This is a genomic window from Streptomyces sp. NPDC008150 (assembly GCF_042956945.1).
GTDB lineage: Bacteria > Actinomycetota > Actinomycetes > Streptomycetales > Streptomycetaceae > Streptomyces.
The window spans coordinates 57672-115342 of sequence record NZ_JBIBHJ010000014.1 but is presented as its reverse complement, the minus strand read 5'-3'; the positions used below and the strand labels follow the sequence as shown (position 1 = coordinate 115342).

The following is a 57671-nucleotide window of genomic DNA, read 5'->3' as shown; positions in this document are numbered from 1 at the left end:
CCTCCAAGAAGGCAACCCCGTACTATCAACCCTGTGCGGGGGCTTGTCGTGTGCGATGGACCGGACGTGCGCTAGAGCGTCCACCGAATCGGGTTGCTCGCCCGCTTGGTTGGAGTGGGCCCCTGAGACAGCCGCACACCGAGCAGTGTCCGTAACGGGGGAAGCAGGGCTGGAACCATCCATGGCGTACGACATCGCGGCCCCTGAACCTGCGGGCATGGTGGCTTCGCTCAGCTCACTTGGGTACTCACTGCCAGCCGCCATCGCGGACCTCGTGGACAACAGCATCTCGGTGGAAGCTCGCAACATCAACGTCGAGTTCACCTGGGCAGGACAGGACTCGTGGATTGCAGTCGTCGACGACGGCTGGGGCATGTCCGCCGAGGAACTCGTCACGGCCATGACTGTGGCGGCTCGAGGGCCCGCCACGTCGCGCTCCTCCACCGACCTGGGTCGCTTCGGTATCGGCCTGAAGTCCGCCTCGTTCTCACAGGCGAGACAGCTCACCGTGTCCACCGCCACCGCCGGGGAGTGGCACACCCGTACGTGGGACCTCGACATCGTCGAGCAGTTCGGTCAATGGCGGCTGCTCCACGGGGCCGACGACGCCACCACAGCCGTGCTCGACAAAGTCCGAGGTACCACCGGCCGTGGCACCGTCGTGCTCTGGCGACGACTCAACGGGTACCACGACGGCGCTGTCAGCGAGGGCGACGAGCACACCCAGAAGCAGTTCTACGCCGAGGCCAGCCGCACGGAGTCCCACCTCGGCATGGTCTTCGCTCGTTTCCTCACCGGAAGTCGGTGTCGGAACCTCCGAGTCTCCGGAACCCCGGTCGAACCCTGGGATCCGTTCATGGGTAACCACCCCTCGGTGCAGCGACTCCCTACCGAGGAACTGCCGCTCGGCGGTGGATCTGTACGGGTCGAGGCGTTCATCCTTCCCAGCGCCCACCGGCTTACCCCGGAAGAGTACGCCAGAGCCGCGGGACCGCAGGGCTGGCTCGACCAGCAGGGGTTCTACGTCTACCGCCGGAACCGTCTGATCCAGGCAGGCGACTGGCTGGGGCAACGTGGGATACGCCGCGAGGAGAAGTACAACCTGGCCCGTATCGCCGTCGACATCCCGGCAGAGACGGACACCGAGTGGGGCGTCGACGTGAAGAAGTCGAGCGTTGTTCCGCCCGTTGGCCTCCGTCCGCACCTGAACCGCATCGCGCGACAGGCACGGACAAGAGCCGCAGACGTGCTGAGGCACCGAGGACAGGTCGCTGCACGTATACACGGTGATCCTCTGTCGTACGCGTGGACCGTGCGTCGGCCGGACGGCAAGGTCACCTGCAGGATCAACCGCAGCCACCCACTGGTTCAGGCTGCTCTGAGGCCCGGCGGCAACAACACGGCCGACGTGCGCGCGTTGATCCGCCTCTTGGAGGAGACGGTGCCGGTCGCCGCCCTCCGCGTGATGCACGAGACAGACACCAGCGACGACCCGGAGCCGTTCGGTGGACCAGGGCCCGCCGACGACGCTGCTCTTGAAGTCGCACAGCGCATCTACGAGTCGCTGGTCTCCGGCGGCCGCTCACCCTCTGCCTCACGCGAGAGGCTGCGCACCATGCCGCCCTTCGACCAGATGCAGGGATTCTGGAGTAAATAGGCCCACTGTCAGTGATCGCCCTTACCCTGCCCCTGTTCGCCACCCTCGCCGTCCAGCTGGAGGTCCCCCGTGAGCACCGTTCCTGACGAACCCATGGCCAAGGCCAAGCGCCTGGTTCTCGGATTCCTGCCACAGGATCGTCAGCCGAAGACGGACGAAGTGCAGAACGCGGTCAACGTCATCTTCGGAATGCTGGCTGCGCAGGGCGAACCCCTGGACCGGGATCAACTGGCCAAGGAGATCGAGGCCATGACCGCCGTGTTCCAGGAGCGGTCCTCAGGACTCACGGACTCCAAGGGGCACGAACCGTGGCTGCCAGAGGCGAAGAACGACCGCGACTGGGACTTCTGGGAGCGCTACCGGCGCTACCTCGAAGACGTGGTGAACCTTCCGCCGTTGGTCGTGCGGCGGCTGGACCAGAGCTCCGATGACGTGCTGAGCCAGCTGGAGGACCCGCGTCGCACCGGTTCCTGGAGCCGTAAAGGTCTCGTAATCGGTCAGGTGCAGTCGGGCAAGACCGGCCAGTACATCGGGCTCGCCGCCAAGGCCGTCGACGCCGGTTACCGGCTTGTCGTGGTGCTCGCCGGCATCCACGACGACCTCCGCAGCCAGACACAGCTGCGGATCGACGAGGGACTCCTGGGTTTCGACACCCAGCACTACAGGCGGTCCAACGAGGTCGGCAAGTCCCGGCTCATCGGTGCGGGCCGAATGCCCCTCGCGAAGAAGCTCGACATCGCCTCACCGACGAACAGCACCGCGAAGGGTGACTTCGGCAAGAAGACGGCGTCCCACACCAACTTCCCCCTCGGCAGCTTCCCCGTGGTGCTCGTCGTCAAGAAGCACTATCAACTTCTTGAGTACGTGCGTAAGTGGGTGGTCGACGTCCACGGGACCGAGAACGAGAACGGCAAGGAGGTCGTGAAGAACCTTCCTTTGCTCGTCATCGACGACGAGGCCGACAACGCCTCGATCGACACAACCAAGGACGACGACGCGGACCCGACGAAGACCAACGCCGCGATACGTGCCCTCGTCAACACCTTCGATCAGTCGGCGTACGTCGGCTACACGGCTACGCCGTTCGCCAACATCTACATCAACCCTGAGGCGAAAAGCGAAAAGGTCGGGGAGGACCTCTTTCCTGCGAGCTTCATCCGCAGCCTCCCCTCACCCTCCAACTACCTCGGTCCCGAGCGTGTTTTCGGTCTCAAGGTCGACGACGATGACGAGGAGGATACGCCGCCTCTGCCGCTGGTATGCCACGTGAAGGACGCCGAAGCCTGGCTTCCCGCCAAGCACAAGTCAGGCGACGCTCCTGGAGTCGAGCTGCCCGGGTCCCTGCGTGAGGCGATCTCCTCGTTCGTGCTCGCCTGTGCGGCTCGGCGGGCCAGGGGACAGACGAAGGTGCACAACTCGATGCTGGTGCACGTCACCCGCTTCACCTTGGTGCAGGGACTGGTGCGGGACCAAGTCGACGACCACCTGCGTCTCCTAGTCGACACGCTCCGGGACCGGTACGGCAAGGGCCCTGCACTCCGTGAGGAGCTCCGGGAGCTCTGGGAGCAGAAGTTCGCCCCCACCACGGAACATTTCCCAACAGACGAGGCCGAACGCCTCACGTGGGACCAGGTTTCGGCGGAACTCCTTGATGCCATCCGGAAGATCCAGGTCAAAACGGTGAACGGCACGTCCAAGGATGCACTCGACTACTACGAGAACCGCAAAAATGGCCTCTCCGTGATCGCCGTGGGAGGACAGAAACTTTCCCGCGGCCTCACCCTCGAAGGTTTGACGGTCAGCTACTACCTGCGCTGGTCGAAGTCGTACGATGCCCTCCTCCAGATGGGGCGGTGGTTCGGGTACCGGCCGAAGCACGAGGACCTGTGCCGTCTTTACACGACCCCCGAGCTCGAGAACGCCTACGTCGAGGTCACGGCTGCCACCGACGAACTGCGCCGGCAGGTCGAGGAGATGGCTACGATCGGTCTCGATCCGACGAAGTTCGGGCTGATGGTGAGGTCTTCGTCGCTCGGGTTGACGGTGACCACGCCCAACAAGATGCGCAAGGGAACGAAGATCCTTCTCAGCTACTCCGGCGAAGGGCCGGAAACCGTGATCTTCAAGCTCGTCGACCGGACCGTCACCCACAACTTCAAGGCGCTTGAGGACTTCGTCCGACGGCTTGACAGCACCGCCGAGCCCAAGGTGACGACCAAGGGCGAAAACCTGCAGTGGGACGGTGTTTCTCCCGAGTTGGTCGCCGGCTTCCTCTCCGACTACGAGACCGACCCTATGGCGCAGCGGGTCCGACCGAGGCTCATCGCGAAGTACATCGCCCAGTGCGCGAAGGTGGGAGAGCTAACCGACTGGACGGTCGTCCTGGTCAACAGCACGACGTCGAAGTCGCCTAAGGAGATCGCCGGACACACCGTTGGCTCTGTGACCCGCGCCTCCCTCAAGGAGGACTTCGAGAGCGAGGGTAGATACACGATCCGCCGGATCATCAGCCCTCAGGACGAACTGATCGACCTAGACGAGATACAGGTAGATAAGGCGCGCGAAGCCGCGGAAAAGGCCGCAAAGAAGGCGGACAAGGCAGTACCCCAGAACCCATCGGGCAGGTACATCCGACGACAGCGTCGCCCTGACCAGGGTCTGCTGCTCATTTATCCCATCAAGCCCGTCACATCCGCCGGTGTCGCGTCGACGACACCTCTCGTGGGTTTCCAGGTGAGCCTCCCCCACTCGGAACACCGATCCAAGACCGAGTACGTCGCCAACACCGTCTGGCTTCAGGACGACATCTACTCGATCGTCGAGGAGGACGAGTCGTGACCGTCACCGAGGACGCGTGGCACGAGCTGGAGAGCCCTCAGGAATCCCCGGGGCACTCCCGCCTCCGCCTGCACCCGGAGGCCCCGCTCGACGTCTTCCTCTCCGTCTCCCATCCCGGCCGGCAGCGCATGCTCGTGCTGAGGACCGACGCCCGCTCGGCGGACCCGGTCGTACGGTCGGTGGGCCGTCTTCCGCGAGCCGCCGGGATCGAGATGAACCTGAGCGCCGTGTCCCGCCTGGAGTACGAGCTCCAAGTCGTCCTAACCGCGAAGGACCTCCGAGAGGTCTTCAACCCTCTCGTGGCCGACGTTGCCGACACTGCCAGAGCCGCTTCGGCGGCACCGGAGGCTCTGGCAGCCGCCGTGGAGAGGTTCGGAAGGTGGCAGGATCTTCTGCGCGCCGTCAGCCGGGACGGGCTGAGCGCCGAGGCTCGCCGGGGCCTCCACGGCGAGCTCCTGGTACTGGGCAACGTGCTTCTAGCCTCACTGTCCCAGTCCGAGGCCGTCGAGGCGTGGACCGGCCCCACGGGGAGCAACCAGGACTTCCAGCTATCCGAGACTGCCATCGAGACCAAGGCCACCATCGCGAAGCGCCCCCGCAGCATCCGCATCGCGAGCGAGAGACAGCTGGACGACACCGGCACCCCCGCCCTGCTCCTCGTGCTCGCACAGCTCGACGAACGGCGCGGCGGATCCGGAGAGAGCCTGAACCGAAGGGTGGACGAGATACGTCAGCAGCTCACAAGCCCCGCTGCCCGCACCCGCTTCGACGGTCTGCTCATCCAGGCCGGATACCTTCCCGGTCACCGTGACCTGTACGACGAGCCCCGATACACCGTTCGCGAGATGCGCTTCTGGCATGTACGGGGGGATTTCCCGCGTCTGATCGAGTCGAATCTTCCCGAGGGCGTCGGCGACTGCACGTACCACGTCAGCACCTCCGGACTGGACGCCTATCGCGCCACGGCCGACGAGGTGAAGGAACTGATCGGGGGGTCCCATGGCTGAGCTCAGCCTGGCAGGGTTCTCGCGGAGCCTTGTCGCCGACGTCCAGGCGACCGCCGACGCCGAGGGGACGACCACCCCGGAGGCGTTCACGCGTCGGGTCTGCGAAGACCTGGAGCAGGCCGGTGTTGTTTCCAATACCTTCACCGCGTATCACAAGGCCCGCGGTCACGAGGTGCACGGTTACGGTATCGGTGAGTCGGGCGAGTCCCTGGACCTCTTCGTGACGGACTTTCAGCTGGCCCCGCTGGAGAGCAAGTTCACCAAGGCTCAGACGGAGACCGCCTTCCGGCGGTTGTTGACCTTCGTGCGGCGGTGTCGGGACGGGCTGCAGCAGCACATCGATGAGTCGTTTGACGTGTACGACATGTGCACCGCGGTCGAGAAGGCCCTCACGGAGGTGCAGCGCATCCGGCTGTTTCTGCTCAGCAACCGGGTCGGGACCTCGACCGAGGTCCCGGCCTCGGATCTCGATGGCCTCCCGGTGACCCACGAGGTGTGGGATCTGGCACGGCTGCACCGGCACGCGACGTCGGGTGCGCTTGGTGAACCCATCGTGGTGCCCTTCGACCCGCCCCTCGCCTGCGTGTCCGCTCCAAGCCCGGAGGAGGACCACTCGGTGGTCCTGGCGGTCGTTTCCGGACAGATGCTCGCCGAGCTGTACTCCGAGTACGGGACCCGGCTCCTAGAACTCAACGTCCGTTCGTTCCTCCAAGCCCGTGGGGCGGTCAACCGGGGCATTAGGGAGACCCTGCTGCACGCGCCCGGCCGGTTCCTCGCCTACAACAATGGGATCACGGCGACGGCGTCGCAGGTCGAGTTCGTGATCGGCCCGGACGGAGAGCCGACCCACATCTCCAGCGTGCACGGACTCCAGATCGTGAACGGCGGCCAGACAACTGCCTCTCTCCACTACGCCCAGAGCCGTGACAAAGCCGACCTGTCCCACGTCCGGGTCCAGATGAAGCTGACGGAGGTGTCTCCTGACCGGCTCGCGGAGATCGTTCCGAAGATCTCGGAGTACTCCAACACGCAAAACAAGGTGAGCCAGATCGACTTCAGCTCCAACCACGACTACCACGTGGAGATCCAGCGCATCACCCGCTCCCTCTGGGCCCCCTCCACGGACGGCAGCGGGCAGGAGACCCACTGGTTCTACGAACGGGCGCGCGGCCAGTACACGGATGACCTGGCGAAGGCCCGCACGTCTGCCCGGCGACGGGAGTTCCAGAAGCTGAATCCGTCGAAGCAAAAGTTCAAGAAGGAGGACCTCGCAAAGTTCGTCCACTCGTGGCACCAGATGCCGTACCTCGTGAGTCGGGCCGCGCAGAAGAACTTCGTCGAGTTCATGCTCCGTCTCCAAGAGACGCCGCCTCTCGTCGACGTCCAGTACTGCCAACGAGTGATCGCCATGGCCATTCTGTTCAGGTCAGTGGACCGCATTGCCGCCTTCCACGGAGCAGCCAGTAGCAAGAGCATGGTCACCACCTACACCATGGCCCGCCTGTCCCGGGCGACCGACCGCCGGATCGACCTCGACCGGATCTGGCGGGAGCAGGGAGTCTCGCCGGCGCTGGAGGCTGCGCTCCACGACCTGTGTCCGCGCGTCATGCGAGTGGTGACCACTCCTCTGGAGGGGACCCACGCGGGTGAATGGGCCAAGAAGGTAACGTGTTGGGACGCCGTGTCCCGGGTGCGCTGGTCGACGCCCCCCGCCTTGCAGGCGGAGCTGCTGGACCATCCTCTGGACGAGGCTGCACTCGCGGGCGGTACGGGAACCGGCCAGGGAACAGGCGAAGAGGTGGCTCTGGTCCCAGCGGACGAGTGGTGCGCAATCGAGCGCTGGGCCAAGGAGACCCGCAGGCTCGAACCATGGCAGCGACAGCTGGCCCTGTTCGTCGGAAAGCGTCTCGAACTCGGCCAACAGGTTACCGAGACGCAGGCAGCCCAAGCCCTGCACGCCCGCAGCGAGGCGCTACGACTGGGGTTTAATCCTGGTTCGTGACGAGTGGGGTCCCGCCTGACGTGACCGCACCAGCACGTCAGAGGTGTCCCTTCTTGATCAGGTCTCTCGTCGCGTCCTCTGCCCGTCTGAAGACGATCCGCCCGTCACCTTCGCTGAACCACGACTCGGTGCCCGGCGAGATGCCGGCCTCGGCGAGAAGCCCGACGGGGAGTTCGACCCAGCCCCTGGTCGTCGATGCGAAGCTCAGCTGCTCCCCGAAGCATGAGGAGAGTGTGACACTCTCACCTCAGAGGGCTGCGGACGGCCTAAAACCAGGAAGATGACGGGGCTGAGAACACGTCAGGCGGTCAGCACGGGCGAAGGCAAGCATGTCCGCGGTCGATGCGTGCGTGACACCGCCCCCGAGGTGGCTCTCCGGAGGACCGTGCACCGACTCGGGCTCCGCTGCCGACTCCAGCTCAGAGTGGGGACTCGTTGTACGGCTGACTTCGTCCTGCCCCGGTGCTACATAGCAGTGTTCGTCGACGGGTGTTTCTGGCACAGCTGCTCCACCCACGGTCTTCAGGGGACCGAACGCCTCCCTGTGGACGGCGAAGATCAAGGTGAACAAGGAGCGGGACCTCCGCAACATCAAGGCCGCGGAGGCTTCCGGATGGACAGTGGTGCGGATCTGGGAGTGCGAGATCGGCACCGACCTCGAACGAGCAGCGCTCAGTCTTGCCCGGCGGTGCGGCACACGGTCTCAGGGGCTTGAGCAGGCTCCGACATCCGCCTCTGCGACTCGTCCAACGCGTGGGTGAACACACCACCCGACGTGTCGTCCCTCCCGGCGCAGTACTTGCTCAAGGGGCACTCATAGCAGAGTGGTTCCTTGGCCCGGCACAAGGTGTTTCCGATCAGGCGTAGCGCCGCCATACGCAGGGGCGCGTCCTCCCCCGCTCCGACCAGTTTCACGAGGTTCACCCGGCCGTCGCTGAGCCTGTTCGTACGGTCCGAGTTACTATCGTTCAAACGAGCGGCGACCCGTAGTGCGCCCTGTCCCACCCAGAGCAGGTCCTCGTTGGCCAGAAGTCGGTAGAGACTTCTCTCCGCTGGTTTCAGCTCCAGACGTCCGGGGAGGTCCTCCGGCTTCGCCCACACGTCCTCGTCGTCCACTACGACAACCAGCCGTTCGACACGAGCGCGAGCCGCCGTGCTAGGAGCCATGTCGAGGAGGGACTTGAAGGCACTCTTGGTCAGAGATCCGCATTCCTTGACGACCTCGACCATCGCCCCCAGCTGCTCGGGCTTCAGCTTGATGCCGGACAGTATGGCCACCACCGCTGCGGACAACGGTGACATCCGGCCCGGGAGCTGGTGCCAGGCGCCCTGTTCGCGCTGCTGTTCCGCCCAGACGGTCAGGTCCTTGCGCACCGTACGCCAGTGAGGCTTGAGGCCGAACCCGTTCGGTTGCCCCTCGCTTGAGGGCAGCAGTGCTTCAGCCGCTGCCTGGCCGAGCAGGGGTGGTACGGCGTTGCCGATCTGCCGGAAGGCGTCACTGCGCGTTCCGGCGAACCGGAACCGGTCGGGGAAGGTCTGCACTCGTGCCGCCTCGCGGACGGTCAGGGTGCGCTGCTGCTCCGGGTGGATGTACCAGTAGCCGTCCTTGGCGATGTGCGCCGTGATTGACCTGCTGAGATCAGCCCAGTCCAGCCTCTTGTACTTATCCGTGAACTGTTCGGCACTATAACGCTGGAGCTTCGGGTCGATGTGCGAGTACAAGGTCTTGGAGTTCATACCGGAGAAGATCTCGTAGTCGTCCGGTCTGACCCTGCGGGTCATGTGGTCCCAGACGTGGCCCTTCGGCGCGCGCTTCCGCATCTCCGTTGCGAACGGGGACAGCTCCTCGGGAGTGCTGTACGGCCACTCGCGAGCTCCGATGCGTTCCCTGGGTTCAACGGGCAGTTCGGGCAGGTCACCGATGGCGTCCCGAAGCGTGGTGCGCTCCCTCTCTTCGGCACGCCATTCGAACTTCTCCACGTCGTTCCGCGCCAAAAGGATCAGCCGCTTTCGATGCTGAGGCACCCCGTAGCGCCACGCGTCCACAAGACGAAGCTGCGTCGCGTAACCGAGGTCCTCCAACTGCTGCTCGATCGCACGAACCACGAAGAAGTCGTCACCGAGCCCCATGTCGGGCACGTTCTCCATGAGCACTGCACGGGGGCGGATCCGCTTCACCACATCAAGGTAGGCGCTCCACAGCTCTTTACGGCGATCATGGGGGTCACGGCCGTGGTGCTCGACGAGGCTACGGATCTTGCTGCGTCCCGCCCTGCTGAACGGCTGGCAGGGGGGGCCGCCCGCGACCAGATCGATCTTGCCCTTAGCTGGCTCTAGAAGCTTCTCAAGCTCGTCACGTTCGTCAGGACTGCCCAGATCCATGTGCAGGCTCATGCCGGGGAAGTTCGCGGCATGCGTTTCCAGGGCTCGCTCGTTGTGATCGACGGCGGCTGCCACCGTCCAGCCGGCACGCTGCAGACCGAGGCTCAAACCGCCCGCTCCGGAGAAGAGATCGACCGCCAGCCGCCGCCCGTTACCGAACCCTTCCAGCCACGTGGCGAAGTTCTCAGGTTTACAGCTGTGCCTGTGCGGCTTGAGCGGCAGCTGGTCGCTCCGCTCTAGAGGTACGCCGTAGTACTGCTTTGCCACAGCACAAACCTCCACGCCAACGAGAACAACGAGCACCAAGACATCGCGCATCCACTGGTGAGATCAAGGCGTCCGACATTTCGCCTGCCAGAGAGGCCAAGGGCAACCAGCGAGCCATCCCAAGCACCCGGAGAATATTACGATGAAGCCAACCCGGGGGGCGGATGCAGTGCTCTGATGCCTTCCGAGGTGAGCAATGGTACTGGTTGGCTCAGGCAAGATCACCGCCGGGATCGCCTTCCAGGAGGCGGAAGCCACGCGTCGTGCGACGTCTCCATGCCCGTGGGGCGACACTGCGGGCGGCGTACGGAGCCCAGCATCGGCTCTGCGAGGTCACCTGCCAGCCCGAAAAGCAGGCGAACGGGAGAGGCGTGGCCGGAACCAGCTGGCGTCTCTACTGTTAGGCCAGCGATCTGACGTTCGATCGCCTTGACGTTCTCCGCGGTGTTCACCGTGGCGACCCCTTGGATCGTGACGGCCAAAGGACCAGCGACGAGCGATGCCCTGCGCTCGCGGAGAATGGCGACGGCCTCTAGCGAGCCGAGACGCATCTAATCCCTCTCGCGCCCAGCTTCCATCCCGTCTGCCGTCGACCCACACAGTGTGGAGCCGGCGTGGTTCAGGGCGCCAAGGCGGAGCGCCCTGCCTGACGAACTATCTTGGCGCCCTGACCACGCCCGCTCGGCTCTGCCTGTGACGATGGCTGACGGGATGGCAGCACCCGCACGCGCCACACTCGGTCGGCACTCCTGAGCGGTGCCCCCGCCATCTCGGAGCCTGAGCGCCCCGCCGGAGGCTCGCTCTGACGCTCTGACCCGATGCGGTGATCACCTTATGCCCCCGTCGTACTCGTTGTGGGCACGCGTCGGTGCAGTGCGGCGAAGCGGGCCGAAGACAGACATCCGATGCGGTTGATCAGTCAAGCGGTGCTGGGGAAGGCGTCTGCTCGTCGTAGGGGATGCGGTGGGTGAGGCAGTGGTGCAGGCAGCCCAGGAGCCGGTTGAAGAGGTTACGTTGGGCTGCGACGTGTCGGTCTTCGGCTTGGCGGCGGCGGTCGTAGTGGGCTCGTGCTCCGGGGGATGCGGTGAGGGCTGCGAAGGCCCAGATGTAGCCGGCTGAGGCGAGGCGCTGGTTCTTGATGTGCCTGGCCAGGACGGTGGTCTTGCGGCCGGAGGATCGGTGATGGGGGCAGATCCGGCGTAGGCCTTCAGGGTGCGTGGGCTGGTGAAGCGGGTGTCGTCGTCGCCGAGTTCGGCTAGGACGCGGGCGCCGGTGAGGGCGCCGAGGCCGGGAAAACTGGTGACGATCTCGGCGTCCTGGTGGGTGGCGAAGGCGGTGGTGGTTGCTTCGAGGTCGTCGGCGCTGGTGCAGGCGGCATTGAACTGCCTCAGCAGAGCGAGGGCTTTGGTGCCCATGGCCTGCTCGATGACGGGCCGCTAGTGCATCTGTGGCTCGCGGAGGAGGATGTGGGGGCGTTCGACCTCGCCGGTGATCTCTCGTGGGGGTGGGGGCCGCGGCGAGGAGGGTGCGGGTGACGGGTGAGGCAAGGCCTTCGCGGAAGTGGCGTACGACGGTGAGGAAGCCGGGGAAGTACTCGCGCAGGTGGGAGCGGAGGCGGTTGCCGGTTTGGACGCGGTCCCAGACGGCGCCTGGTGGGCTCGGGCCAGGACGGTGATGGCTTGGGCGAGGTGGCTGTCCGCGGGCAGGGGCCGGTGTTGTGCGGGGTCGGTGCGCCCGATGTGGGCCAGGACCTTGGCGTCGAGGTGGTCGAACTTCTTGCGGCTGAGTGCGTAGCGGTCGCGGTCGCGGCGGTGAGTGGGTTGATCACGTAGATGGGTCTGCCGGTGGCGCGTAAGCAGGCGACCAGGAGTCCGTGAGAGGTCTCGATGGCGATCGGGATCGGGTGGTTCGGGCTGCCGCCGTGCTGGGCGAGCAGGTCTAGGAGCTGGCTGAGGCCGGTTTAGGTGTCGTCGATCCCGGGCTTGTCCAGGTATCGCCTCATGGGGCGGGACGACTTGGCCCGTCTCCGTGACCTCGCTGGTGATGACCCCGACGGCCTGCGTGACCTGTTCGTAGCTGTCATGGCGTCCGCGCTGAGGTACTGGATGACGGAACGCCACGCATGGTCACCCCCGAAGCGGTCGTCGAGCTGCGCGAACATGTCAGCCGTGGTCTTCACGGCAGCCACATCACCTAGCCCTACGCGCAGAACTCCTGTACGTCCCTACCTAGTTGACGGCTCTGGGGCGACCAACCAGCGCAACGAGGCTTCGTTCCATGCAGGTTCGGACGGCTCTGTCTGCAACAGCGGCTCGTACTGGTTCAGGTCTGCTGCCCACAGCCGGTCTACGGTGCTGATGGCTGTGTCCGGGCTGTCGGGATAGCCGGCGTCGAGGAGTTCCGCGTCCCCACCTGGATCCTGGGCCAACCCCAATACCGCTGGCGCCACTTGGAACGCGTCGCCGAGCAACGTGCCGTAGAAGCCATCGGGCGTGCTGTGCCCGTTCTCCCAACTGGCAATGCGCCGTTTCGCGCTGTCGTCGGCCGGGAGTACCTGCCCGCGCTGGGCTGCCGCCTGACGCAACTCACGCACCAACCGCGGTTGACTCCAGCCGCGTTCGACACGTGCTCGTCGTAAGCGGTCGCTGACGGAATCGATGGAAGACGTGGCCCTGCCCCCCTCGGCGCCTGCTGAAGGGGTGCTGCTCGGTCTGTACCCATCATGAACGTACGCGAAGGACAAAACCTGTTGGCGGGGACGACCGAACTCGGTCGACCGGAACGCGTGACGACGGGGGATGACGCACCCTGGGTTCACTCGTCACCCCTCATCACCTCTCGTCATCTGCCCAGCTCAGGCCCGGCCCCGCGAGTCTGGAACCACCGCAGCGCAGAAGCTGGGGAGCAGCCGACCCGAGGTGGTAGGGAAACGTGCAGACGATGACCAGGAGAGGCTGCCGTGCGGTCCGGTCATGATCGACCACGCGGCACAGCGGGTGGGCTTCTTGCTCAGTTCCAACAGCCGCGCGTGGTTCGTGTACTGCCTCCAACACGAGCACGGCGGACAGCCCGCCTACCGCTACCTCGGCTCGGACTCCGCGGTCGTGGTCCCCGGGCCCATGCCCTTGAGCGGCGACCGCTACGAATGGCTCCGCGCTCCCGTCCGCCGCCCGGAGGCGAACCCGCTTCGCCCCATCGCCCTGGCCATGCTGCTCGTTGCCTCCACCGAGCTGCTGGCCCGTGCGGACCGCTACGGCGAGCGCTACAACTCCACGGCAGCGATCCTCGCGCACATCCCTGAAGGACCCGAGGAGCCGGTTACCGATGCATGAGGAGCCCGCCGGCCGCCTCGACGCCGCCCGCTGGTCGCCTCTGGACAGCGACGGTTGGTACGCGGCCCGCAACGCGACCACCGCCCTCCGGGGCGCCCTGATCGCGGCGGGCATGGAACGCGATTTCCCGTACCTGCGGGCCGACTTGAACGCCTTCGGCCACGGCCTGGTCGAACTGGGCCGAGTCTCCCCGGCCACCGCGGAGCGCCTGGCGGAACTACTGCGCCTCGCCCAGACGGCTGCCGCTGATCCGCGTTCCGACCACCAGCCCGGCAACAGCGAGCAGGGGGAGTGACCTGATGACTGACCGACGCGGAGTCGTTGCCCCGCGCGCCGAGAACCTGGACGCCGGCGTGAACTACGTCCGCGGCTGGGCGGAGGCCAGGGGAAGCGCGGACACCCTCGCGCAACAGCTCCTTGCCCTGGGCCTGGACGCCGACTTTCCCGGTCTCACGGCTGACGTGAATGTGCGCGGGAAGGCTTGGTGCGCCTCGGGACTGTGCGTCCGGAGGCGGCAATGCTTTTGGCGTGGTTGGTGCGTGCCGGGGTGGAGGCAGAGGCCCAGCAGGCTCCCCAGGTGGCTTCCCGCTGAGGGACACCGAAGCCACTTCGGTTCGATCGCGATCACAAGCCAGGTGGTCTGCCGCCCGGCCGGGACCGGCGCCCCAGCGCCGCAGCCCGGACGGACGGACGGCAGACCATCTTCTGTATCGCCGCAAGAGGTGCGATGAGACCACCGCTTTAGGAGAGAGGCTGGGGCGTCTTGCTGGTGACCTGCGGCTCTGTTGGTGGAGCTCCCGAGCACACGCGTGCCCGCCAGGCACTCGGGTTGACCGTGATTGACCCTCGCATCTGGCATGGCTGTGGCACGCGACCTCTTCGTCCCGAGCTCTCGGCAGGAAGGTCATCGAGGTCTGGTGTGCTGGTCAATCAGCCGTCGGCGGCTGACGGAGGTTGCGGGCTGGTTGGTGCAGCGCACCCATCGCCGGTTGCCGTGGGGCCGGGTTGATGCTGAGGCCACTGCTTATGCAGCCGTATCCTGCTGCTTAAACTGCCAGTGAATCTCAGGGTGTGCCGACGCGAGTTTAAGTAGCTTGTTCCGGAACTGATGCTCACTGACGAAGAACTGGCCGTGGGCGTTCTGGTTGATGGCGTCCATGACGAAGTTGAGCGCTGCGCGCTTCCCGGGGTCGGCAGCGAGGACGCCGACGTCAACGACAAGCAGTTCGGGCCTGTAGACGACGAAGGACCAGTTCTCCTCCGAGTGAAGCAAGCGATCGGGGAAGGTGCGTAGCCCTCGGCGTACGATTAGATTTCGAACGGCCTGAAGGCGCGTCAGTCTCAGCCGTTCCATTCCTTCTCGGTCACGCACCGAGGCGTTTCGAATGACAGCAGCTCCGTTGTTGCTGTTGACGGTGTCTTCAATCCAGTTGAGCGTGCTGGTGCGTACGTACACCATTACGGCGCCTTCCTATTAACAAGCCATTAACAGGGGACAGGGTCGCCGACAAGAGGGCACCGTGGGCAGATTTTCCGATTCCCTAGACCTTGACGTAAGTAGGGTGGTAAAGGGTCGTTGGGCGCGGGGCGGCTCGTCAGCGTCGGTGCCAGCGCTCGGACAGCTCCCCTGTCACGAGCGTTGCTGTCAAAGACACCAGGTGTGAGGACACCACGCTCGCCGCGTAGGCCGAGCCCATCAGCCAGCAGCCGGCTACGGCCGTTTGATCCGTCTGGCCTAGCTGCGCAGGACGTAGGAGCTGTGCGGTAATGGCTGCTGTGGATCAGAACTTGCTACGGAAGCTCGTGGAAGGCCAGCTCCTTCGACTGGAAGGCAACGCCTTCCAGGACTGCATGGATCGGCTCGGTCTCGTGTTGTACCCCGGCGACTACCAACCCGTGCGGGCAGCCGGGCCGAAGGGCGACACCAAGAACGACGGCTACTGCCCGAAGGCCCGGGTGTTCTTTGCGGCGCTATGCAACTCGCGGTGAGACGTTTGCCAAGACCAAGGGCAAGATCCGCGGTGACTTGGAGGGCTGCCTCCAGGAGCACCGGGACGTGATGGTGTGGCGCTTCCTCACCAATGACACGTTGCCCGGCGAGGTCGACCAGTTCATCGATAACACGCTTCGCCCCCTGTACCCCGATGCCACCATCGAGGTCTGGGGACTCAAGACGCTCGCCGATAAGATCAACAAGCTTAAGCAGGGGCAGGTCGAAAGGATCATCGACGTCATCACGGTGGACGAGCCAGAGTTTGAAGTCGTAGTGCTCAACCACATGAAGACGGGGCGTGACCTCTGGCCAGTCCTCTCAGACTGCCTCGGATGGTTGCCTCATGAGGAACCAAACGACTGTACCGACAACGAGCAGGACCTCATCGACAGTGCGGTCCAAAGCTTCCGAGACTGGAGCGACATCTTAGAGGTCGTTTTCTCCCGTTGTTTCATCCCGGAATGGGCCTTTGGTTATGTGATGTCGGATCGCGCCAGGAGACGGTGTTCTCGCCGGTGAGGCGGGGGCCATGAGGTCGGTCATGGCGAGGTGGATCATTGCTTCGGATCGGTGCGGGTGGGTTTCGTAGTCGCGGGCCAGGCGCCGGTGGAGCATGAGCCAGCCATAGGTTCGCTCGACCGCCCATCGTTTGGGGACAGGGGTGAATCCTCTTGTCCTGGGCGGGCGTTGGGTGATTTCCATGTCGATGCGAAGGGTGGCGGCGTGCTCGACGAGGTGTCGGCGGTAGCCGCCGTCGACCCACGCTTTGCGGATGCGGGGGTGTTCGGCGGCGACCCGGTCAAGGAGTTGGGTGCCGGCGGCGGAGTCCTGGACGCTCGCCGCGGTGACCAGGACCGAGAGAAGTAGTCCGAGCGTGTCGGTGACGATGCTTCGTTTCCGTCCGACGATCTTCTTTCCTGCGTCGATGCCCTGGCCGGAGGCGGGCACGTTGGTGGAGGTTTTCACGCTCTGGGCGTCGATCACGCAGGCCGACGGCTCGGCGTCTCGCCCCTCCTTCTGTCGTAGAAGTTGCCTGAGCAGGCCGTTGAGCTGGGCGAACACGCCTTCCTGCTGCCACCTGGCGAAGTAGCCGTAGACGGTGTTCCAGCGCGGGAAGTCGTGCGGGAGGTAGCGCCACTGCACCCCTGTCCGGTCGACATACAGGATCGCGTCCATGATGGTGCGCAGGTCGTGTTCGGGCGGCCGTCCGAAGTCCAGAGCTCTGCCGCGGCGCTCGAAGCGCCACGCTGCCAGGACCGGCTCGATCAACTCCCAGCGGGCGTCGGACAGATCGCTCGGGTAGGGGTGTCGCTTGGTCATGTCTCCGGCGTACCGCCCCGAAGTGATTGCGCCCAGTCGCACCGAATCGGCGCTCGAAGCACATAACGGCCTGGAGGCCCGGGCATCTTGGGATGAAACAGGAAGACGACCCTTCCTGCCCCAACCGCAACCTCTCCCGACCCAGAAACCCCGAAAGCGCTCCAGGACCTCGCCTGCACCACCACCGAGCACCCAGAAAATCACTCAAAAACCGTTCAACGCAGGAGAAAACGACCTCTTAGGAGACACCGAATTCTGTCGCTCCTCAGTGCGTGACGCACAGCGAAGCATCACTGCCATCCTGGACGAGCTCGCCGAGAAGCGGCTTGCCCTCTACGCCGCAACGACAGACGACTACCCCCTTACCGGTGGTCCATCGCCATTCCTGGGGACTGTCGCCATCTTCAGGGTCGTTCGCGTAGCCAGTGAGCAGCCACCACCTTCTGATAGTTGAGGTGCGAGCCTTCCCGCAAGCTAGAACTTGATCACCAACGGGACTGTAAAACGATCGGTGTAACTCCTGATCAAGGAAGATGCATCGATGACCAGCGACAACGCGACCGAGGCCGAACCCGTCGAGCCGTTTGAGGCGGAGCCGGCAAAGTCTGTGGACGACCGGCTGATTGACGAGCTGGTGGGCCGGGCTCAGGCCGAGGGTCTTCAGCTGACCGGCGAGGGTGGGCTGCTGCAGCAGCTGACCAAGCGGCTCCTGGAGTCCGCTCTCGAGGGCGAGATCACCGACCATCTCGGCTATGACAAGCACGATCCGGCTGGGAAGAACGGCGGCAACTCACGCAATGGCACCCGTGCCGAGACCGTGCTGACCGATGTCGGTCCGGTCGAGATTGCTGTGCCTCGCGACCGGGAAGGCAGCTTCGAGCCGAGGATCGTGAAGAAGCGGCAGAGGCGTCTGTCCGGCGTCGACGAGATGGTCATCTCCCTTGCGGCGAAGGGCCTGACGGCCGGTGAGGTTCAGGCTCAACTTGCCGAGGTCTATGGCGCCGACGTGTCCCGCCAGACGATCTCCACGATCACCGACAAGGTCCTCGAGGGTATGGCCGAATGGCAGAACCGCCCCCTCGACGCCGTCTATCCCGTGGTCTTCATTGACGCCATCCACGGGAAGATTCGCGACGGCGCCGTGGCTAACAGGCCCATTTATGTGGCCCTGGCGGTCACGACCGAGGGCCGCCGTCCTCGGTCTGTGGGCAGGCGACGGCGGCGAGGGCGCCCAGCACTGGATGCACATCCTCACCGAGATCAAGAACCGTGGCGCGGGCGACGTCCTCATGCTGGTCTGCGACGGGCTCAAGGGCCTGCCCGAGGCGGTCGAGACGGTCTGGCCCCGCACCACCGTCCAGACCTGCGTGGTCCACCTCCTGCGGAACTCCTTCCGCTATGCCGCCCGCCAAGACTGGGACAAGATCGCGAAGGTCCTCAAGCCCGTCTACACCGCGGCGACCGAGGAGGCCGCACTCGATCGGTTTGCCGAGTTCACCGACGCCTGGGGCAGGAAGTATCCGGCGATCGTGCGGCTCTGGGAGACTGCATGGGAGGAGTTCACCCCGTTCCTCCGTTTCGACACCGAGATCCGCCGCGTCGTCTGCACGACGAACGCGATCGAGTCCGTGAACGCCAGGATCCGCCGGGCGGTGAAGGCTCGCGGACACTTCCCCAACGAGCAGGCCGCCCTGAAGTGCGTCTACATGGCGATCATGTCGCTGGACCCGACCGGCAAGGGCCAGGCCCGCTGGACCATGCACTGGAAGACGGCGCTGAACGCCTTCGACATCACCTTCGACGGCCGGCTCTCCGCAGCACGTCAGTAACGCTCAACCACCCCAGTTACACCGCTCGTTTGACAGACCCTCACCAACTTGGCGCCGGCCACGTGATCTACGAGTGATGCTTCGCTCGGATCGACGTCGGCAACTACTCGCTAGTCCAGCGGTTCTCGGCGCCGTAGCCTGCTGGGATGAAGCCGAGAGATCTCGTTGCTGTCCTCAACGTCCCCAAGGCTGAGCGGCTTGACCTCATTGCCGAGGGCCTTGAACTGCTCGCCGAACACGTCGGCACGCTGCGGGATGACCTCATCCACCTTCAAGAGGCCGAGCGCAGTCGAGGCGCAGCAGTGATCGACGGTCTCGCCAGCGAGGAAGCGGCGAAGATGCTCATCCTCTGGGATGTCGTTCGTATGGGCTGGACTGACATCGATGCAGTACGGGGGCAGTTGAGGATCTTCTACAGCCACTTGGCCCGAGGGATCTATGCGCGGATGGTTGAAGGCCGACCGGCAGATCTGGCAGAGGTGCGCGGCTACGCGGAGTCCCTACGCCACAGTCTCTATCTCGACGGTCCCAACGATGTTGACTGGATCTTCCGCAATCGCGTTGAGGCAGATCGTGAAGAGAGTCTGTACGTCGACTATGTCACGAGCGAGGGTGACAGCGTCTGGATCACGCCAGCAAGGCTGAGTGACCTGAAGCTCTCCTCCTGGCCAAGCATGGTGGTCGACCTGGCTCTTGCGCTGCATCGCTTCGGCTGTACGAGCAAGGAGGGGCTGGAGATCATTGCCAAGGAGTGGGAAGGTGTATCTCTGGACGACGACACCCACTGGGTGAAGGTCGAAGCGATCAACAAAAGCATCCTGGAGAAGTTGGGCACTGCCGGTCTATACAGCAACGACCTGACGCAAGTGGATGTACGGCTTGCCCTGGAACAGTGGATCTTCCCGCTTGGTGGTGTTGACTTTAGCCCGATCAAGGTCACGAGAACTGAGCTTTTGGCTGAGCGAGAACGGTGGGTCGCGAGTCAGTGGCAGTAAGGGCATACCCAACTGTCAGCGTTACTGTCGAACCTCTCAGCAGTTATGACGTCGAACTAGCCGCTTAGATTGTGACCATCAACCCGCAGTCGGCCAAGCCGCCTGACGCGTCTCGATTGAATAGTGCGATGAGGTGAAACTAGTCGTCGTACAAATCACTGCGAACCATTAGCTCGGCATTCGGTACTCTACTCATCTGCTCCTTGAACTCGCCTGAGACAGGTTGCGTTGTGGCAAAGATGACTCGGGCGGGATTTCTGAGAGGCATCTTTGCCAGGGCTGCAAACTTTTCCAGAGCTTCGGCCTTCAAAGAGTCAGTCTTGCACTCACCGAATACGATCGCACCATCAACGATGCAAGCTACATCCATTTCCCGGCTCTTGTCACTCCGGGGAAAGTTGAGCAGATCGATCTCAGGGGCATAGTGGAAAGCGGACTTCGACTCACCTTTCAATTTGTACAGAACTTGCGCAGTGAGGTGTGAGTTATTCCGGTAGAACTGGTAAATTGTCTCCGAAAGCTTGTAGTACCAGTGAGGTACAACCAGGTTCCTCGGCCGGTGCCGATGAGGTCGACGAACTCGCCGTTACGCGACGCCTGCTGACAGCCTGCGGCAATCGGCGGGCCTCGGTCTGCCCCGCGTGCTCCCGCATCTACCAGGCGGACACGTACCAACTCGTGCGCGCAGGTCTCGTCGGCGGCAAGGCGGTGCCGGAGGCTGTGGGCGCGCATCCGCGCGTGTTCGTCACTCTCACCGCGCCCAGCTTCGGGCCTGTCCACACTCGCCGGGAGCAGTCGGGCACCGTACGCCCGTGCCGCCCCCGGCGAGGCGCGCCGAACTGCCCCCACGGCGTCCCGCTCGGCTGCTCACTCCGCCATGCCACGGACGATCCGCGTCTTGGCGAACCGCTCTGCCCCCACTGCTACGACTACGCCGGCGCCGTGCTCTGGCACTCCCGCGCCGGTCTGCTCTGGCACCGCTTCGGCATCGAGCTGCGGCGGGAGATCGCAAGGCAGGCCGGGATGTCCCGTACGAAGCTGGGGGAGGTGGCCCGGGTCTCGTACGCGAAGGTCGCCGAGTACCAGCGGCGCGGCCTGGTGCACTTTCACGCGATCGTCCGCCTCGACGGCCCGGAGGGACCCGGCTCCCCACCGCCTGCCTGGGCGACCGGGACTCTGCTTGCTGACGCCGTACCGGCTGCTGTAGACCGCGTGGCGCTGCGGGCACCAGGTGGGGCTGTCGTGGGGACACGGTGGCTGCGCTTCGGGACACAGGTCGACGTACGGACGGTCGCCAACTCCGCCACGGGAGAGGGGCCTTCGTCGTCGGCGGTGGCCGGGTACATCGCCAAGTACGCCACCAAGGGGGCCGAGTCCGCGGGCGCGGTCGACGGGCGTATTCGGTCTGCGCTGGAAATGGTCCTCCTGCCGGTGCGGGCGCACGTGCTGCGCATGATCGGTACGTGCTGGTGGCTCGGAGGGCTTCCCGCGTTCGCGTCGCTCGGCCTGCGGCGGTGGGCGCACATGCTCGGCTACGGCGGCCACTTCTCCACCAAGTCCCGCCGTTACTCGACCACTTTGGGCGAACTCCGCCGCGCTCGCGCGGACCACCGTGCCGAGGAGCAGCGGAAGGCCTTGGGGCTGGAGGGTCGTCCCGTTGTCGTCGTCGGTGAGTGGCGGTACGCCGGGCGCGGATACTCCCCGGAAGCGGCCCTGGTGGCTGCCTCCGTCAGGGAGGGCGGTGGTCGGCATGGCGCGTGACCGCCGAGGGATCGAACTCCTCACCGTGCGGCAGGTCCTGGAGGAACTGGGCGGCGTCTCGCGCCGCACCTTCTACCGATGGCGCGAACTCCACATCGCGCCGCCGTGCGTCCGCCTCCCGAACGGTGAACTCCGCATCCGGCGGGACGTGTTGCACGCGTGGGTGGAGGAGCGGGCCGAGGAGACGGGTGGGGGTGTGCGATGAAGTCGTACAAGGTCGCCATCTGGAAGCTGAGCGTCAACCGGTCCGCGAAAAAGCCGACCCATCTGGTGCGGTGGTCGGTGGATGGGGAACCGTTCCACGAGTCGTACAAGACCAAGGCGTTGGCCGACCGCTTCCGTGCGCAGCTTCTGCGGGCTGCGGACAAGGGAGAAGCCTTCGACACGATCACCGGTCTGCCCAACTCGCTGAGGGGCGGCAAGGTCGCGCTGAGTTTCCTGGAGTTGGCCGTGAAGTACGTGGATGCCCGTTGGCCGGAGGCGTCGGCAAAGCAGCGCGACAGCATGACCGACGCGTTGGCAACTGTGCTCCCCACGCCTGCCAAGGCGCTGCGGGGGCGTCCGACTCCGGTAGTCCTTCGGCGCGCTCTGCGCTCCTTCCTGCTGCCTCCGCCGCGCCGCGATCGAGAGCGACCGGAGGAGGTCACAGATGCTCTGGCCTGGCTGTCCAAGGCATCCTTGCCGGTCGTCGAGTTGGCCGAGTCTCCCCGTGTCCATGAGCTGATCGATGCCCTGTCCCGTCGTCTCGACGGGAAGCCGGCCGCGACTCAGACCTACCGTCGCCGTCGGGCCGTCATCTTCAACGTCCTGGAGTACGCCGTCGAACTGGAGGCGCTGACCTTCAACCCGTTCTCCCGGGTGCGCCGCAAGCGGGGAAAGCGGCCCGTGCAAGAAGTGGATCGTCGTGTGGTGGTGAATCCACGGCAGGCGCGAGAGCTCTTGACGGCGCTGACCTATGTGGGCGGTTACGACCGGGCCAGTGGGCGGCGGCTTCGAGCCTTCTTCGGCTGCCTTTACTACGCGGCCATGCGCCCGGGGGAGGCACTCGGCCTTCGCCTGGTGGACTGCACACTTCCGGATACGGGCTGGGGCCGTGTCGAGCTGGCGGAGACGCGCCCCACGGCCGGCAAGGCATGGACCGACTCCGGTGAGGCGCACGACCGCCGGGGACTCAAGCAGCGGGAAGCGGGTGAGGTGCGGACCGTTCCTGCTCCGCCGCCGCTGGTGCGGTTGTTGCAGGACCACGTGAAGGAGTTCGGGACCGCTGCCGACGGCCGGCTGTTCGCCAGCGAGCGGGGCAATGTCATCGCCGCCTCCTCGTACTCCCGGGCGTGGAAGCACGCTAGGGCGCTGGCGCTCCTGCCGCACCAGGTCGACTCCGTCATGGCGGCGCGACCGTACGACCTTCGGCACGCCGGGGTGTCCCAGTGGCTCAACTCCGGGGTCCCCGCGCCGGAGGTCGCCGCTCGTGCGGGCCACTCGGTCGACGTCCTGCTGAAGATCTACGCGAAGTGCATCGACGGCCAAGAGGCGGAGATGAACGACCGGATCATGCAGGGGCTGGGGGAGGAGGACGGCAACCTGAACTGAGTCGTCGGCACGGCAAGTGGGCGGGAGGCCATGACCGGAGCGGTCCGGGCCTCCCGCCCAGCTGTGTCCGCCTATCGTTTGCGCGGCCTGGATCAGGGCCCGTAAATCCCTGCTGAGCTGGGAAAAAACCCACCAAGATCATTACGTCGCCATTACGTGATCACTGGCAAACGGCTGCTTCCGGCCGCATGCGGCTGCACATACGCGAAGACCCCGTCCTCAGCGAACGCGCTGATGGCGGGGTCTTTGGGCACCTAATGCAAGGTGCCCCCGGCAGGATTCGAACCTGCGCACACGGCTCCGGAGGCCGTTGCTCTATCCCCTGAGCTACGGGGGCGTGTCGGCTGCTTGTGCGGCGACGGGTAGAACCCTACCAGCTCCCCCGGGGTGTTCATGAACGGGTTTTGCGTGGTCGGCGCCGTGTCCGGGCCGGGCCCCCGGTCGGTCGTGCGCGGGCGGCCGGGTGGTCGTGGGGGCGTGCCCCGCAACGGTGTTGGGGCCGCCGCGTGGCGGGGGCTCGGGCAGGGGGCGGTGAGGTGGTCGCGTTGCCGCGGGGTGCTGTTCCCGAACTCCGGAAAACCCGGACGCCGCCCCCGTTGCGGACCTACCCTCAAGTTGTGCCAGGCGTATCGGGTCGGGTGCTTGTTGTGGACGACAACAAGGTCATCCGGCAGCTGATCAGGGTCAACCTTGAGCTTGAGGGGCTTGAGGTCGTGACCGCGGGCGATGGTGCCGAGTGTCTGGACGTCGTGCACGACGTGCGGCCCGACGTCATCACGCTCGACGTCGTCATGCCCCGCCTCGACGGGCTCCGTACCGCCGCGCGGCTGCGGGCCGACGTGCGGACGCGGCACCTTCCTCTCGTCATCGTGAGCGCCTGCACCCAGTACGAGGTGGACAGCGGGCTCGGGGTCGGTGTCGACGCGTTCCTCGCCAAGCCCTTCGAACCCTCCGAACTCGTGCGCGTCGTAAGCCGGTTGGTCGAGCGGACCAGTGGGTCCGGCGCCCCGTACGGCGGGTCCTTCGGGCAGGCCGTCGGGGCCGGCGAGGGGGAGTGGAGCGGGAGCGGGTGTCCGCGGCAGTGACGCGGCGGTCGTCCACGGTTGCCTCGCCCTCCTCGGCCGTCCGTCCCCTCCGTCCCCTCCGTCCCCTCCGTCCCCTGCGTTCCCCGCGTTCCCTCCGGCGCGGCCGTCCACATGCCGGACCGTCCGCTTAACCGCTGGCACCCCCACCCCCGTCCTCGCCTAGGCTTGTCCCGTGACCCCCGTCGAGCTCTCCCGCACCGTGCTGCGCGCCGTGCGCCGTGCCGTCGACGGGGGAGAGCTGGGCGCGGCCGTCGTGCCCGAGCGGGCCGTCGTCACCGTGCCCGGACCCGGGGGGCGCGGGGACTACGCCACCAACGTCGCGCTGCGGCTCGCGCGGCCCGCCGGGCGGCCGCCGCTCCAGGTCGCCGAGATCCTGCGCGCCCACCTCGTGCGTGCCGACGGCATCACCGACGTCAGCGTCACCGGGCCCGGCTTCCTCAACTTCCGCGTCGCCGACGGCGGCACCCGTGCCCTCGTCGAGGAGGTCCTCCGGAGCGGCAGCCGCTACGGTCATGCCGCCCCGCGCGACGGCGGCCCCGTCCGCCTCAGCGCCCCCCACGAGGTCCGCGCCCTCGTCGTCCTGGGCGTCGTGGCCGAGCTGCTGCGCAGCCAGGGCGCGGCGGACGTGCGTACCGGCTGCGCCGCCGAGCCCGACCCCGCCTGGTCCGGCGTCCTCGGTGTCCGTGTCGACGACGTCGGCCCGGCCGCGGGACCCCCCGGCGTCAGTCCCGTCCCCGCCCCCGGCGACCCCGTGCCCCTCGGCCGGGACGCCGGCCGGTGGGCCCTGCTCCGGCCGCCGGCCCACGACGTGCCGCGGCTCGGCCCGGAGCATCTCGCGCAGCGCGAGGCGAACCCGCTGTTCCGTGTCCGGTACGCACACGCGCGCGTGCGCGCCGCCACCCGCAACGCCGCCGACCTCGGCTTCACCGCCCACCCCGCGGACCTTCCGGCGGACACCCCCGCCCCGGCCGCCGCCGCCGCGGCGGCCACCGTCACCCTTCTCGCGGACCACCCCCGCGTCCTCGCCGGCGCCGCCGCGCACCGGGCGCCCGACCGGGTCGCCCGGCAGCTCGTCTCCGTCGCCGACGCCGTGACGGCGTTCCTCCCCGCCGTGCTGCCGGTCGGCGGGGAGAAACCCTCGGCCGCCCACCGCGCCCGGCTCGCGCTCGCCGAAGCCGCCGGAACGGTGCTGGCCGGCGGCCTCGACCTTCTCGGCATCGACGCACCCGACCATCTCTGAGCAGCCGTAGAGCGCTGCTGGGAGCAGAGCACGGAGAGCCATCCGACATGAGCCGTTCCGCACACCCCGCCGGGCCCCGCCACGCCGACGTGCTGCCCGAGGGCCACTACGCCGCCCCGGCCGACGACCTCAACGCCCTCGACCCCAAGGTGTGGGCGCAGACCGTCGCCCGCGGCGCCGACGGTGTCGTCGCCGTCGGCGGGGTCGACGTGACCCGGATCGCCGAGGAGTTCGGCACGCCCGCGTACGTGATCGACGAGGCCGACTTCCGGGCACGCGCGCGTGCCTGGCGCGGTGCGTTCGGGGCGGACGCCGACGTGTTCTACGCGGGCAAGGCGTTCCTGTCCCGTGCCGTGGTGCGCTGGCTGCACGAGGAGGGCCTCAACCTCGACGTCTGCTCCGGCGGCGAGCTGGCCACCGCGCTGTCGGCCGGCATGCCCGCCGACCGCATCGCCTTCCACGGCAACAACAAGTCGACCGCCGAGATCGAGCGGGCCGTCGAGGCGGGCGTCGGGCGGATCGTGCTCGACTCCTTCCAGGAGATCGTGCGGGTCGCGCACGTCGCGCAGTCCCGCGGGCTGCGGCAGCGCGTGCAGATCCGCGTGACCGTCGGCGTCGAGGCGCACACGCACGAGTTCATCGCCACCGCGCACGAGGACCAGAAGTTCGGCATCCCGCTGGCCGGCGGCCAGGCCGCCGAGGCGGTGCGGCGGGCGCTGACCCTCGACGGCCTCGAGGTCATCGGCATCCACAGCCACATCGGTTCGCAGATCTTCGACATGTCCGGGTTCGAGGTCGCCGCGCACCGCGTGGTGGGGCTGCTCAAGGACATCCGCGACGAGCACGGCGTCGAACTGCCCGAGATCGACCTCGGCGGCGGCCTGGGCATCGCCTACACGTCGGCGGACGACCCGCGCGAGCCGCACGAGATCGCCAAGGCGCTGACCGAGATCGTCACGCGCGAGTGCGAGGGCGCCCGGCTGCGGGTGCCGCGCATCTCGGTGGAGCCGGGCCGCGCCATCGTCGGGCCGACCGCGTTCACCCTCTACGAGGTCGGCACGGTCAAGCCGCTGGAGGGGCTGCGCACGTATGTCTCGGTCGACGGCGGCATGTCGGACAACATCCGCACCGCGCTCTACGACGCCGAGTACAGCGTGGCGCTGGTGTCGCGGGCCTCCGACGCGGAGCCGATGCTGTCCCGGGTCGTCGGCAAGCACTGCGAGAGTGGTGACATCGTGGTCAAGGACGCGTTCCTGCCCGGGGACCTGGCCCCCGGCGACCTGGTCGCGGTGCCGGCCACGGGCGCGTACTGCCGCTCCATGGCCAGCAACTACAACCACGTGCTGCGCCCGCCGGTCGTCGCCGTGAACGACGGCGAGGCGCGGGTGATCGTCCGCCGCGAGACGGAGGAGGACCTCCTGCGTCTCGACGTCGGGTAGTCCTCGCGGAGGGCCGGGGCCGGCGGAAGATCTCCGGTCCCGGGGTGTCCTGAAAATGAAACTCACGTCTCACGATCCGGACGGAGGGCAGAAACTCCCGTCCGGTGAGTGAGACTGGTGCAACCGAAGTCGGTATGAGGAAACGAGGTCGGATGATGCGTACGCGTCCGCTGAAGGTGGCGCTGCTGGGCTGTGGGGTCGTCGGCTCCGAGGTGGCGCGCATCATGACGACGCACGCCGACGACCTCGCCGCCAGGATCGGCGCCCCGCTGGAGCTCGCGGGGGTCGCCGTGCGCCGCCCCGACCGGGTGCGCGAGGGCATCAGCCCCGACCTGGTCACCACGGACGCGACCGCCCTCGTCAAACGCGGCGACATCGACGTCGTCGTCGAGGTCATCGGCGGCATCGAGCCCGCCCGCACGCTGATCACCACCGCGTTCGAGCACGGCGCCTCCGTCGTCTCCGCGAACAAGGCGCTGCTGGCCCAGGACGGCGCCGCCCTGCACGCCGCCGCCGACGAGCACGGCCGGGACCTGTACTACGAGGCCGCCGTGGCCGGTGCCATCCCGCTGATCCGCCCGCTGCGCGAGTCGCTCGCCGGCGACAAGGTGAACCGGGTGCTCGGCATCGTCAACGGCACCACGAACTTCATCCTCGACAAGATGGACTCGACGGGCGCCGGCTACCAGGAGGCCCTGGACGAGGCCACCGCCCTCGGGTACGCGGAGGCCGACCCGACCGCCGACGTCGAGGGCTTCGACGCCGCCGCCAAGGCCGCGATCCTCGCCGGTATCGCGTTCCACACGCGCGTGCGCCTCGACGACGTGTACCGCGAGGGCATGACCGAGGTGACCGCCGCCGACTTCGCCTCGGCGCGCGAGATGGGCTGCACCATCAAGCTCCTCGCCATCTGCGAGCGGGCCAAGGACGGCGCCTCCGTCACCGCGCGGGTCCACCCCGCGATGATCCCGCTGAGCCATCCGCTGGCCTCGGTGCGCGGTGCGTACAACGCGGTGTTCGTCGAGTCGGACGCCGCGGGGCAGCTCATGTTCTACGGGCCCGGCGCCGGCGGTTCGCCGACCGCGTCGGCGGTGCTCGGCGACCTCGTCGCGGTGTGCCGCAACCGGCTCGACGGCACGACCGGACCGGGGGAGTCCGCGTACGCGGCGCTGCCTGTCTCGCCCATGGGCGACGCGGTCACGCGCTACCACATCAGCCTCGACGTGGCCGACAAACCGGGTGTTCTCGCCCAGGTGGCCACCGTGTTCGCCGAGCACGGGGTGTCGATCGGTACGGTTCGCCAGCAAGGGCGACAAGACGGTGACGGCGAGGCCTCTCTCGTCGTCGTCACTCACCGCGCGTCCGACGCGTCCCTGGGGGGAACCGTCGAGGCGCTGCGCGGCCTCGACACCGTGCGCGGTGTCGCCAGCATCATGCGGGTTGAAGGAGAGTAACCAGCAATGACCCACCAGTGGCGCGGCATCATCGAGGAGTACCGGGACAGGCTCCCGGTGTCCGACACCACGCCGGTCGTGACGCTCCGCGAGGGCGGTACGCCCCTCGTTCCCGCGCAGGTGCTCTCCGAGCGCACGGGCTGCGAGGTCCACCTCAAGGTGGAGGGCGCCAACCCCACCGGGTCCTTCAAGGACCGCGGCATGACCATGGCGATCAGCAAGGCGAAGGAGGAGGGCGCGAAGGCGGTCATCTGCGCCTCCACGGGCAACACCTCGGCCTCCGCCGCCGCCTACGCCGTCAAGGCCCGCATGGTCTCGGCCGTGCTGGTGCCGCGGGGCAAGATCGCGCTCGGCAAGATGGGCCAGGCCCTCGTGCACGGCGCGAAGATCCTCCAGGTCGACGGAAACTTCGACGACTGCCTCACCCTCGCCCGGCAGCTCTCCGACAACTACCCGGTGGCGCTGGTCAATTCGGTGAACCCGGTGCGTATCGAGGGCCAGAAGACGGCCGCGTTCGAGATCGTCGACATGCTCGGCGACGCCCCGGACATCCATGTCCTGCCGGTCGGCAACGCGGGCAACATCACGGCGTACTGGAAGGGCTACCGCGAGTACGCGAAGGACGGTGTCTCGACGCGCACCCCGCGCATGTGGGGCTTCCAGGCCGCGGGCAGCGCGCCCATCGTGCGCGGCGAGATCGTCAAGGACCCCTCGACGATCGCCACCGCGATCCGCATCGGCAACCCGGCCTCGTGGCAGTACGCGCTCGACGCGCGCGACGAGTCCGGCGGTCTCATCGACGCCGTGACGGACCGTGAAATCCTGCGCGCCTACCGGCTGTTGGCCGCCCAGGAGGGTGTCTTCGTCGAGCCGGCGTCGGCCGCCTCCGTGGCCGGTCTGCTCAAGCTCGCGGAGGCCGGCCGGGTCGACCCGGGCCAGCGCATCGTCTGCACGGTCACCGGCAACGGCCTCAAGGACCCGGACTGGGCCACCGAGGGCGCGCCGAAGCCGGTCGTCGTGCCGGTCGACGCGGACGCCGCCGCGGCCCGTCTCGGCCTGGCCTGACACACCGCGCCACCGCCGTACGGCACGGGCGCACAAGGGGCTTACGACACGCATCGTGCGCCTCCTGTGCGCCCTATGTCGCCGCGGAACCTTCCTTCGATACGCTGTACCGAACCCGCCTGCCGCATATGCCGCCCGGCAGCGCGCCGGCCCGCGGTCCCCAGCGGTCGTGGACCTGGAGCCTCCCCCCGTACGTACCGGATGTCCCGCACAGTCCGCAGCTCAAGGAGAGTCATCGAGCGATGGCCGGTCCAGCGTTCCGCGCCGCCGCCGTCAGGGTGCGCGTCCCCGCCACCAGCGCCAATCTCGGGCCGGGCTTCGACGCCCTCGGCCTCGCGCTGGGTCTCTACGACGACGTCGTCGTGCGGGTGGCCGACTCCGGACTGCACGTCGACATCGCGGGTGAGGGCAGCGAGACGCTGCCGCGCGACGAGAGGCATCTCCTCGTCCGTTCCCTGCGCACCGCGTTCGACCTGCTCGGCGGACAGCCGCGGGGTCTGGAAATCGTGTGCGCCAATCGCATTCCGCACGGTCGCGGACTCGGTTCCTCGTCGGCCGCGATCTGCGCGGGCATTGTCGCCGCGCGCGCGGTGACGATAGGCGGCGACGCCCGCCTCGACGACACCGCCCTGTTGGAACTGGCCACCGAGATCGAGGGCCATCCCGACAACGTCGCCGCCTGTCTGCTCGGCGGATTCACGCTCTCCTGGATGGAGTCCGGCGCGGCTCGGGCGATCAGGATGGAGCCTTCGGAATCCGTTGTTCCGGTTGTTTTCGTTCCGGGCCGGCCCGTGCTCACCGAGACCGCCCGCGGACTGCTCCCGCGCACCGTCCCGCACGTCGACGCCGCGGCGAACGCGGGACGTGCCGCGCTGCTGGTGGAAGCGCTGACCAGGCGCCCCGAGCTGCTGCTTTCCGCGACCGAGGACCGGCTGCACCAGGAGTACCGCGCGCCCGCCATGCCGGAGAGCGCCGCACTGGTGGAAAGGCTGCGCGCCGACGGTATTCCGGCGGTCATCTCGGGCGCGGGTCCCACGGTGATGGCGCTGACCGACGCGGGCACCGCGGACAAGGTGGAACAACTCGCGGGCGGGGAATGGGCCGCCAATCGCCTGAACCTCGATCTGCGGGGCGCGAGCGTGCTTCCGCTGGCGACCTGACACACGAATGCCGGATTTGGAGAGGGGGAATGTTTGTTGGATCCGGTAGTGTTAATCTCAAGTCTGCACCCGACCCCACCATGGCGAGGTGCTTCGTGTCCCCGTTCGGGACAGACATTCTTCCGGGAGTCTCCCAAGCTGCTCCGTGCCCCCCTCGTCGTACGCGGGCCGTGCGATGTACACGGGCGCTGAGCGGTCCGCAGGGCAAACTCCGGAATCGGTGCCACCACGCCTCGTGACACAGCTCGTCGGGTGCCACGGCCAGGGAAGCGCCATCACCAGAAATCTCTTCCGCCGCTGAGGCGGACCACCGCCCCGGCACGGTCCACACAGCAAGGACCAGAGCCGGACAGCACAACCGGTCGCCGAGCCAGACAGGCCGACGTCCGCTCCAGGGAAGGACCCTTCGTGAGCGACACCACCGATCTGATGGGCGCACGTGTCGAGGAGACCGCCGCGCCCGCCACGGACGCCTCCGCGCCTGCCACCGGTGCGGGCTCGCGGCGCCGCCGCGGTACCGGCCTCGAAGGCATGGTGCTGGCCGAGCTTCAGCAGGTCGCGTCCGGCCTCGGTATCAGGGGCACCGCGCGGATGCGCAAGAGCCAGCTGATCGAGGTCATCAAGGAGGCGCAGGGCGGTGGCGCCCCCGCCGCGGCCCCCGCCAAGGCCGAGGCCGACGCCGAGACCAAGCCGAAGCGCCGGGCCACCTCCAAGGCCCGCACGGGTGACGACGCCCCCGTGGCGAAGAAGCAGGCGGAGAAGGCCTCCGAGGCCCCCGCCGACAAGGCCGCGCAGCAGATCGAGATCCCCGGCCAGCCCGCCGCCGAGCGCGCGGGCGACGACTCCGCGGGCGACCGTCGCCGCCGCCGTGCCACCGCCGACGCGGGCAGCCCCGACACGGGCGCCGACGCCGCGAAGGGCGAGCCGAAGGGCGAGCCGGCCGCGCAGCAGGGCGACTCCAGGGGCGACGCCGGCGACGGCGCCGAGAACCGCCGCCGCGAGCGCCGTGAGCGCGGCCGGGACCGCCAGGACCGCGGTGACCGCGGCGACCGCCAGGAGCGCGGCGACCGTCAGGACCGCGGTGACCGCCAGGACCGGCGCGGCAAGGGCGACGACCAGCAGGGCGGCCAGCAGAACCGCCAGAACAACCAGCAGCAGGGCGGCGGCGGCCGTCAGCAGCAGCAACAGCAGCAGGACGACGACGACTTCGAGGGCGGCCGCCGCGGCCGGCGCGGCCGCTACCGCGACCGCCGGGGCCGTCGTGGCCGCGACGAGGTCGCCGAGCCGCAGGTCACCGACGACGACGTGCTGATCCCCGTCGCCGGCATCCTCGACATCCTCGACAACTACGCGTTCATCCGTACGTCGGGATACCTGCCGGGCCCCAACGACGTCTACGTCTCGCTCGCCCAGGTCCGCAAGAACGGCCTGCGCAAGGGCGACCACGTCACCGGCGCGGTCCGCCAGCCCAAGGACGGCGAGCGCCGCGAGAAGTTCAACGCGCTGGTCCGCCTCGACTCGGTGAACGGCATGGCGCCCGAACACGGCCGCGGGCGGCCGGAGTTCAACAAGCTGACGCCGCTGTACCCGCAGGACCGCCTCCGCCTGGAGACGGACCCGGGCGTGCTCACCACGCGGATCATCGACCTCGTCTCGCCCATCGGCAAGGGCCAGCGCGGTCTGATCGTGGCCCCGCCGAAGACCGGCAAGACCATGATCATGCAGGCGGTCGCCAACGCGATCACCCACAACAACCCCGAGTGCCACCTGATGGTCGTCCTGGTCGACGAGCGTCCGGAAGAGGTCACCGACATGCAGCGGTCGGTGAAGGGCGAGGTCATCTCCTCGACCTTCGACCGTCCCGCCGAGGACCACACCACGGTCGCCGAGCTCGCCATCGAGCGCGCCAAGCGCCTGGTGGAACTGGGCCACGACGTCGTCGTGCTGCTCGACTCGATCACCCGCCTGGGCCGCGCGTACAACCTCGCCGCCCCCGCGTCCGGCCGCATCCTGTCCGGTGGTGTCGACTCGACCGCGCTGTACCCGCCGAAGCGCTTCTTCGGTGCCGCGCGCAACATCGAGGACGGCGGCTCCCTGACGATCCTGGCCACCGCGCTGGTCGACACCGGCTCGCGCATGGACGAGGTGATCTTCGAGGAGTTCAAGGGCACCGGCAACATGGAGCTCAAGCTCGACCGCAAGCTCGCCGACAAGCGCATCTTCCCCGCGGTGGACGTCGACGCGTCCGGCACCCGCAAGGAGGAGATCCTGCTCGGCAGCGACGAGCTGGCGATCACGTGGAAGCTGCGCCGGGTGCTGCACGCGCTCGACTCGCAGCAGGCCATCGAGCTGCTCCTCGACAAGATGAAGCAGACGAAGTCGAACGCCGAGTTCCTCATGCAGATCCAGAAGACGACGCCGATGCCCGGCAACGGGAACGGCGACTGACCGCTCCCGCAGGCGCCGCGGAGTCCGCTCGGCACGCGAAGGGCCGCCCCCGTCACCGGGGGCGGCCCTTCGCCGTGCTCCGGGGGCACGGGGCCCGCGCGAGAGCTTCGCCACAGCCCGGCCACCGCGGCCCGCGCCCGGCGCGTCGCGCGTCCGGCCGAAAGCGCAGGTGGGCAGCGGGTCGCCGCGGCCGGCCGCCGTTCCTGGGTGTTTTCCGGCACAGAAGCCCCGCTTCGGCACTGTGCAACCCTTTTCCGGGTTTCTCCGTCAGACCGTACGGAGTGACCATGGTGAGGTACAGGTCGTGACAGACCGGACCGCACCCGGAGGTGGGGGTACCCAGAGACCGGACGAGAGCCGAGGAGCACATGTCTGCCGAGAGCACGCCCGATCCCGGAGAGCCCGGACAGGGCCCCGGACAGCCGCACCCAGGCACGCCGCCCCCCGGCGGCTCCCAGGGCGGCCCCGAGGGCCCCGCGTCCCCGGACGGCGGCACCGAGGGCGCCGCGTCGCGCCGCAGGTCCGCGAAGGGACGCCGCCGCAAGCCGCGCAGCGGGCGCCGCAAGGCGCTGATCGCGCTCGCGTGGACCACGGCGGGCATCGTCGTGCTCGGCGGTACCGGCGTCACGTACCTGTACTTCAAGCTCAACGGCAACATCAAGAGCGTCGACATCGACCAGGTCCTCGGCAGCGACCGGCCCAGCAAGACGGACAACGGCTCCGAGAACATCCTGGTGCTGGGCTCCGACAGCCGCTCCGGCGGCAACAAGAAGCTCGGCGGCGGCACCGACGACGGCACCGCCCGCTCCGACACCGCGATGATCGTGCACGTCTACAAGGGCCACAAGAAGGCCGCCGTGGTCTCGATCCCGCGCGACACCCTCGTCGACCGCCCCGCGTGCACGAGCGCCGACGGCACCGAGCACGACGCCGCCACCGACGTCATGTTCAACTCCGCGTACTCCACGGGCGGCGCGGCCTGCGCGGTCAAGACCGTCGAATCGGTCACCGACCTGCGCATGGACCACTACCTGGAGGTCGACTTCGACGGCTTCGAGAAGCTCGTCGACGAACTCGGCGGTGTTCAGGTCACCACGACCAAGAACATCGACGACCCCGACAGCCACCTCGACCTCAAGGCCGGCACGCACACCCTCACCGGCAAGCAGGCACTCGGCCTGGTGCGCACCCGGCACGGCGTCGGCGACGGCTCCGACCTGGGCCGCATCCAGCTCCAGCAGGCGTTCGTCAAGGCGCTGGTCGCCCAGGTCAAGGACGTCGGCGTGCTCAGCAGCCCGAAGAAGCTCTACGACCTCGCGGACACCGCGACCAGGACCGTCACCACCGACTCGTCCCTCGGCTCGGTCAACTCGCTGGTGTCCTTCGCGAGCGGCCTCAAGGGCATCGGCGCCTCGCACATGACGATGGTCACCATGCCGGTGGAGTACGACCCCGCGAACGCCAACCGCGTGCTGCTCGACAAGTCCAAGGCGCAGCAGGTGTGGACGGCCCTGAAGAACGACAGGCCCGTCCCCGCGAGCGCCACCACCGGCACCGCGTCCGGCCAGGCCAAGGGCGTCGTGAGCGGCTCCTGAGCGGCCGGGGAATAGATCGCCGCGCCCCCCGGTTTTGGGGGATGCGGCCAGTGCTGGCAGACTGGTACGTCGGCCCCGGTTCACGCGTCCGCATCCCGCGGTGGCGACCCGGCGCCCTCCCGAACACTAGGAGAAACCCTTGAAGCGCGACATCCACCCCGAGTACGTCGAGACCCAGGTCAGCTGCACCTGTGGCGCGTCGTTCACCACCCGCAGCACGATCCCGTCCGGCACCGTCCGTGCCGAGGTCTGCTCCGAGTGCCACCCGTTCTACACGGGCAAGCAGAAGATCCTCGACACCGGTGGCCGCGTGGCCCGCTTCGAGGCCCGCTTCGGCAAGGCTGCGGCCGGCTCCAAGAAGTAGCGAGCCACCAGCGCCGGTCCATGGCCGCCCCTCGGGGCGCGCCGGGACCGGCGTTTTTGGTCGCCCGCCTTCCGTCCCGTTCGTCACCCCAGGAGCCCCCCATGTTCGAGGCCGTCGAGGAACTGGTCGGCGAGCACGCCGACTTGGAGAAGCAGCTCGCCGACCCGTCGGTGCACGCCGACCAGGCCAACGCGCGCAGGCTGAACAAGCGCTACGCCGAGCTCACCCCGATCGTCAGCACGTACCGCTCCTGGAAGCAGACCGGCGAGGACGTCGAGACCGCGCGCGAATTCGCCGCCTCCGACCCGGACTTCGCCGCGGAGGTCAAGGAACTGGACAAGCAGCGCGAGCAGTTGACGGAGAAGCTGCGCCTGCTGCTCGTGCCCCGCGACCCCAGTGACGACAAGGACGTGATCCTGGAGGTCAAGGCGGGCGCCGGCGGCGACGAGTCCGCCCTGTTCGCCGGCGACCTGCTGCGGATGTACCTGCGGTACGCGGAGCGGGTGGGCTGGAAGACCGAGATCATCGACGCGACCGAGTCCGAGCTCGGCGGCTACAAGGACGTCCAGGTCGCCGTGAAGACCAAGGGCGGCCAGGGCGCCACCGAACCCGGCCAGGGCGTGTGGGCCCGCCTGAAGTACGAGGGCGGCGTGCACCGCGTGCAGCGCGTGCCGGCCACCGAGTCGCAGGGCCGCATCCACACCTCCGCGGCCGGCGTCCTCGTGACCCCCGAGGCCGAGGAGGTCGACGTGGAGATCAACCCCAACGACCTCCGCATCGACGTCTACCGCTCCTCGGGCCCCGGCGGCCAGTCCGTCAACACCACCGACTCCGCGGTGCGCATCACGCACATTCCCACCGGAGTCGTCGCCTCGTGCCAGAACGAGAAGAGCCAGCTGCAGAACAAGGAGCAGGCACTGCGTATCCTGCGCTCCAGGCTGCTCGCGGCCGCGCAGGAGGAGGCGGAGAGGGAGGCCGCGGACGCCCGCCGCAGCCAGGTCCGCACCGTCGACCGCTCCGAGAAGATCCGTACGTACAACTTCCCGGAGAACCGCATCTCGGACCACCGTGTCGGATTCAAGTCCTACAACCTCGACCAGGTGCTGGACGGCGACCTCGACGCGGTGATCCAGGCCTGCGTCGACGCGGACTCCGCGGCGAAGCTCGCAGCCGCGTAAACCCGTAGGCACGTACGCACGGACGAACACCGGAGGACCAGCGTGCAGCAACATCTCGGGGGGCGACCCCCGAACCCCCGCGGCGTGCTGCTCGCGGAGGTGGCCCAGGCCACCCAGCGGCTGGCGGACGCCGGCGTGCCCTCGCCGCGCAACGACGCCGAGGAGCTCGCCGCGTACGTCCACGGCGTGAAGCGGGGCCAGCTGCACACCGTCAAGGACGCCGACTTCGACGCCCGGTACTGGGAGGTCGTCGCGCGCCGCGAGGCCCGCGAACCGCTCCAGCACATCACCGGCAGCGCCTTCTTCCGCTACCTGGAACTCCAGGTCGGCCCGGGGGTGTTCGTGCCGCGGCCGGAGACGGAGTCGGTGGTCGGCTGGGCCATAGACGCCGTGCGCGCGATGGACGTCGTCGAACCGCTCATCGTCGACCTGTGCACCGGGTCGGGCGCCATCGCGCTCGCCATGGCGCAGGAGGTGCCGCGCTCGCGCGTGCACGCCGTCGAGCTGTCCGAGGACGCGCTGCGCTGGACCCGCAAGAACATGGAGGGCTCCCGCGTCGACCTCCGTCAGGGCGACGCCCGCACCGCCTTCCCCGACCTCGACGGCCAGGTCGACCTGGTCATCTCCAACCCCCCGTACATCCCGCTCACCGAGTGGGAGTACGTGGCCCCCGAGGCGCGCGACCACGATCCCGAACTCGCCCTGTTCTCGGGCGAGGACGGTCTCGACCTGATCCGCGGCCTGGAGCGCACCGCGCACCGGCTGCTGCGCCCCGGCGGTGTCGTCGTGATCGAGCACGCCGACACCCAGGGCGGCCAGGTGCCGTGGATCTTCACCGAGGAGCGGGGCTGGGCCGACGCGGCCGACCACCCCGACCTCAACAACAGGCCGCGTTTCGCGACCGCCCGCAAGGCGATGCCGTGAGCACGCGCACGCCCCAGACGTCAGTTACGCAGTACGTGTACGAGGAGGCCCGCTGAATGGCCAGGCGATACGACACCAACGACGCGACCGAGCGCGTGACCGGTCTGCGCGAGGCAGCGTCCGCCGTCCGCCGTGGCGAGCTCGTGGTGCTGCCGACGGACACGGTGTACGGCATCGGCGCGGACGCCTTCACCTCCGAGGCCGTCTCCGACCTGCTGGAGGCCAAGGGCCGGGGCCGCAACATGCCCACGCCCGTCCTCATCGGCTCGCCGAACACCCTGCACGGCCTCGTCACGGACTTCTCCGAGATGGCCTGGGAGCTCGTCGACGCGTTCTGGCCGGGTGCCCTCACGATCGTCGCGCGGCACCAGCCGTCCCTCCAGTGGGACCTCGGGGACACCCGCGGCACGGTCGCCGTGCGCATGCCGCTGCACCCCGTCGCCATCGAACTGCTCACCGAGGTCGGCCCGATGGCGGTGTCCTCGGCCAACCTCACGGGACACCCCTCCCCGGAGACCTGTGACGCCGCCCAGGACATGCTCGGCGACTCCGTCTCCGTCTACCTGGACGGCGGCCCCACCCCCGGCAACGTGCCGTCCTCGATCGTCGACGTCACCGGCGAGATCCCGGTACTGCTGCGCGCGGGCGCCCTCTCGGCTGAGGAGCTGCGCAAGGTGGTACCCGACCTCGAGGTGGCGAGTTGACATCCCCCGACGCGGGGCGCGGCATAGGCAACGGGGACGGGACGGGGGGCCCGCGGCCTGCGGCGCCGCAGGACACCTTCCGCATTCTGCACGTCAGCACCGGCAACGTGTGCCGTTCGCCGATCACCGAGCGGCTCACCCGGCACTTCGTCAGCGACCGCCTCGGCGGCCGTGAGGACGGCGGCCTGCTCGTGGAGAGCGCCGGTACCTGGGGCCACGAGGGCGCCCCGATGGAGGCCAACGCCGAGGCGGTGCTGGCCGACTTCGGCGCGGACGCCTCCGGCTTCGTCGGCCGGGAACTGCTCGACGAGCACGTCATCCGCGCCGACCTGGTGCTCACCGCGACCCGCGACCACCGCGCCCAGGTCATCTCCATGGGCCACTCCGCGGGGCTGCGCACCTTCACGCTCAAGGAGTTCACCCGCCTCGTCAAGGCGATCGACCCGGCGACGCTGCCGCCCCTGGAGGACGGTTTCGTCGTCCGCGCCCGCGCGCTCGTGCGGGCCTCCGCCGCGCTGCGCGGCTGGCTGCTGGCACCCACCGCCGAGGCCGACGAGGTGTACGACCCGTACGGGGCGCCCCTGACGTTCTTCCGTTCCGTCGGCGACGAGATACACCAGGCCCTGGACCCCGTGGTCACCGCGCTGACCGGCGTGCCCGCCAGGACCTGACGACGTCCGCGCCCGGAGACCGCGCGTGCGCCGCGCCCCGGGTCCGCGATCCGGCCCCTCCTCCCGCGCCGCGGAAATACGCGCGCGGATCACCGCAATACCGGCGTCCGTGCCGCGCGCGGCGGCCCCCCGGGGCCGGGCGCGTGACGAGGCGGGCGCGGCGGCCGGTAGATTTCCGCCGTACCCCGGTTGAGCGAGGGTGGCCGTACCTGCCCGCACAGGGCCACGTGCAACCATCGGCGCTACCCGGAAGTCCCCACCTGTATGCGCTCGTCGCTAGGGTGTGGGGCTGAGATGGCCAGCGAGACCTGTGGGGAAGCCCGTGCGTGAATACCTGCTGACGCTCTGCATCACGGCCGCGGTGACGTACCTGCTGACAGGGCCGGTGCGGAAGTTCGCGATCGTGGCGGGAGCGATGCCGGAGGTCCGGGCGCGCGACGTGCACCGCGAACCGACCCCCCGGCTCGGCGGCATCGCGATGTTCTTCGGCCTGTGCGCGGGCCTGCTCGTCGCCGACCACCTCACCAATCTCAACGAGGTGTTCGCCAACTCCAACGAGCCGCGCGCGCTGCTCTCCGGCGCCGCCCTGATCTGGCTGATCGGCGTCCTGGACGACAAGTTCGAGATCGACGCCCTGATCAAGCTGGGCGGCCAGATGATCGCCGCGGCCATCATGGTCGTCCAGGGTCTGACCATCCTGTGGCTGCCGATCCCCGGTGTGGGCTCGGTCGCGCTCACCCAGTGGCAGGGCACGCTGCTCACCGTCGCGCTCGTCGTGATCACGATCAACGCGGTGAACTTCGTCGACGGTCTCGACGGTCTCGCGGCCGGCATGGTGTGCATCGCGGCGGCGGCGTTCTTCCTCTACGCCTACCGCATCTGGTACTCGTACGGCATCGAGGCGGCGGCCCCGGCCACCCTGTTCGCGTCGATCCTGATGGGCATGTGCCTGGGCTTCCTGCCGCACAACATGCACCCCGCGCGGATCTTCATGGGCGACTCCGGCTCGATGCTCATCGGCCTGGTGCTCGCCGCGGGCGCGATCTCGGTCACCGGTCAGATCGACCCGGACGCGCTCAGCCTGTTCGCCGGTTCGGAGAAGGCGGCCGTGCACCAGACGGTGCCGGTCTACATCCCGCTGCTGCTGCCGCTGACGATCATCGCGGTGCCGGCGGCCGACCTCGTGCTCGCGATCGTGCGGCGCACGTGGGCCGGCCAGTCGCCGTTCGCGGCCGACCGCGGGCACCTGCACCACCGGCTCCTGGAGATCGGGCACTCGCACAGCAGGGCGGTGCTGATCATGTACTTCTGGTCGGCGCTGATCGCCTTCGGCGCCCTCGCGTACTCGGTCAACTCGGCCTCGATGTGGATCGTTCTGGGGGTCGTGTTCCTCAGTGCGATCGGTCTCGTGCTCTTGCTGCTGCCGCGCTTCACCCCGCGCGCACCGCGCTGGGCGCAGTACCTCGTGCCGCCGCGCTACCGCCGGGGGCGGGCCGTCCGTGGCGGAGTTGAGGGTGTGGACGGTGCGGTGGCGCCCAACGCCTCTTCGCCCGCCGGGAGTTCGGCGGTGAACGGGGAGCGCCCGGGTTCCGACGAGGCGGACAGGACGCCCGCGCCGGTCGTCGCCGGTGTCTCCGGAGTCAACGGCGCCACGGCAGTTGGGGCCCGCTCGCGCCTCCTGAACCGGGGCAAAGCGGGCACGTCCCGCTGACGTCAAGGTAAGAATCTGACTAAAGCGTTGCCATTCCGTGGGAGTGCAAAGCCCCCCAATATCAGACAGATTGGCCCTGGAACCGCGCAGACGGGCACTGTCACTCTCATGTGTGACAGCAAGCACACCAACCAGGTAAAGACCTCATCAAATAGTTTGTGATACGGTTCACGAGAACCCCGGACAGAGCCGAATGACCCTTCGTGCGAAGGTCGTTCGGCGTGAGTCCGCCTCTCGCTCCGGGGCTACGCTCGTCCATGACGACACCCCTGCCCCCCTTTGAACAAGCGGAGTTGCCGCCATGCCGTCCAATGACGTCCGGATCCTCCTCCAGGCCGCTGTGCCCACAGTTGCCGTCGGCGCGATTGCCGCCGTCGTCAGCGCCGTGGTCGCCGGCGGCGAGGGAGCGGTCGGTGCCGTCGTCGCGACGCTGCTGGTGATCCTGTTCATGGGGCTGGGCCTCTACGTTCTGCAGTACATCGCGAAGACCCTGCCGCACCTGTTCCAGGCGATGGGGCTGATGCTCTACACCGTCCAGATCCTGCTGCTGGTCATCTTCGTCGCGATCTTCAAGAACACGACGCTGTTCAACCCCCGGGCGTTCGCGATCACCCTCGTGGTCGCGACCCTCGCGTGGATCGCCGCGCAGGCACGCGCCCACATGAAGTCCAAGATCCTGTATGTCGAGCCTGACGCGACGAGCAAGGACACGTCCCAGAACTCGGGGCACCGGTCGTGAACCGTAGGGCCGGGATAAGGGCACGTGAGAGATGCTGCTATCGTCCGGTGCCAACTGCGGCATCGCGGGCGCGGGCATCTGAGCTGACGCCTGCTCAATCGCGAGGCGAGATGCCCCCAAGCCGCCCCCACATCCGAACCACCAGTCCCGTGCCGAACCGCGGCCTCGCGCCGTGCCGACACCACGAGGTTGCCGTACTTATGCGCCATGTTGAAGGAGCCCGCGGTGAGTGCTGACCCGACGCAGGTGCTCGCCTTCGAGACCGACTGCCACATCTTCGACGGCTGTGGCTTCCCCGCTCCGGGCCTGCACTCGTTCCTGTTCAAGCCCCTCTGGGGCGACGGGGACAGCAACTTGTACTTCAACAAGACCATGCTGCTCGCGCTGCTCGGCTCGATCGTGATCGTCGGCTTCTTCTGGGCCGCCTTCCGCAAGCCGAAGGTCGTTCCCGGCAAGCTCCAGATGACCGCCGAAGCCGGATACGACTTCATCCGGCGCGGAGTCGTCTACGAGACGATGGGCAAGAAGGAGGGCGAGAAGTACGTCCCCCTGATCGTCTCGCTGTTCTTCTTCGTCTGGATGATGAACCTCTGGTCGGTCATCCCGCTGGCCCAGTTCCCGGTCACGGCGATCATCTCCTACCCGGCGGTGCTCGCGGGGATCGTCTACATCCTGTGGGTCGCGCTGACCTTCAAGCGCCACGGATTCGTCGGCTTCTTCAAGAACGTCACCGGCTACGACAAGTCGCTCGGCGCGGTGCTGCCGCTGGCCATGATCATCGAGTTCTTCTCGAACCTGGTGGTCCGCCCGTTCACCCACGCCGTCCGGCTCTTCGCGAACATGTTCGCCGGCCACACGCTGCTGCTGCTGTTCACGATCGCCAGCTGGTACCTGCTGAACGGCATCGGGATCGCCTACGCCGGTGTCTCGTTCATCATGACGCTCGTGATGACCGCCTTCGAGCTGTTCATCCAGGCCCTTCAGGCGTACGTCTTCGTCCTGCTGACGTGTACGTACATCCAGGGCGCGCTCGCCGAGAACCACTGAGCCCACCGCCTTTCCCGACCTCCTCAGCCGTCCGGTGGCCAACCCCCACCGGTCCGTAAAGAAAAGGAATAACTGGCATGTCCCAGACCCTTGCCGCTGCTGTCTCCGGTTCCCTCGGCTCCATCGGTTACGGCCTTGCTGCCATCGGCCCCGGCGTCGGCGTCGGCATCATCTTCGGTAACGGCACGCAGGCCCTCGCCCGTCAGCCCGAGGCTGCCGGCCTGATCCGCGCCAACCAGATCCTCGGCTTCGCGTTCTGTGAGGCGCTCGCCCTCATCGGTCTGGTCATGCCGTTCGTCTACGGCGTGTGAGCAGCGATTCACATCCAGCCGACTAGACGAAAGGCACACACATGAGCCAGCTGCTCACGTTCGCGGCCGAGAAGGAGAACCCTCTCGTCCCGCCGATCCCCGAGCTTGTCATCGGCCTGATCGCCTTCGTCATCGTCTTCGGCTTCCTGGCGTGGAAGCTCCTCCCGAACATCAACAAGGTTCTGGAAGAGCGTCGCGAGGCCATCGAGGGCGGTATCGAGAAGGCCGAGGCCGCACAGACCGAGGCCCAGAGCGTTCTTGAGCAGTACAAGGCTCAGCTCGCCGAGGCCCGGCACGAGGCCGCGCGTCTGCGCCAGGAGGCGCAGGAGCAGGGTGCCCAGCTCATCACCGAGATGCGCGCCGAGGGCCAGCGTCAGCGCGAGGAGATCGTCGCCGCCGGTCACGCGCAGATCGAGGCGGACCGCAAGGCCGCGTCGTCCGCGCTGCGACAGGACGTCGGCAAGATCGCGACCGACCTGGCCGGCAAGCTCGTCGGCGAGTCCCTCGAGGACCACGCCCGGCAGAGCCGCGTGATCGACCGCTTCCTCGACGACCTCGACGAGAAGGCCGAGGCCGCGCGATGACTGCCCACGGAGCGAGCCGCGAGGCCCTGTCGGCCGGACGCGAGCGTCTCGACGCGCTGACGGACTCCACGTCCGTCGACGCGGCGCAGCTCGCCGACGAGCTGTCGGCGGTCACCGCGCTGCTCGACCGCGAGGTGTCGCTGCGTCGGGTCCTCACCGACCCGGCGCAGCCCGGCGAGGCCAAGGCCGAGCTGGCGCAGCGCCTGATCGGCGGCCAGGTCGGCGGCGCGACCGCCGACCTCGTGGCAGGACTGGTGCGCGCCCGCTGGTCGCGTTCGCGCGACCTGGTGGACGCCCTGGAGGAACTGGCGGCCACCGCCGACCTCACCGCCGCGCAGAAGGCGGGCACGCTCGACAACGTCGAGGACGAGCTGTTCCGGTTCGGCCGGATCGTCGCCTCGAACACCGGGCTGCGCGCCGCGCTGACCGACCGCACCGCGCCCGTCGCGGCCAAGAGCGAGCTGCTGCGCAGCCTGCTCGGCGGCCGGGCCGACCGCGCCACCGAGCGTCTGGTGACGCGCCTCGTCACCGCGCCGCGGGGACGTAGCCTGGAAGCGGGCCTCGAAGCCCTGTCCCGGCTCGCGGCCGACCGCCGGGAGCGCATGGTCGCCGTCGTCACCTCGGCGGTGCCGCTCAGCGACGGACAGAAGCAGCGCCTCGGCGCCGCGCTCGCCAAGCTGTACGGCCGTCCGATGCACCTGAACCTCGACGTGGACCCCGCGGTCCTCGGCGGGATCCGGGTCCAGGTCGGCGACGAGGTCATCAACGGCTCCGTCGCGGACCGCATCGAGGAAGCCGGCCGCCGCCTGGCGGGCTGACGCCCATCCGCGGACACCCGCGGCAACTGAACACGCAAGTCGTACCTACGGCCCTGGTTGGGCCGTGCAGAGGATTCACCTCGTTCAGGGGGGAGTCCCCATCCCCCCAAGTGAAACTTCGGGCCCAACAAGGAGAGCAGGGAACCCAGATGGCGGAGCTCACGATCCGGCCGGAGGAGATCCGGGACGCGCTGGAGAACTTTGTCCAGTCGTACCAGCCGGACGCGGCCTCGCGCGAGGAGGTCGGTACGGTCACCGTCGCCGGCGACGGTATCGCCAAGATCGAGGGTCTTCCCTCGGCCATGGCCAACGAGCTGCTGAAGTTCGAGGACGGCACTCTCGGCCTCGCGCTGAACCTTGAAGAGCGCGAGATCGGCGCCGTCGTCCTCGGCGAGTTCAGCGGTGTCGAAGAGGGCCAGCCGGTGCACCGCACCGGTGAGGTGCTCTCCGTCGCGGTCGGCGAGGGCTACCTCGGCCGCGTCGTCGACCCGCTCGGCAACCCGATCGACGGCCTCGGCGAGATCGAGACGTCCGGCCGCCGCGCCCTGGAGCTGCAGGCTCCGGGCGTCATGGTCCGCAAGTCGGTGCACGAGCCGATGGAGACCGGCTACAAGGCCGTCGACGCGATGACCCCGATCGGCCGCGGTCAGCGTCAGCTGATCATCGGCGACCGCCAGACGGGCAAGACCGCCCTGGCCGTCGACACGATCATCAACCAGCGCGACAACTGGCGCTCGGGCGACACGAACAAGCAGGTCCGCTGCATCTACGTCGCCATCGGCCAGAAGGGCTCGACCATCGCCTCCGTGCGTGGCGCCCTCGAAGAGGCCGGCGCGCTGGAGTACACGACCATCGTCGCCGCCCCGGCGTCCGACCCGGCCGGCTTCAAGTACCTTGCGCCGTACACCGGTTCGGCCATCGGTCAGCAGTGGATGTACGAGGGCAAGCACGTCCTCATCATCTTCGACGACCTCTCGAAGCAGGCCGACGCCTACCGCGCCGTGTCCCTCCTGCTGCGCCGCCCGCCGGGCCGCGAGGCCTACCCCGGTGACGTCTTCTACCTGCACTCCCGTCTGCTGGAGCGCTGCGCGAAGCTCTCCGACGACCTCGGCGCCGGTTCGATGACGGGTCTGCCGATCGTCGAGACCAAGGCGAACGACGTGTCGGCGTTCATCCCGACCAACGTCATCTCCATCACCGACGGCCAGTGCTTCCTGGAGTCGGACCTCTTCAACGCCGGTCAGCGCCCCGCGCTGAACGTCGGTATCTCCGTCTCCCGAGTCGGCGGTTCCGCGCAGCACAAGGCGATGAAGCAGGTCTCCGGCCGTCTGCGCCTCGACCTGGCCCAGTACCGCGAGCTGGAGGCGTTCGCCGCCTTCGGTTCCGACCTGGACGCCGCGTCGAAGTCGCAGCTGGAGCGCGGTCAGCGTCTGGTCGAGCTGCTCAAGCAGCCCCAGTACCAGCCGATGCGCACCGAGGACCAGGTCGTCTCCGTGTGGTCCGCCACCACGGGCAAGATGGACGACGTCCCGGTCGACGACATCCGCCGCTTCGAGACGGAGCTCCTGGAGTACCTGCACCGCAAGGAGCAGGGCCTCATGACCTCCATCAAGGAGGGCGGCAAGATGTCCGACGACACGCTCACCGCCGTCGCGGACGCCATCGTCGACTTCAAGAAGCAGTTCGAGACCTCGGACGGGAAGCTTCTCGGCGAGGACGCTCCGGCCGCCGCCAAGTGACGTAAGGAAGGGACCTGACTCATGGGAGCCCAGCTCCGGGTCTACAAGCGTCGCATCCGATCCGTCACCGCGACCAAGAAGATCACCAAGGCGATGGAGATGATCGCCGCCTCGCGCGTCGTCAAGGCGCAGCGCAAGGTGGCGGCCTCCACGCCCTACGCGACCGAGCTCACGCGCGCGGTCACGGCGGTCGGCACCGGGTCGAACACCAAGCACCCGCTGACCACCGAGGCCGAGACGGCGACCCGTGTCGCGGTGCTGCTCCTCACGAGCGACCGCGGACTGGCCGGCGCCTTCAACTCCAACGCCATCAAGGCGGCGGAGCAGTTGACCGCCCGCCTCGAGGGCGAGGGCAAGGAGGTCGACACGTACATCGTCGGCCGCCGCGGTCTGGCCCACTACAACTTCCGCGAGCGCAAGGTCGTGGAGTCGTGGTCGGGCTTCACCGACGAGCCCACGTACGCGGACGCGAAGAAGGTCGCGGGTCCGCTGATCGAGGCGATCGAGAAGGAGACGGCGGAGGGCGGCGTGGACGAACTCCACATCGTCTACACCGAGTTCGTCTCGATGATGACGCAGTCGGCCATCGACGGCCGCCTGCTGCCGCTTCGCCTCGAAGAGGTCGCGGAGGAGGCGCCCAAGGGCGAGATCCTTCCGCTGTTCGAGTTCGAGCCGTCGGCGGAGGACGTCCTCGACGCCCTGCTGCCGCGCTACGTCGAGAGCCGTATCTACAACGCGATGCTCCAGTCGGCCGCTTCCAAGCACGCCGCCACGCGCCGCGCGATGAAGTCGGCGACCGACAACGCGGGAGACCTGATCACCACGCTCTCCCGACTTGCCAATGCGGCCCGCCAGGCCGAAATCACCCAGGAAATCAGCGAGATCGTCGGCGGCTCCGCAGCGCTTGCCGACGCATCCGCGGGGAGTGACAAGTAATGACGACGACTTCTGAGACGGCCGTTGCCACGGGCCGCGTCGCCCGGGTCATCGGCCCGGTCGTCGACGTGGAGTTCCCCGTCGACGCGATGCCCGACATCTACAACGCGCTCCACGTCGAGGTGGAAGACCCCGCCACGGCCGGCGAGCGGAAGACGCTGACCCTGGAGGTCGCCCAGCACCTGGGTGACGGCCTGGTCCGCACGATCTCCATGCAGCCCACCGACGGTCTGGTCCGCCAGGCCGGCGTCACCGACACCGGCACCGGCATCACGGTTCCCGTCGGCGACTTCACCAAGGGCAAGGTGTTCAACACCCTCGGTGAGGTGCTGAACAGCGACGAGAAGTACTCGGGCGAGCGCTGGTCCATCCACCGCAAGGCCCCGCGCTTCGACGAGCTCGAGTCGAAGACCGAGATGTTCGAGACCGGCGTCAAGGTCATCGACCTCCTCACCCCGTACGTCAAGGGTGGAAAGATCGGTCTGTTCGGCGGTGCCGGTGTCGGCAAGACGGTGCTCATCCAGGAGATGATCTACCGCGTCGCCAACAACCACGACGGTGTCTCCGTGTTCGCCGGTGTCGGCGAGCGCACCCGTGAGGGCAACGACCTCATCGAGGAGATGTCCGACTCGGGCGTCATCGACAAGACCGCGCTTGTCTTCGGTCAGATGGACGAGCCCCCGGGCACCCGTCTGCGCGTGGCCCTCGCGGGTCTGACCATGGCGGAGTACTTCCGCGATGTGCAGAAGCAGGACGTGCTGTTCTTCATCGACAACATCTTCCGCTTCACGCAGGCCGGTTCCGAGGTCTCGACCCTGCTCGGCCGCATGCCCTCCGCGGTGGGCTACCAGCCGAACCTGGCCGACGAGATGGGCCTCCTCCAGGAGCGCATCACCTCGACCCGCGGTCACTCGATCACCTCGATGCAGGCGATCTACGTCCCCGCGGACGACCTGACCGACCCGGCCCCGGCCACCACGTTCGCCCACCTCGACGCGACGACGGTTCTCTCCCGTCCGATCTCCGAGAAGGGCATCTACCCGGCCGTGGACCCGCTGGACTCCACGTCCCGCATCCTGGACCCGCGCTACATCGCGGCGGACCACTACGCCGCCGCGATGCGGGTGAAGTCGGTCCTCCAGAAGTACAAGGACCTCCAGGACATCATCGCGATCCTCGGTATCGACGAGCTGGGCGAAGAGGACAAGCTCACCGTCCACCGTGCCCGTCGCGTGGAGCGCTTCCTGTCCCAGAACACCCACGTCGCCAAGCAGTTCACCGGCGTCGACGGGTCGGACGTGCCGCTGGACGAGTCGATCACCGCGTTCAACGCGATCATCGACGGCGACTACGACCACTTCCCGGAGCAGGCGTTCTTCCTCTGCGGTGGCATTGAGGACCTCAAGGCCAACGCCAAGGAGCTGGGCGTCTCCTGAGCCCCGAGCTCGGACGGCAGGGGCGGGGCACGTCCCCCGGGGTCTGAGACCCCGAGGGGGCTGTGTCCGCCCCTGTCTTCACGCCCACTAGAATTGACCCACACCCGGCACACCCGCCGGGTGGTGACCCGAGGAGCCAACCTTGGCTGCTGAGCTGCACGTCGAGCTGGTCGCTGCCGACCGCCAGGTCTGGTCCGGAGAGGCCACCCTGGTCGTCGCGCGCACCACCTCCGGCGACATCGGCGTCATGCCCGGTCACCAGCCGCTGCTCGGTGTGCTGGAGTCGGGCCCCGTGACCATCCGTACGAGTGACGGCGGGACGGTCGTCGCCGCGGTGCACGGCGGTTTCATCTCGTTCGCGGACAACAAGCTCTCGCTGCTCGCCGAGATCGCGGAGCTGTCCGACGAGATCGACGTCCAGCGCGCGGAGCGTGCGCTGGAGCGTGCGAAGTCGGACACGGACGACTCCGCCGAGCGTCGGGCGGACGTCCGCCTGCGCGCGGCGACGGGGCGCTGAGAGGCACCCGTACGGTATGACGTGACTCAGCCGCGGCGGGGACCGGAGCGATCCGGCCCCCGCCGCGGCTGAGGCAGATGTGGGTGTTTTTTCCGTTCCATTACCTAGGAGACGAGGAGGTCGGTGTCGATGGTCCTCGCTCTGACTGTGTGCGGAGCAGTTGTCGCACTCGTGGTGGTGGGTCTGTTCGTCTTCGGGATGCGACGCCGGCTCATCCAGCGTTCCGGCGGCACCTTCGACTGCAGCCTGCGCTGGGACACCCCCGAGGCCGGTCATGTCGACGTCAACGGCAAGGGCTGGAGCTACGGCATCGCCCGCTACAACGGCGACCGCATCGAGTGGTTCCGGGTCTTCTCCTACGCCCCGCGCCCGCGCCGCATCCTGGAGCGCTCGGCGATCGAGGTGGCCGGACGCCGGCTGCCGGAGGGCGAGGAGGAACTGGCGCTGCTCTCCGACGCCGTCGTCCTGGCCTGCCTGCACAAGGGCACGCGCCTCGAACTCGCGCTGAGCGACGACGCGTTGACCGGTTTCCTCGCCTGGCTGGAGGCTGCGCCCCCCGGGCAGCGGGTGAACGTCGCCTGAGAGCCCGCTGGTTGAGAGCCCGAACGAAGAATCCCCCCGGACCGCCGTCCGGGGGGATTCTCACGTCCTGTCCAACCGTGTTACGACAGGCCGCTGTTGATGGCGCTCACCAGCTCACCGTTGCTGGTGTCTCCGCTGAACTCCCAGAAGAACGCGCCGCCCAGACCCTGGGTCTTGGCCCACGCCATCTTCGTGGCGATGGTCGCCGGGGTGTCGTACGACCACCAGTTGGTGCCGCAGTGCGCGTACGCGGTGCCCGCGATGGTGCCGGTGACCGGGCAGGACGTCTTGAGCACCTTGTAGTCCTCGATGCCCGCCTCGTACGTGCCCGGTGCCGCGCCCGTGGCCGTGCCGCCCGGCGCGTCCTGCGTGACGCCGGTCCAGCCGCGTCCGTAGAAGCCGATGCCGATCAGCAGTTTCTTGGCCGGGACGCCTGCCGCCTTGTACTTGGCGATCGCGTCGGCGGTGTCGAAGCCGGCCTGCGGGATGCCGGTGTACGAGGTCAGCGGCGAGTGCGGGGCGGTCGGACCGTCCGCGTCGAAGGCGCCGAAGAAGTCGTACGACATCACGTTGTACCAGTCGAGGTACTGCGCGGCGCCCGCGTAGTCGGCCTTCTCGATCTTGCCGCCGGCCGAGCCGTCCGCGGTGACCGCGGCGGTGACCAGGTTGCTGCTGCCGAACTTCGAGCGCAGGGCGCTCACGACGTTCTTGAACGCCGCGGCACCGCTGGTGTCGCAGGTCAGACCGCAGGCGTTCGGGTACTCCCAGTCGATGTCGATGCCGTCGAAGACATCGGCCCAGCGCGGGTCCTCGACCAGGTCGTAGCAGGACTGCGCGAAGGCCGCCGGGTTCTGGGCCGCCTGGGCGAAGCCGCCGGACCAGGTCCAGCCGCCGAAGGACCAGATCACCTTGATGTTCGGGTACTTGGCCTTCAGCTCGCGGAGCTGGTTGAAGTTGCCGCGCAGCGGCTGGTCCCAGGTGTCGGCGACGCCGTTGACGGCGATGTCGGCGGTGAACGCCTTGTCGTAGTCGGCGTACGAGTCGCCGATCGCGCACTTGCCGCCGGTCACGTTGCCGAAGGCGTAGTTGATGTGCGTGATCTTCGCGGCCGAGCCCGACGTCACGAGGTTCTTGACGTTGTAGTTGCGGCCGTAGATGCCCCAGTCGGTGAAGTAACCGAGCTTGACCGCGCCCGAGGTGGCCGGGGGAGGCGTGGTGGTGCCGCCGGTGGTGTGGACCGCGACGGCGCCGCTGACCGGTCCGGTCTGGTCGGCGGTGTCACGGGCCTGCACGGTGTAGGAGTAGTCCTTGCCGGCGGTCAGACCGCTGTCCGAGTACGACGTCGTCGTCACGGTGGCGACCTTCGTGCCGTCGCGCAGCACGTCGTAGTTCTTGACGCCCTTGTCGTCGGTGGCCGCGGTCCAGGCCAGCTTGACCGAGGTGTCGGTGATCGACGAGGCGGTCGGCGTGCCGGGCGCGGACGGTGCCGCGTCCCCGGGCACCGTGGTGCCGCCGTCGCAACTGGCGCCGTTGAGCGTGCAGTTGGTCGGGGAGCCGGAGCCGGTGCCGTTGAATCCGAAGGAGACGGACGCACCGGGGGCGAGCGTGCCGTTGTAGGACTTGTTCACCGCCGTCCAGTGGGTCCCGGAGTTGGTGACGGTGGCGTCCCAGGCTCCGCTGGCGGAGGTCCCGGACGGGTAGTCCCACTGGACCGACCACGAACTGATGGTGGTGGTGCCGGTGTTCTTGACCGTCCAGCCCGCGGAGAAGCCGGTTCCCCAGTCGGAGGACTTGGTGTAGGTGGCGGTCGCGGAGGTGGCTGCCTGGGCGGGGCTCGCGAGACCCACCAGGGCGGCGAGCGGAAGCAGGAGGGAGGTGAATCCCGCCGCGGCTCTGAGTCTGAAGCGCATGTGCGCCTCCTCGGTTTTGTCGGGGGCATGACCGAGCTGAGTGCAGTGCCGCGAGAATAGGAAAGGTCTGGACCATCGGTCAAGAGGTCCAGACCACTTCTGCTTTACTCGTTCTTGCCGCCAACTCCCGTGCTACTCAGGGGGTTTGACCATCGCTTGACTGGTAACGCGCAGGTCGCGCGGGCCGTTCAGCGCTCCCCGCCCGGCACCCACAGCACGTCGCCCGTCTCCGCGTTCGCCGTCCGCGCCAGGATGAACAACAGGTCCGAGAGCCGGTTCAGATAGGTCGCCGTCAGCGGGTTCATCACCTCGGCGTGCACCTCCGCCGCCGCCCACGTCGACCGCTCGGCCCGCCGCACGACCGTGCACGCCTGGTGCAGCAGGGCGGCCCCCGCCGTACCCCCCGGCAGGATGAACGAGCGCAGCTTCTCCAGCTCCTCGTTGAAGCGGTCGCAGTCCGCCTCCAGCCGGTCGATGTAGAACTGCTCCACCCGCAGCGGCGGGAACTCCGGGTTCTCCACCACCGGGGTCGACAGGTCGGCGCCCACGTCGAACAGGTCGTTCTGCACCCGGGTGAGGACCTTCACCACGTCCGCGGACAGGCCGCCCAGCGCGATCGCCGTGCCGATCGCCGCGTTCGCCTCGTTGGCGTCCGCGTAGGCGGCGATCCTGAGGTCCGTCTTGGGGACCCGGCTCATGTCCCCGAGGGCGGTGGTGCCCTTGTCGCCGGTCCTGGTGTAGATGCGCGTCAGATTGACCATGGGACCAGCGTAGTTACGCCGCCGCGCCGGGGAAGGTCCGCGGCGCCCGCGCGTGCGTCGCGGGGAGGTGGTCCGTGTCACCCGCCCCCGCCGCGACTGCTCACGGACGGTCAACTAGGCCGTACGGGGCGCGCCCTGACGACTGCCGGTGTGATGTCCGTCAATTGAGACGTGACGCGCGTTACTTACCGGTCACACCGCACCTCCCGGACGCTAGTGTCCGCCCGAGAGGACCCGTTGGAGCCACGGCCCGCGCGCCCGAGAGGTGCCGGCCGGACCGCGGGTGGGAGAGTCCGCAGCAGCGCACAGGTGGGTAAGAGGAGTCGGAGTGGCACGCAAGCTGGCCGTCATCGGAGCCGGTCTCATGGGTTCGGGCATCGCCCAGGTCTCCGCGCAGGCGGGCTGGGACGTCGTCCTGCGCGACGTCACCGACGAGGCACTGGAACGCGGGGTCGGCGGCATCGAGGCGTCGCTGCGCAAGTTCGTCGCCAAGGGCCGCGTCGAGGCCCACGACGCGGACGCCGCTCTCGGCCGCATCACCGCGACCACCGACCTGGCGGACGCCGCCGACGCGGACGTGGTCGTCGAGGCCGTCTTCGAGAAGATCGAGATCAAGCACGAGATCTTCCGCGCGCTCGACGACATCGTGCGGCCCGAGACCGTGCTCGCCTCCAACACCTCCGCCATTCCGATCACCAAGATCGCCGCCGCGACCCGGCACCCGGAGCGGGTCGTCGGCGCGCACTTCTTCTCGCCGGTGCCGATGATGCAGCTGTGCGAGCTGGTGCGCGGCTACAAGACCAGCGACGAAACCCTCGCCACGGCAAGGGAGTTCGCGGAGTCGGTCGGCAAGACCTGCATCGTCGTCAACCGCGACGTGGCCGGCTTCGTCACCACCCGGCTCATCTCGGCCCTCGTCGTGGAGGCCGCGAAGCTCTACGAGTCGGGCGTCGCCACGGCCGAGGACATCGACCTCGCCTGCAAGCTGGGCTTCGGCCACGCGATGGGCCCGCTCGCCACCGCGGACCTCACCGGCGTCGACATCCTGCTGCACGCGACCGGCAACATCTACACCGAGTCGCAGGACGAGAAGTTCGCCCCGCCGGAGCTGATGCGCCGGATGGTGGACGCCGGTGACATCGGGCGCAAGAGCGGGCAGGGCTTCTACAAGCACTGACGCGGGCACCAAACACAGCAATGAATCCGTACAGCCCCCCGGCGGCTCACCCGCAGGGGTGAATTCGGTATCGGTTCGCTTACAGACGGCAACCTCCTCACTGCGGATGCAGTCAGACGTTGCACAACCACCGTCACGGAGTTCGTCGACGCACTCACGGGAGCGCATATGCACATCAGGGGCGACCACGCCGAGCTGGTCGTCGGGGGCCGCCTCGACGTCCGGAGCGCGGCGGACGCCCGTACGGTCCTGCACTCGGCCGTCGACGACGGAGCCGGCGACCTGGTGCTCGACCTGTCCGAGCTGGACTCCTGGGACGCCACCGGACTCGGGGTGATCATGGGTGCCCACCGGCGGGCCGGCCGCTGCGGCCGGCGGCTGGTGCTGCGCGGCGTGCCGCCGCAGATGCAACGCCTGCTGGTGGCCACCCGGCTGCACCGCATCCTCGCCATCGAGGGCGCCCCGGGCGTGGAGCCGCTGCCCCACGTGTGACGGGCGGGCGCGGACGGCGCCGGACCGGCGGACGCGGGAACGGGGACGGGGACGGGGACGGACGGGCGTACGGCACGTCGGCGCGCCACGGCCGCGCCGGGCCCAACTGCCGCTCCGCGCGCGGCCGGTGAGGTCCGTCGGGTCCCCGGCGGTGCGCACCGGGCCCCCGGGCAGATCGTCCCGAACCGTGCGACGCGCCCAATCCTCACGAGACCGTGATGTCTCGGACGGCGCGGGGCCCCGCCCTGTCGTGGATACTGGCCAAAGGTTTAGGGTTCGGTCGCCCGCTCCTGTCCGACCACCCTTGAGCGGGCCCGGACCAGAAGCGACAGCGAAGTGTGCGGCAAGGCCGGGAGGGGCTTCGCGCACGACGCTTTTGGGGGGCTTTGACCTATGGAACCGATCAAACCGGGACCCGAGGAGTTCGGTCCTGCCGGCGACGACAGTCCGCCGCGCCAGCGTCCGCCCCGGGATCCTCTGACACCCGACTTCGGACAGCACCTGCCCGTACCGCTCGCCCGCACGGCGCGGCTCGCCACCGGCGAGTACCTGCTCACCGTCAATCCGGTGGACGGCAGCGAGGTCGAGATCCGGCCGCCCGCGGAGCGGGGCGAGCGCCCGCGCAGGCTCACCGCCGAACAGCGCGCCGCGAGCGAGCGCGCGGGCCGCCTGCCGGTGCCGTCCGGCCCGGCCCAGCCCGCACCGCCGCTCCTGCACCGGCAGGACGAGCGGGAGGAACTGGTCCGCATGATCGCCCGGGGCCGCTCGGTGCGCCTGACGGGCCCCTCGGGCTCGGGCCGCACCAGCCTCCTCGACGTCGTCGCGGACGACTGCTCGGACCTCGCGCCCGACGGCGTGGTCCGGCTGTGCGGACTGCACCGCACCGCCAACGACCTGCTCTACGACCTCTTCTACGCGGTGCACGACGCCGCCGGGTTCCGGCCCGAGGGCGACGAACTCCTCGAACTGGTACGGGAGATCGGCGCCGTCGTGGTCGTAGACGACCTGGAGTTCGGCGAGAGCGCGCTCGACGAGCTGCTGGACGCCACCCCCGAGTGCGCGTTCCTGCTCGCCGCCACCCCCGACGTCCCGGCGCCCACCGCCGACTCCGGCATAGAGGAGGTCGCCATCGGCGGCCTCGACCGGGCGGGCGGCCTCGAACTCCTGGAACGTGCCGCGGGACGCTCCCTCACCGACGAGGAGCGGAACTGGGCGGGCGACCTCTGGTTCGAGTCCGAGGGGCTGCCGCTGCGCTTCGTGCAGGCCGGTGCCCTGCTGCGCCGCCGCGACCAGCAGCAGGCCGAGGCGGAGGCGTTCGACGACGCCGGCGTCTTCGACGGCACCCAGGCGGACGTGCCGGTCGAGGTGGCCGACAGCCCCGACGCCCCGCCGCCCTCGCTCGCCGAGGGCGCCGCGGCGGCCCGGCTGCTCGCCGCCGGACTCGGCGACTCCGCCCGCTTCACCCTGCGGCTCGCCGTCGCGCTCGGCGGCGAGGTGCCGCACCAGGCGCATCTGCCCGCGCTGATCGGCGACACCCACGCGGACGCCGCCCTCGGCGAACTCCTCGACAGCGCGCTGATCTCCCCGGCCGGGGTGCGCTACCGGCTCGCCGCCGGCGTGCGCACGCAGCTGGAGGCCGCCGGGTACGCCGACGACATCGAGGCCACCGCGCTCACCGCCGCCCGGCACTACGCCTGGTGGGCCGGGCACCCCTCGGTCACGCCCGAGAGGGTGTGCGCCGAGGCGGACGCCGTGCTCGCCGCGCTCGCGGTCCTGGTGCCCGTCACCACGCCGCCGCGGGAGGGCGAGGAGAGCGTCACGGTGCGTCTGGCCCGCGCGGCCGCGCCCGCGTTCGCCGCGGGCGGCCACTGGAGCGCCTGGGAGCGGGCCCTGCGGTCCGGCACCGAGGCGTCCCGGCTGGCCGGCGAGGTGGCCGACCAGGCGTACTTCCACCACGAGCTGGGCGTCCTCGCGCTCTGCGTCGGGCTGCTCGACCGGGCCCGCGCCGAGCTGGAGGCGTCCATCGGCCTGCGCGGCGCCGTCGCCGACAAGCGCGGCAGCGTCGCGGGCCGCCGCGCGCTGGCCCTGGTGGACGACCGCTCCGGCACCCGGTCCGCGCTGCTGGCGACCGTGGGGGAGGAGGTGCCCGAGGCCCGCTCCGAGGAGTCGGCGCCGCCGTCCGGGGCCGCCCTCGTGCCGTTCCCGCAGCTGCGGCTGCCCGACGACGAGCCCGCGACGGTCATCAGCCACCGCCTGCCCGCCGGGGCCGCCGTGCCGAAGCAGCGGGGCGGTCTGCGGAGCCTGGCCAAGCGGAACATGGTCGCGGCCGGCGCGGGTGCGCTGCTGGTCGCGGTGCTGGGCACCGTCGTGACGCTGGGCGCCACCTCCCACGAGGACGCCGACAGCCCGTCGCGCAAGGCGGGCGCCAACCCGTCCGCCACGCAGGGCACCGGCAGCGACAGCCTGGGCGCCGACAGGGCGAACAGCGACTCCGGCGGTGACACGGGCTCGGCGACCAGCAGGCCGACCGACCCGGGCCCCGACGGCACGCTCGGCACCAGCGACGACCCGACGCCGCCGGCGGAGGAGCCGTCCGCGTCGGCGACCGGCACGAAGGCGGGCGGGACGTCGTCGAAGCCGTCGGCGTCCACGACGCCGGGGAAGACGTCGAAGCCCACGAAGTCGACGAAGCCCACGAAGCCGACCACGCCCCCGCCGACCGACGAGACGTCCGAGCCGACCGGCGGTGACTCCTCGGAACCGCCGACCGACGACCCGACGCCCGACCCGTCGGACACCGAGAGCACCGAGCCCTCGACCACCGACTCCGCGAGCGGTCCCGTCGCGACGAACTCGGCCGAGGAGAGCGGGAGTTCGGCAACGAGCGCGGCCACGCAGACCGCGCCCGCGGGCGGCGTGATCTGACGTCGGCACACAGCGCAGGGGCCGGGTCCGAAACGTCGGACCCGGCCCCTCGTCGTACCGTGCCGCGCGGCCCGCGGCCGACTTCCCTCAGAACAGCCGGAGTTTGTCGTCCTCGATGCCGCGCATCGCGTCGTAGTCCAGGACCTGGCAGCCGATGCCGCGGTCCGTGGCGAGCACGCGGGCCTGCGGTTTGATCTCCTGCGCCGCGAACACGCCGCGCACCGGGGCGAGATGGGGATCGCGGTTCAACAGCTCCAGATACCGGGTGAGTTGCTCCACGCCGTCGATGTCGCCGCGCCGCTTGAGCTCCACCGCGACGGTCTGCCCCTCGGCGTCCCGGCACAGGATGTCCACCGGTCCGATGGCCGTCATGTACTCGCGGCGGATCAGGGTGTAGCCCTCGCCGAGGATCTCGATGCGGTCGGCGAGCAGCTCCTGGAGGTGCGCTTCCACGCCGTCCTTGATCAGGCCGGGATCCACGCCGAGTTCGTGGGCGGAGTCGTGGAGGATCTCCTCCATCGTGATGATCAACTTTTCGCCCGCCTTGTTGACGACGGTCCACACGCCTTCTTCGTCGCCCGTGCCCTCCTTCAGGGTGCAGGGCGGCGACATCCAGTTCAGGGGCTTGTAGGCCCGGTCGTCCGCGTGGATGGACACGCTTCCGTCCGCCTTCACCAGGACGAGACGGGGGGCCGACGGGAGGTGGGCGGTGAGCCGGCCCGCGTAGTCGACGGAGCACCGGGCAATGACGAGACGCATGGTCGGCAACGCTACTCGACGGGCGGCGGTGCACGCGATTCGCCCTGGAAGACCCGTGTTCGGCAATGGCCGATTGTGTGCCCAACGGGGACTGCCTTTGTCTCCATTCGCCTGGTGCCGTGACGATTGGCTGCCTACCGTAGTGAACGGGAGGTCGCGACTCGTGCACGCAGAGTGCCCGTTCTCGTGAACTCCCTCAACTGTCCGGCAACCCCTGCTGGTCGGGGGTGCGAGAGGAGAACTCATGTCGCTCGACGTCTCACCGGCCCTACTCGAACAGGCCGAGCGAGGCGAGGTCGACGAAGCGGACTTCGTCGACTGCGTCCGGACCTCCCTCCCCTATGCGTGGGAGATGATCAGCTCCCTGGTGGCCCAGCTGAAGGTCGACGGCGGAGACTTCGCCGACAACCAGACGCCCCCGCCGGACGAGCACGCCCGCGGCGAACTGCTGCGGGCCCTCGCGAGTGACGCGATACGCGGAGCGCTCCAACGGCACTTCGGTGTCCGGCTGGCGTTCCAGAACTGCCACCGGGTGGCCGTCTTCCCGACGACCCCCGAGGTCGACGGGACGCTGGCGCGCTTCACCTCGGTCCGTAACCAACTGCTCAACCAGTCGCCGGAACTTCGGGACTGCTGACCCGGCGATCCATTGAACTGCCGTGTCCCTCGCGGGAGTTGTGGGACGTGGTGACAGGTTCCACGGGACGGTCCGCCCGGCGCCACCTGTCGCGGGAGCTCTTTGGTGTCCGGCGGCAGCGCGGGCACGCCACCGGCCGGGTCGGACCGGACCCGGCCGGTCTCCCCGCGGCGGCGGCCGGACCGCGCCGCCGGCGGGGCGTCCGCCGGGGCTGTCGTGCCGGGGCGGGGGTGCTCCCGGGCCGTCTCACCGCAGCCGGGGGAGTACCTCGGTGCCGAGCCGCCGGACGT

48 protein-coding genes, 1 tRNA gene and 3 pseudogenes (1 of these 52 only partly in view) are annotated in these 57671 nt (G+C 68.6%); 42 read left to right on the top strand and 10 right to left on the bottom strand.

Features of this window, described 5'->3' with window-relative positions:
* Positions 1-181: 181 nt before the first annotated feature.
* The 5 genes from ACFZA0_RS29355 (at position 182) to ACFZA0_RS29335 (ending at position 8219) form a co-directional block, all read left to right on the top strand.
* Complete coding sequence (locus ACFZA0_RS29355; protein ID WP_391022780.1) at positions 182-1657, top strand: ATP-binding protein; 1476 nt, start codon at positions 182-184, stop codon at positions 1655-1657.
* A 69-nt stretch (positions 1658-1726) separates the two neighbouring features.
* Entirely contained in the window at positions 1727-4495 is a 2769-nt protein-coding gene (locus ACFZA0_RS29350) for a Z1 domain-containing protein (protein ID WP_391022524.1), read from the top strand.
* Positions 4492-5502, top strand: coding sequence for a PD-(D/E)XK motif protein (locus ACFZA0_RS29345; protein ID WP_391022522.1), 1011 nt, complete (start codon positions 4492-4494; stop codon positions 5500-5502). The genes ACFZA0_RS29350 and ACFZA0_RS29345 overlap by 4 nt, the downstream gene beginning before the upstream one ends.
* A complete protein-coding gene (locus tag ACFZA0_RS29340) occupies positions 5495-7504 on the top strand; it encodes an AIPR family protein (protein WP_391022520.1) in 2010 nt (669 codons plus the stop codon). The genes ACFZA0_RS29345 and ACFZA0_RS29340 overlap by 8 nt, the downstream gene beginning before the upstream one ends.
* Positions 7505-7784: 280 nt before the next feature.
* Positions 7785-8219 carry a hypothetical protein gene (locus ACFZA0_RS29335; RefSeq protein WP_391022518.1) on the top strand — a complete coding sequence of 145 codons (435 nt, stop codon included), beginning with the start codon at positions 7785-7787 and terminating at the stop codon, positions 8217-8219.
* Here the strand turns inward: ACFZA0_RS29335 and ACFZA0_RS29330 are convergent.
* From ACFZA0_RS29330 to ACFZA0_RS29320, 3 genes are all read right to left on the bottom strand, one after another.
* Positions 8177-10153, bottom strand: coding sequence for a DNA (cytosine-5-)-methyltransferase (locus ACFZA0_RS29330; protein ID WP_391022516.1), 1977 nt, complete (start codon positions 10151-10153; stop codon positions 8177-8179). The genes ACFZA0_RS29335 and ACFZA0_RS29330 overlap by 43 nt on opposite strands.
* 827 nt (positions 10154-10980) lie before the next feature.
* Positions 10981-11568 (bottom strand): transposase, encoded by a 588-nt coding sequence (locus ACFZA0_RS29325; RefSeq protein ID WP_391022514.1) that lies wholly within the window; start codon positions 11566-11568, stop codon positions 10981-10983.
* A gap of 809 nt (positions 11569-12377) precedes the next feature.
* Complete coding sequence (locus ACFZA0_RS29320) at positions 12378-12749, bottom strand: hypothetical protein (RefSeq protein ID WP_391022512.1); 372 nt, start codon at positions 12747-12749, stop codon at positions 12378-12380.
* A gap of 400 nt (positions 12750-13149) precedes the next feature.
* Between ACFZA0_RS29320 and ACFZA0_RS29315 the strand changes: the two genes are divergently transcribed.
* Both ACFZA0_RS29315 and ACFZA0_RS29310 read left to right on the top strand, forming a co-directional pair.
* A complete protein-coding gene (locus ACFZA0_RS29315; protein WP_391022778.1) occupies positions 13150-13485 on the top strand; it encodes a hypothetical protein in 336 nt (111 codons plus the stop codon).
* Complete coding sequence (locus tag ACFZA0_RS29310) at positions 13478-13780, top strand: hypothetical protein (protein ID WP_391022510.1); 303 nt, start codon at positions 13478-13480, stop codon at positions 13778-13780. The genes ACFZA0_RS29315 and ACFZA0_RS29310 overlap by 8 nt, the downstream gene beginning before the upstream one ends.
* A 729-nt stretch (positions 13781-14509) precedes the next feature.
* Here ACFZA0_RS29310 and ACFZA0_RS29305 read toward each other — a convergent pair.
* Positions 14510-14944, bottom strand: a complete 435-nt coding sequence (locus ACFZA0_RS29305) for a hypothetical protein (protein ID WP_391022508.1) — start codon at positions 14942-14944, stop codon at positions 14510-14512.
* A gap of 308 nt (positions 14945-15252) precedes the next feature.
* Between ACFZA0_RS29305 and ACFZA0_RS29300 the strand changes: the two genes are divergently transcribed.
* Positions 15253-15474 (top strand): hypothetical protein, encoded by a 222-nt coding sequence (locus tag ACFZA0_RS29300; protein ID WP_391022506.1) that lies wholly within the window; start codon positions 15253-15255, stop codon positions 15472-15474.
* The gene (locus tag ACFZA0_RS29295; protein WP_391022806.1) at positions 15449-15997 is read left to right on the top strand and encodes a hypothetical protein; all 549 of its coding nucleotides are present in this window, start codon (positions 15449-15451) and stop codon (positions 15995-15997) included. The genes ACFZA0_RS29300 and ACFZA0_RS29295 overlap by 26 nt, the downstream gene beginning before the upstream one ends.
* Here the strand turns inward: ACFZA0_RS29295 and ACFZA0_RS29290 are convergent.
* Positions 15930-16798, bottom strand: a pseudogene (locus ACFZA0_RS29290) (IS5 family transposase). The gene ACFZA0_RS29295 and the pseudogene ACFZA0_RS29290 overlap by 68 nt on opposite strands.
* A gap of 541 nt (positions 16799-17339) precedes the next feature.
* Here ACFZA0_RS29290 and ACFZA0_RS29285 point away from each other — a divergent pair.
* The 5 genes and pseudogenes from ACFZA0_RS29285 to ACFZA0_RS29265 all read left to right on the top strand — a co-directional run bounded on the left by ACFZA0_RS29285 (position 17340) and on the right by ACFZA0_RS29265 (position 22973).
* Positions 17340-18627 (top strand): annotated as a pseudogene (locus ACFZA0_RS29285) (IS256 family transposase).
* A gap of 146 nt (positions 18628-18773) precedes the next feature.
* A complete protein-coding gene (locus tag ACFZA0_RS29280) occupies positions 18774-19622 on the top strand; it encodes a hypothetical protein (RefSeq protein WP_391022504.1) in 849 nt (282 codons plus the stop codon).
* Positions 19623-20216: 594 nt separating this feature from the next.
* A pseudogene (locus tag ACFZA0_RS29275) lies at positions 20217-21383 on the top strand (replication initiator); the annotation flags it as partial.
* Positions 21373-21588: a helix-turn-helix domain-containing protein gene (locus ACFZA0_RS29270; protein ID WP_391022502.1), complete on the top strand. Its 216-nt coding sequence runs from the start codon at positions 21373-21375 to the stop codon at positions 21586-21588. The pseudogene ACFZA0_RS29275 and the gene ACFZA0_RS29270, both read left to right, overlap by 11 nt.
* Entirely contained in the window at positions 21585-22973 is a 1389-nt protein-coding gene (locus ACFZA0_RS29265) for a tyrosine-type recombinase/integrase (protein ID WP_391022500.1), read from the top strand. The genes ACFZA0_RS29270 and ACFZA0_RS29265 overlap by 4 nt, the downstream gene beginning before the upstream one ends.
* A gap of 265 nt (positions 22974-23238) precedes the next feature.
* Here ACFZA0_RS29265 and ACFZA0_RS29260 read toward each other — a convergent pair.
* A tRNA-Arg gene (locus ACFZA0_RS29260) sits at positions 23239-23310 on the bottom strand.
* 280 nt (positions 23311-23590) lie between these two features.
* Here ACFZA0_RS29260 and ACFZA0_RS29255 point away from each other — a divergent pair.
* The 24 genes from ACFZA0_RS29255 (at position 23591) to ACFZA0_RS29140 (ending at position 48720) form a co-directional block, all read left to right on the top strand.
* Positions 23591-24058: a response regulator gene (locus tag ACFZA0_RS29255; RefSeq protein ID WP_391022498.1), complete on the top strand. Its 468-nt coding sequence runs from the start codon at positions 23591-23593 to the stop codon at positions 24056-24058.
* A 172-nt stretch (positions 24059-24230) separates the two neighbouring features.
* The gene (gene nrtL / locus ACFZA0_RS29250) at positions 24231-25298 is read left to right on the top strand and encodes an ArgS-related anticodon-binding protein NrtL (protein WP_391022496.1); all 1068 of its coding nucleotides are present in this window, start codon (positions 24231-24233) and stop codon (positions 25296-25298) included.
* 47 nt (positions 25299-25345) lie between these two features.
* The gene (gene lysA, locus ACFZA0_RS29245; protein ID WP_391022494.1) at positions 25346-26737 is read left to right on the top strand and encodes a diaminopimelate decarboxylase; all 1392 of its coding nucleotides are present in this window, start codon (positions 25346-25348) and stop codon (positions 26735-26737) included.
* Between the two features lie 155 nt (positions 26738-26892).
* A complete protein-coding gene (locus ACFZA0_RS29240) occupies positions 26893-28191 on the top strand; it encodes a homoserine dehydrogenase (RefSeq protein ID WP_391022777.1) in 1299 nt (432 codons plus the stop codon).
* 6 nt (positions 28192-28197) lie between these two features.
* Complete coding sequence (gene thrC, locus ACFZA0_RS29235) at positions 28198-29256, top strand: threonine synthase (protein WP_391022492.1); 1059 nt, start codon at positions 28198-28200, stop codon at positions 29254-29256.
* A gap of 242 nt (positions 29257-29498) precedes the next feature.
* Positions 29499-30416 carry a homoserine kinase gene (thrB, locus tag ACFZA0_RS29230; RefSeq protein ID WP_391022490.1) on the top strand — a complete coding sequence of 306 codons (918 nt, stop codon included), beginning with the start codon at positions 29499-29501 and terminating at the stop codon, positions 30414-30416.
* A 408-nt stretch (positions 30417-30824) separates the two neighbouring features.
* Positions 30825-32864, top strand: coding sequence for a transcription termination factor Rho (gene rho / locus ACFZA0_RS29225; protein WP_391022488.1), 2040 nt, complete (start codon positions 30825-30827; stop codon positions 32862-32864).
* Between the two features lie 368 nt (positions 32865-33232).
* A complete protein-coding gene (locus ACFZA0_RS29220; RefSeq protein WP_391022486.1) occupies positions 33233-34459 on the top strand; it encodes an LCP family protein in 1227 nt (408 codons plus the stop codon).
* Between the two features lie 139 nt (positions 34460-34598).
* Positions 34599-34823, top strand: coding sequence for a 50S ribosomal protein L31 (gene rpmE / locus ACFZA0_RS29215; RefSeq protein WP_279561735.1), 225 nt, complete (start codon positions 34599-34601; stop codon positions 34821-34823).
* A gap of 101 nt (positions 34824-34924) precedes the next feature.
* The gene (gene prfA, locus ACFZA0_RS29210) at positions 34925-36001 is read left to right on the top strand and encodes a peptide chain release factor 1 (protein ID WP_391022483.1); all 1077 of its coding nucleotides are present in this window, start codon (positions 34925-34927) and stop codon (positions 35999-36001) included.
* An 84-nt stretch (positions 36002-36085) separates the two neighbouring features.
* Positions 36086-36925, top strand: a complete 840-nt coding sequence (gene prmC / locus ACFZA0_RS29205) for a peptide chain release factor N(5)-glutamine methyltransferase (RefSeq protein WP_391022481.1) — start codon at positions 36086-36088, stop codon at positions 36923-36925.
* 56 nt (positions 36926-36981) lie between these two features.
* Positions 36982-37629, top strand: coding sequence for an L-threonylcarbamoyladenylate synthase (locus tag ACFZA0_RS29200; RefSeq protein WP_391022479.1), 648 nt, complete (start codon positions 36982-36984; stop codon positions 37627-37629).
* Positions 37626-38300: a protein-tyrosine-phosphatase gene (locus ACFZA0_RS29195; RefSeq protein ID WP_391022476.1), complete on the top strand. Its 675-nt coding sequence runs from the start codon at positions 37626-37628 to the stop codon at positions 38298-38300. Before ACFZA0_RS29200 ends, ACFZA0_RS29195 begins: the two co-directional genes overlap by 4 nt.
* A gap of 322 nt (positions 38301-38622) precedes the next feature.
* Positions 38623-40011 carry an MraY family glycosyltransferase gene (locus ACFZA0_RS29190; RefSeq protein ID WP_391022474.1) on the top strand — a complete coding sequence of 463 codons (1389 nt, stop codon included), beginning with the start codon at positions 38623-38625 and terminating at the stop codon, positions 40009-40011.
* A 301-nt stretch (positions 40012-40312) separates the two neighbouring features.
* Entirely contained in the window at positions 40313-40750 is a 438-nt protein-coding gene (locus ACFZA0_RS29185) for a hypothetical protein (protein WP_391022473.1), read from the top strand.
* 225 nt (positions 40751-40975) lie between these two features.
* Complete coding sequence (gene atpB, locus ACFZA0_RS29180; RefSeq protein WP_391022471.1) at positions 40976-41797, top strand: F0F1 ATP synthase subunit A; 822 nt, start codon at positions 40976-40978, stop codon at positions 41795-41797.
* 77 nt (positions 41798-41874) lie between these two features.
* Positions 41875-42108, top strand: coding sequence for an ATP synthase F0 subunit C (gene atpE / locus ACFZA0_RS29175; RefSeq protein WP_355380343.1), 234 nt, complete (start codon positions 41875-41877; stop codon positions 42106-42108).
* Positions 42109-42149: 41 nt separating this feature from the next.
* Positions 42150-42692 carry a F0F1 ATP synthase subunit B gene (locus tag ACFZA0_RS29170; RefSeq protein ID WP_391022468.1) on the top strand — a complete coding sequence of 181 codons (543 nt, stop codon included), beginning with the start codon at positions 42150-42152 and terminating at the stop codon, positions 42690-42692.
* Entirely contained in the window at positions 42689-43510 is an 822-nt protein-coding gene (locus ACFZA0_RS29165) for a F0F1 ATP synthase subunit delta (RefSeq protein WP_391022466.1), read from the top strand. The genes ACFZA0_RS29170 and ACFZA0_RS29165 overlap by 4 nt, the downstream gene beginning before the upstream one ends.
* A gap of 149 nt (positions 43511-43659) precedes the next feature.
* Entirely contained in the window at positions 43660-45249 is a 1590-nt protein-coding gene (atpA, locus tag ACFZA0_RS29160; protein ID WP_391022464.1) for a F0F1 ATP synthase subunit alpha, read from the top strand.
* Between the two features lie 21 nt (positions 45250-45270).
* A complete protein-coding gene (locus ACFZA0_RS29155; protein WP_391022462.1) occupies positions 45271-46185 on the top strand; it encodes a F0F1 ATP synthase subunit gamma in 915 nt (304 codons plus the stop codon).
* Positions 46185-47621 carry a F0F1 ATP synthase subunit beta gene (atpD, locus tag ACFZA0_RS29150; protein ID WP_391022460.1) on the top strand — a complete coding sequence of 479 codons (1437 nt, stop codon included), beginning with the start codon at positions 46185-46187 and terminating at the stop codon, positions 47619-47621. Before ACFZA0_RS29155 ends, atpD begins: the two co-directional genes overlap by 1 nt.
* Positions 47622-47763: 142 nt before the next feature.
* A complete protein-coding gene (locus tag ACFZA0_RS29145) occupies positions 47764-48138 on the top strand; it encodes a F0F1 ATP synthase subunit epsilon (RefSeq protein ID WP_391022458.1) in 375 nt (124 codons plus the stop codon).
* A 129-nt stretch (positions 48139-48267) separates the two neighbouring features.
* Positions 48268-48720 (top strand): DUF2550 family protein, encoded by a 453-nt coding sequence (locus tag ACFZA0_RS29140; RefSeq protein WP_391022456.1) that lies wholly within the window; start codon positions 48268-48270, stop codon positions 48718-48720.
* A gap of 80 nt (positions 48721-48800) precedes the next feature.
* On the opposite strand, the gene ACFZA0_RS29135 is transcribed toward ACFZA0_RS29140, so the two are convergent.
* Both ACFZA0_RS29135 and ACFZA0_RS29130 read right to left on the bottom strand, forming a co-directional pair.
* Positions 48801-50630 carry a glycosyl hydrolase family 18 protein gene (locus ACFZA0_RS29135; protein WP_391022454.1) on the bottom strand — a complete coding sequence of 610 codons (1830 nt, stop codon included), beginning with the start codon at positions 50628-50630 and terminating at the stop codon, positions 48801-48803.
* Positions 50631-50818: 188 nt separating this feature from the next.
* A complete protein-coding gene (locus tag ACFZA0_RS29130) occupies positions 50819-51391 on the bottom strand; it encodes a cob(I)yrinic acid a,c-diamide adenosyltransferase (RefSeq protein ID WP_391022452.1) in 573 nt (190 codons plus the stop codon).
* Between the two features lie 328 nt (positions 51392-51719).
* Between ACFZA0_RS29130 and ACFZA0_RS29125 the strand changes: the two genes are divergently transcribed.
* From ACFZA0_RS29125 to ACFZA0_RS29115, 3 genes are all read left to right on the top strand, one after another.
* Positions 51720-52568 (top strand): 3-hydroxyacyl-CoA dehydrogenase NAD-binding domain-containing protein, encoded by an 849-nt coding sequence (locus ACFZA0_RS29125; protein ID WP_391022450.1) that lies wholly within the window; start codon positions 51720-51722, stop codon positions 52566-52568.
* 168 nt (positions 52569-52736) lie between these two features.
* Positions 52737-53060, top strand: a complete 324-nt coding sequence (locus ACFZA0_RS29120; RefSeq protein WP_391022448.1) for an anti-sigma factor antagonist — start codon at positions 52737-52739, stop codon at positions 53058-53060.
* 393 nt (positions 53061-53453) lie between these two features.
* Positions 53454-55985 (top strand): ATP-binding protein, encoded by a 2532-nt coding sequence (locus ACFZA0_RS29115; RefSeq protein ID WP_391022446.1) that lies wholly within the window; start codon positions 53454-53456, stop codon positions 55983-55985.
* 87 nt (positions 55986-56072) lie between these two features.
* Here ACFZA0_RS29115 and nucS read toward each other — a convergent pair whose 3' ends face one another.
* On the bottom strand, positions 56073-56744 hold the full coding sequence (gene nucS, locus ACFZA0_RS29110) for an endonuclease NucS (protein ID WP_391022444.1): 672 nt from the start codon (positions 56742-56744) through the stop codon (positions 56073-56075).
* A 244-nt stretch (positions 56745-56988) separates the two neighbouring features.
* Between nucS and ACFZA0_RS29105 the strand changes: the two genes are divergently transcribed.
* Complete coding sequence (locus tag ACFZA0_RS29105; protein WP_391022442.1) at positions 56989-57381, top strand: SCO5389 family protein; 393 nt, start codon at positions 56989-56991, stop codon at positions 57379-57381.
* A gap of 246 nt (positions 57382-57627) precedes the next feature.
* Here ACFZA0_RS29105 and ACFZA0_RS29100 read toward each other — a convergent pair whose 3' ends face one another.
* On the bottom strand, positions 57628-57671 hold the 3' portion of the coding sequence (locus ACFZA0_RS29100) for an LLM class flavin-dependent oxidoreductase (protein ID WP_391022440.1). 985 nt of this gene lie beyond the right edge of the window; the window shows 44 of its 1029 coding nt (coding positions 986-1029); the start codon falls outside the window, past its right edge; it ends in the stop codon at positions 57628-57630.

What these genes read in the sequence shown, in the direction of transcription:
- ACFZA0_RS29355 (WP_391022780.1), top strand. Translation starts at nt 182, where the DNA reads ATGGCGTACGACATCGCGGCCCCTGAACCTGCGGGCATGGTGGCTTCG.
- ACFZA0_RS29340 (WP_391022520.1), top strand. Translation starts at nt 5,495, where the DNA reads ATGGCTGAGCTCAGCCTGGCAGGGTTCTCGCGGAGCCTTGTCGCCGAC.
- ACFZA0_RS29335 (WP_391022518.1), top strand. Translation starts at nt 7,785, where the DNA reads ATGACGGGGCTGAGAACACGTCAGGCGGTCAGCACGGGCGAAGGCAAG.
- ACFZA0_RS29325 (WP_391022514.1), bottom strand. Translation starts at nt 11,568, where the DNA reads ATGGGCACCAAAGCCCTCGCTCTGCTGAGGCAGTTCAATGCCGCCTGC.
- ACFZA0_RS29310 (WP_391022510.1), top strand. Translation starts at nt 13,478, where the DNA reads ATGCATGAGGAGCCCGCCGGCCGCCTCGACGCCGCCCGCTGGTCGCCT.
- ACFZA0_RS29305 (WP_391022508.1), bottom strand. Translation starts at nt 14,944, where the DNA reads ATGGTGTACGTACGCACCAGCACGCTCAACTGGATTGAAGACACCGTC.
- ACFZA0_RS29300 (WP_391022506.1), top strand. Translation starts at nt 15,253, where the DNA reads ATGGCTGCTGTGGATCAGAACTTGCTACGGAAGCTCGTGGAAGGCCAG.
- ACFZA0_RS29280 (WP_391022504.1), top strand. Translation starts at nt 18,774, where the DNA reads ATGAAGCCGAGAGATCTCGTTGCTGTCCTCAACGTCCCCAAGGCTGAG.
- ACFZA0_RS29270 (WP_391022502.1), top strand. Translation starts at nt 21,373, where the DNA reads ATGGCGCGTGACCGCCGAGGGATCGAACTCCTCACCGTGCGGCAGGTC.
- ACFZA0_RS29265 (WP_391022500.1), top strand. Translation starts at nt 21,585, where the DNA reads ATGAAGTCGTACAAGGTCGCCATCTGGAAGCTGAGCGTCAACCGGTCC.
- lysA (WP_391022494.1), top strand. Translation starts at nt 25,346, where the DNA reads ATGAGCCGTTCCGCACACCCCGCCGGGCCCCGCCACGCCGACGTGCTG.
- ACFZA0_RS29240 (WP_391022777.1), top strand. Translation starts at nt 26,893, where the DNA reads ATGCGTACGCGTCCGCTGAAGGTGGCGCTGCTGGGCTGTGGGGTCGTC.
- thrC (WP_391022492.1), top strand. Translation starts at nt 28,198, where the DNA reads ATGACCCACCAGTGGCGCGGCATCATCGAGGAGTACCGGGACAGGCTC.
- thrB (WP_391022490.1), top strand. Translation starts at nt 29,499, where the DNA reads ATGGCCGGTCCAGCGTTCCGCGCCGCCGCCGTCAGGGTGCGCGTCCCC.
- ACFZA0_RS29220 (WP_391022486.1), top strand. Translation starts at nt 33,233, where the DNA reads ATGTCTGCCGAGAGCACGCCCGATCCCGGAGAGCCCGGACAGGGCCCC.
- prfA (WP_391022483.1), top strand. Translation starts at nt 34,925, where the DNA reads ATGTTCGAGGCCGTCGAGGAACTGGTCGGCGAGCACGCCGACTTGGAG.
- ACFZA0_RS29200 (WP_391022479.1), top strand. Translation starts at nt 36,982, where the DNA reads ATGGCCAGGCGATACGACACCAACGACGCGACCGAGCGCGTGACCGGT.
- ACFZA0_RS29185 (WP_391022473.1), top strand. Translation starts at nt 40,313, where the DNA reads ATGCCGTCCAATGACGTCCGGATCCTCCTCCAGGCCGCTGTGCCCACA.
- atpE (WP_355380343.1), top strand. Translation starts at nt 41,875, where the DNA reads ATGTCCCAGACCCTTGCCGCTGCTGTCTCCGGTTCCCTCGGCTCCATC.
- ACFZA0_RS29170 (WP_391022468.1), top strand. Translation starts at nt 42,150, where the DNA reads ATGAGCCAGCTGCTCACGTTCGCGGCCGAGAAGGAGAACCCTCTCGTC.
- ACFZA0_RS29165 (WP_391022466.1), top strand. Translation starts at nt 42,689, where the DNA reads ATGACTGCCCACGGAGCGAGCCGCGAGGCCCTGTCGGCCGGACGCGAG.
- atpA (WP_391022464.1), top strand. Translation starts at nt 43,660, where the DNA reads ATGGCGGAGCTCACGATCCGGCCGGAGGAGATCCGGGACGCGCTGGAG.
- ACFZA0_RS29155 (WP_391022462.1), top strand. Translation starts at nt 45,271, where the DNA reads ATGGGAGCCCAGCTCCGGGTCTACAAGCGTCGCATCCGATCCGTCACC.
- atpD (WP_391022460.1), top strand. Translation starts at nt 46,185, where the DNA reads ATGACGACGACTTCTGAGACGGCCGTTGCCACGGGCCGCGTCGCCCGG.
- ACFZA0_RS29140 (WP_391022456.1), top strand. Translation starts at nt 48,268, where the DNA reads ATGGTCCTCGCTCTGACTGTGTGCGGAGCAGTTGTCGCACTCGTGGTG.
- ACFZA0_RS29135 (WP_391022454.1), bottom strand. Translation starts at nt 50,630, where the DNA reads ATGCGCTTCAGACTCAGAGCCGCGGCGGGATTCACCTCCCTCCTGCTT.
- ACFZA0_RS29130 (WP_391022452.1), bottom strand. Translation starts at nt 51,391, where the DNA reads ATGGTCAATCTGACGCGCATCTACACCAGGACCGGCGACAAGGGCACC.
- ACFZA0_RS29120 (WP_391022448.1), top strand. Translation starts at nt 52,737, where the DNA reads ATGCACATCAGGGGCGACCACGCCGAGCTGGTCGTCGGGGGCCGCCTC.
- ACFZA0_RS29115 (WP_391022446.1), top strand. Translation starts at nt 53,454, where the DNA reads ATGGAACCGATCAAACCGGGACCCGAGGAGTTCGGTCCTGCCGGCGAC.
- nucS (WP_391022444.1), bottom strand. Translation starts at nt 56,744, where the DNA reads ATGCGTCTCGTCATTGCCCGGTGCTCCGTCGACTACGCGGGCCGGCTC.
- ACFZA0_RS29105 (WP_391022442.1), top strand. Translation starts at nt 56,989, where the DNA reads ATGTCGCTCGACGTCTCACCGGCCCTACTCGAACAGGCCGAGCGAGGC.